Origin of the sequence: Streptococcus parasanguinis (assembly GCF_901875555.1) — a bacterium.
Classification (GTDB): domain Bacteria; phylum Bacillota; class Bacilli; order Lactobacillales; family Streptococcaceae; genus Streptococcus; species Streptococcus parasanguinis_H.
This window is the reverse complement of sequence record NZ_CABFMD010000035.1, coordinates 57,672-114,333: the sequence shown is the minus strand read 5'-3', so window position 1 is coordinate 114,333 and position 56,662 is coordinate 57,672. Positions and strand designations below refer to the sequence as shown.

At 38.6% G+C, this 56,662-nt stretch carries 62 protein-coding genes, 1 tRNA gene and 1 pseudogene (1 of these 64 running past the window's edge); 45 read left to right on the top strand and 19 right to left on the bottom strand.

Annotation, left to right across the window (positions count from 1 at the left end):
* Positions 1-88: 88 nt before the first annotated feature.
* From JX304_RS10900 to JX304_RS09560, 6 genes are all read left to right on the top strand, one after another.
* Positions 89-223: a hypothetical protein gene (locus JX304_RS10900; protein ID WP_275576590.1), complete on the top strand. Its 135-nt coding sequence runs from the start codon at positions 89-91 to the stop codon at positions 221-223.
* A 301-nt stretch (positions 224-524) separates the two neighbouring features.
* On the top strand, positions 525-2,111 hold the full coding sequence (locus JX304_RS09580) for an ATP-binding cassette domain-containing protein (protein WP_205012364.1): 1,587 nt from the start codon (positions 525-527) through the stop codon (positions 2,109-2,111).
* Positions 2,112-2,153: 42 nt separating this feature from the next.
* Positions 2,154-5,051 (top strand): lantibiotic dehydratase, encoded by a 2,898-nt coding sequence (locus tag JX304_RS09575; protein ID WP_205012363.1) that lies wholly within the window; start codon positions 2,154-2,156, stop codon positions 5,049-5,051.
* 30 nt (positions 5,052-5,081) lie between these two features.
* Positions 5,082-5,852: an arginase family protein gene (locus JX304_RS09570; protein WP_205012362.1), complete on the top strand. Its 771-nt coding sequence runs from the start codon at positions 5,082-5,084 to the stop codon at positions 5,850-5,852.
* Positions 5,845-6,330: a lanthionine synthetase LanC family protein gene (locus JX304_RS09565; protein ID WP_205012361.1), complete on the top strand. Its 486-nt coding sequence runs from the start codon at positions 5,845-5,847 to the stop codon at positions 6,328-6,330. Before JX304_RS09570 ends, JX304_RS09565 begins: the two co-directional genes overlap by 8 nt.
* Positions 6,331-6,410: 80 nt before the next feature.
* A complete protein-coding gene (locus tag JX304_RS09560; RefSeq protein ID WP_205012360.1) occupies positions 6,411-6,899 on the top strand; it encodes a hypothetical protein in 489 nt (162 codons plus the stop codon).
* Between the two features lie 20 nt (positions 6,900-6,919).
* Here JX304_RS09560 and JX304_RS09555 read toward each other — a convergent pair whose 3' ends face one another.
* The 8 genes from JX304_RS09555 to JX304_RS09520 all read right to left on the bottom strand — a co-directional run bounded on the left by JX304_RS09555 (position 6,920) and on the right by JX304_RS09520 (position 12,165).
* Positions 6,920-7,477: a hypothetical protein gene (locus tag JX304_RS09555; protein ID WP_205012359.1), complete on the bottom strand. Its 558-nt coding sequence runs from the start codon at positions 7,475-7,477 to the stop codon at positions 6,920-6,922.
* A 56-nt stretch (positions 7,478-7,533) separates the two neighbouring features.
* Positions 7,534-8,220: an XRE family transcriptional regulator gene (locus tag JX304_RS09550; RefSeq protein ID WP_205012371.1), complete on the bottom strand. Its 687-nt coding sequence runs from the start codon at positions 8,218-8,220 to the stop codon at positions 7,534-7,536.
* Between the two features lie 8 nt (positions 8,221-8,228).
* Positions 8,229-9,089 (bottom strand): ImmA/IrrE family metallo-endopeptidase, encoded by an 861-nt coding sequence (locus JX304_RS09545; RefSeq protein ID WP_205012358.1) that lies wholly within the window; start codon positions 9,087-9,089, stop codon positions 8,229-8,231.
* A 203-nt stretch (positions 9,090-9,292) separates the two neighbouring features.
* A complete protein-coding gene (locus JX304_RS09540) occupies positions 9,293-10,690 on the bottom strand; it encodes a hypothetical protein (RefSeq protein ID WP_205012357.1) in 1,398 nt (465 codons plus the stop codon).
* Positions 10,691-10,800: 110 nt separating this feature from the next.
* Positions 10,801-11,088 (bottom strand): helix-turn-helix domain-containing protein, encoded by a 288-nt coding sequence (locus JX304_RS09535; RefSeq protein ID WP_205012370.1) that lies wholly within the window; start codon positions 11,086-11,088, stop codon positions 10,801-10,803.
* Positions 11,079-11,312, bottom strand: a complete 234-nt coding sequence (locus JX304_RS10975; RefSeq protein ID WP_205012372.1) for a hypothetical protein — start codon at positions 11,310-11,312, stop codon at positions 11,079-11,081. Before JX304_RS10975 ends, JX304_RS09535 begins: the two co-directional genes overlap by 10 nt.
* Before the next feature lie 29 nt (positions 11,313-11,341).
* The gene (locus JX304_RS09525) at positions 11,342-11,758 is read right to left on the bottom strand and encodes a pyridoxamine 5'-phosphate oxidase family protein (protein WP_205012355.1); all 417 of its coding nucleotides are present in this window, start codon (positions 11,756-11,758) and stop codon (positions 11,342-11,344) included.
* A 59-nt stretch (positions 11,759-11,817) separates the two neighbouring features.
* Complete coding sequence (locus tag JX304_RS09520; protein WP_205012353.1) at positions 11,818-12,165, bottom strand: helix-turn-helix domain-containing protein; 348 nt, start codon at positions 12,163-12,165, stop codon at positions 11,818-11,820.
* Between the two features lie 658 nt (positions 12,166-12,823).
* On the opposite strand from JX304_RS09520, the gene JX304_RS09515 reads away from it, so the two are divergent.
* The 16 genes from JX304_RS09515 to JX304_RS09440 all read left to right on the top strand — a co-directional run bounded on the left by JX304_RS09515 (position 12,824) and on the right by JX304_RS09440 (position 26,504).
* Positions 12,824-13,006, top strand: a complete 183-nt coding sequence (locus JX304_RS09515; protein ID WP_006149311.1) for a hypothetical protein — start codon at positions 12,824-12,826, stop codon at positions 13,004-13,006.
* 34 nt (positions 13,007-13,040) lie between these two features.
* Positions 13,041-13,337: a hypothetical protein gene (locus JX304_RS09510; RefSeq protein ID WP_006149313.1), complete on the top strand. Its 297-nt coding sequence runs from the start codon at positions 13,041-13,043 to the stop codon at positions 13,335-13,337.
* Between the two features lie 21 nt (positions 13,338-13,358).
* Positions 13,359-13,820: a conjugal transfer protein gene (locus JX304_RS09505; RefSeq protein ID WP_201088210.1), complete on the top strand. Its 462-nt coding sequence runs from the start codon at positions 13,359-13,361 to the stop codon at positions 13,818-13,820.
* A gap of 13 nt (positions 13,821-13,833) precedes the next feature.
* A complete protein-coding gene (locus JX304_RS09500) occupies positions 13,834-15,522 on the top strand; it encodes an FtsK/SpoIIIE domain-containing protein (protein WP_205012351.1) in 1,689 nt (562 codons plus the stop codon).
* Positions 15,523-15,728: 206 nt separating this feature from the next.
* Complete coding sequence (locus JX304_RS09495; RefSeq protein WP_205012350.1) at positions 15,729-16,961, top strand: replication initiation factor domain-containing protein; 1,233 nt, start codon at positions 15,729-15,731, stop codon at positions 16,959-16,961.
* Between the two features lie 14 nt (positions 16,962-16,975).
* Positions 16,976-17,209, top strand: coding sequence for a hypothetical protein (locus tag JX304_RS09490; protein ID WP_049474705.1), 234 nt, complete (start codon positions 16,976-16,978; stop codon positions 17,207-17,209).
* A 1-nt stretch (position 17,210) separates the two neighbouring features.
* The gene (locus JX304_RS09485) at positions 17,211-17,768 is read left to right on the top strand and encodes a conjugal transfer protein (protein ID WP_205012348.1); all 558 of its coding nucleotides are present in this window, start codon (positions 17,211-17,213) and stop codon (positions 17,766-17,768) included.
* A 10-nt stretch (positions 17,769-17,778) separates the two neighbouring features.
* Positions 17,779-18,774 carry a conjugal transfer protein gene (locus JX304_RS09480; RefSeq protein ID WP_205012346.1) on the top strand — a complete coding sequence of 332 codons (996 nt, stop codon included), beginning with the start codon at positions 17,779-17,781 and terminating at the stop codon, positions 18,772-18,774.
* Between the two features lie 9 nt (positions 18,775-18,783).
* Positions 18,784-19,008 (top strand): TcpD family membrane protein, encoded by a 225-nt coding sequence (locus JX304_RS09475; RefSeq protein ID WP_001095596.1) that lies wholly within the window; start codon positions 18,784-18,786, stop codon positions 19,006-19,008.
* A 2-nt stretch (positions 19,009-19,010) separates the two neighbouring features.
* The gene (locus JX304_RS09470) at positions 19,011-19,421 is read left to right on the top strand and encodes a conjugal transfer protein (RefSeq protein ID WP_049486006.1); all 411 of its coding nucleotides are present in this window, start codon (positions 19,011-19,013) and stop codon (positions 19,419-19,421) included.
* 13 nt (positions 19,422-19,434) lie between these two features.
* Positions 19,435-21,939, top strand: coding sequence for an ATP-binding protein (locus tag JX304_RS09465; RefSeq protein ID WP_205012344.1), 2,505 nt, complete (start codon positions 19,435-19,437; stop codon positions 21,937-21,939).
* An 11-nt stretch (positions 21,940-21,950) separates the two neighbouring features.
* On the top strand, positions 21,951-23,816 hold the full coding sequence (locus JX304_RS09460; RefSeq protein ID WP_205012342.1) for a conjugal transfer protein: 1,866 nt from the start codon (positions 21,951-21,953) through the stop codon (positions 23,814-23,816).
* 1 nt (position 23,817) lies between these two features.
* Complete coding sequence (locus JX304_RS09455) at positions 23,818-24,042, top strand: hypothetical protein (protein WP_070888878.1); 225 nt, start codon at positions 23,818-23,820, stop codon at positions 24,040-24,042.
* Between the two features lie 16 nt (positions 24,043-24,058).
* A complete protein-coding gene (locus JX304_RS09450) occupies positions 24,059-25,171 on the top strand; it encodes a CHAP domain-containing protein (RefSeq protein ID WP_205012340.1) in 1,113 nt (370 codons plus the stop codon).
* Positions 25,172-25,186: 15 nt separating this feature from the next.
* A complete protein-coding gene (locus JX304_RS09445) occupies positions 25,187-25,372 on the top strand; it encodes a DUF3173 domain-containing protein (protein ID WP_205012369.1) in 186 nt (61 codons plus the stop codon).
* A 1-nt stretch (position 25,373) separates the two neighbouring features.
* A complete protein-coding gene (locus JX304_RS09440) occupies positions 25,374-26,504 on the top strand; it encodes a site-specific integrase (protein WP_205012336.1) in 1,131 nt (376 codons plus the stop codon).
* A gap of 84 nt (positions 26,505-26,588) precedes the next feature.
* Here the strand turns inward: JX304_RS09440 and JX304_RS09435 are convergent.
* A tRNA-Lys gene (locus JX304_RS09435) sits at positions 26,589-26,661 on the bottom strand.
* Between the two features lie 264 nt (positions 26,662-26,925).
* Positions 26,926-28,197 carry a replication-associated recombination protein A gene (locus tag JX304_RS09430; protein ID WP_205012334.1) on the bottom strand — a complete coding sequence of 424 codons (1,272 nt, stop codon included), beginning with the start codon at positions 28,195-28,197 and terminating at the stop codon, positions 26,926-26,928.
* A 114-nt stretch (positions 28,198-28,311) separates the two neighbouring features.
* Here JX304_RS09430 and JX304_RS09425 point away from each other — a divergent pair, with 114 nt between their 5' ends.
* The 13 genes and pseudogenes from JX304_RS09425 (at position 28,312) to dtd (ending at position 38,197) form a co-directional block, all read left to right on the top strand.
* Positions 28,312-28,782: a DUF3013 family protein gene (locus JX304_RS09425; protein ID WP_205012332.1), complete on the top strand. Its 471-nt coding sequence runs from the start codon at positions 28,312-28,314 to the stop codon at positions 28,780-28,782.
* A 12-nt stretch (positions 28,783-28,794) separates the two neighbouring features.
* Positions 28,795-29,223 (top strand): annotated as a pseudogene (locus tag JX304_RS09420) (NUDIX hydrolase); the annotation flags it as partial.
* Between the two features lie 9 nt (positions 29,224-29,232).
* Entirely contained in the window at positions 29,233-29,706 is a 474-nt protein-coding gene (locus tag JX304_RS09415; RefSeq protein ID WP_205012368.1) for a GNAT family N-acetyltransferase, read from the top strand.
* A 137-nt stretch (positions 29,707-29,843) separates the two neighbouring features.
* Positions 29,844-30,794 carry a 50S ribosomal protein L11 methyltransferase gene (gene prmA / locus JX304_RS09410; RefSeq protein WP_205012330.1) on the top strand — a complete coding sequence of 317 codons (951 nt, stop codon included), beginning with the start codon at positions 29,844-29,846 and terminating at the stop codon, positions 30,792-30,794.
* Between the two features lies 1 nt (position 30,795).
* Entirely contained in the window at positions 30,796-31,539 is a 744-nt protein-coding gene (locus tag JX304_RS09405) for a 16S rRNA (uracil(1498)-N(3))-methyltransferase (RefSeq protein ID WP_205012328.1), read from the top strand.
* 90 nt (positions 31,540-31,629) lie between these two features.
* Positions 31,630-32,022 carry a DUF1310 family protein gene (locus JX304_RS09400; protein ID WP_205012326.1) on the top strand — a complete coding sequence of 131 codons (393 nt, stop codon included), beginning with the start codon at positions 31,630-31,632 and terminating at the stop codon, positions 32,020-32,022.
* 144 nt (positions 32,023-32,166) lie between these two features.
* Positions 32,167-32,562, top strand: coding sequence for a DUF1310 family protein (locus JX304_RS09395; protein ID WP_205012324.1), 396 nt, complete (start codon positions 32,167-32,169; stop codon positions 32,560-32,562).
* A 191-nt stretch (positions 32,563-32,753) separates the two neighbouring features.
* On the top strand, positions 32,754-33,158 hold the full coding sequence (locus JX304_RS09390) for a DUF1310 family protein (protein ID WP_205012323.1): 405 nt from the start codon (positions 32,754-32,756) through the stop codon (positions 33,156-33,158).
* On the top strand, positions 33,148-34,464 hold the full coding sequence (locus JX304_RS09385; RefSeq protein WP_205012321.1) for a hypothetical protein: 1,317 nt from the start codon (positions 33,148-33,150) through the stop codon (positions 34,462-34,464). Before JX304_RS09390 ends, JX304_RS09385 begins: the two co-directional genes overlap by 11 nt.
* Positions 34,465-34,467: 3 nt before the next feature.
* Complete coding sequence (locus tag JX304_RS09380; protein WP_205012319.1) at positions 34,468-34,857, top strand: hypothetical protein; 390 nt, start codon at positions 34,468-34,470, stop codon at positions 34,855-34,857.
* Positions 34,844-35,137, top strand: coding sequence for a hypothetical protein (locus JX304_RS09375; RefSeq protein WP_205012318.1), 294 nt, complete (start codon positions 34,844-34,846; stop codon positions 35,135-35,137). Before JX304_RS09380 ends, JX304_RS09375 begins: the two co-directional genes overlap by 14 nt.
* Before the next feature lie 83 nt (positions 35,138-35,220).
* Positions 35,221-37,440: a RelA/SpoT family protein gene (locus JX304_RS09370; RefSeq protein ID WP_187539751.1), complete on the top strand. Its 2,220-nt coding sequence runs from the start codon at positions 35,221-35,223 to the stop codon at positions 37,438-37,440.
* 313 nt (positions 37,441-37,753) lie between these two features.
* Positions 37,754-38,197, top strand: coding sequence for a D-aminoacyl-tRNA deacylase (dtd, locus tag JX304_RS09365; protein WP_205012317.1), 444 nt, complete (start codon positions 37,754-37,756; stop codon positions 38,195-38,197).
* A 21-nt stretch (positions 38,198-38,218) separates the two neighbouring features.
* Here dtd and JX304_RS09360 read toward each other — a convergent pair whose 3' ends face one another.
* Positions 38,219-38,872 (bottom strand): metal-dependent transcriptional regulator, encoded by a 654-nt coding sequence (locus JX304_RS09360; protein ID WP_205012316.1) that lies wholly within the window; start codon positions 38,870-38,872, stop codon positions 38,219-38,221.
* Positions 38,873-38,996: 124 nt separating this feature from the next.
* Between JX304_RS09360 and JX304_RS09355 the strand changes: the two genes are divergently transcribed.
* On the top strand, positions 38,997-40,022 hold the full coding sequence (locus JX304_RS09355) for a DUF3114 domain-containing protein (protein ID WP_205012315.1): 1,026 nt from the start codon (positions 38,997-38,999) through the stop codon (positions 40,020-40,022).
* A 298-nt stretch (positions 40,023-40,320) separates the two neighbouring features.
* Here the strand turns inward: JX304_RS09355 and tpx are convergent, their stop codons facing one another.
* From tpx to JX304_RS09335, 4 genes are all read right to left on the bottom strand, one after another.
* The gene (gene tpx, locus JX304_RS09350; protein ID WP_205012314.1) at positions 40,321-40,815 is read right to left on the bottom strand and encodes a thiol peroxidase; all 495 of its coding nucleotides are present in this window, start codon (positions 40,813-40,815) and stop codon (positions 40,321-40,323) included.
* Between the two features lie 80 nt (positions 40,816-40,895).
* Entirely contained in the window at positions 40,896-41,825 is a 930-nt protein-coding gene (gene fimA, locus JX304_RS09345) for a metal ABC transporter substrate-binding lipoprotein/fibrin-binding adhesin FimA (protein WP_205012312.1), read from the bottom strand.
* On the bottom strand, positions 41,822-42,679 hold the full coding sequence (locus tag JX304_RS09340; RefSeq protein ID WP_205012310.1) for a metal ABC transporter permease: 858 nt from the start codon (positions 42,677-42,679) through the stop codon (positions 41,822-41,824). The genes fimA and JX304_RS09340 overlap by 4 nt, the downstream gene beginning before the upstream one ends.
* Positions 42,676-43,398, bottom strand: a complete 723-nt coding sequence (locus JX304_RS09335) for a metal ABC transporter ATP-binding protein (protein ID WP_205012308.1) — start codon at positions 43,396-43,398, stop codon at positions 42,676-42,678. Before JX304_RS09335 ends, JX304_RS09340 begins: the two co-directional genes overlap by 4 nt.
* Before the next feature lie 148 nt (positions 43,399-43,546).
* Between JX304_RS09335 and JX304_RS09330 the strand changes: the two genes are divergently transcribed.
* The gene (locus JX304_RS09330; RefSeq protein WP_205012306.1) at positions 43,547-45,442 is read left to right on the top strand and encodes a M13 family metallopeptidase; all 1,896 of its coding nucleotides are present in this window, start codon (positions 43,547-43,549) and stop codon (positions 45,440-45,442) included.
* A 283-nt stretch (positions 45,443-45,725) separates the two neighbouring features.
* On the opposite strand, the gene JX304_RS09325 is transcribed toward JX304_RS09330, so the two are convergent.
* Positions 45,726-47,039 (bottom strand): DUF1958 domain-containing protein, encoded by a 1,314-nt coding sequence (locus JX304_RS09325; RefSeq protein ID WP_205012304.1) that lies wholly within the window; start codon positions 47,037-47,039, stop codon positions 45,726-45,728.
* A 202-nt stretch (positions 47,040-47,241) separates the two neighbouring features.
* Between JX304_RS09325 and leuS the strand changes: the two genes are divergently transcribed.
* From leuS to JX304_RS09305, 4 genes are all read left to right on the top strand, one after another.
* Complete coding sequence (gene leuS, locus JX304_RS09320) at positions 47,242-49,743, top strand: leucine--tRNA ligase (protein ID WP_205012302.1); 2,502 nt, start codon at positions 47,242-47,244, stop codon at positions 49,741-49,743.
* Positions 49,744-49,842: 99 nt separating this feature from the next.
* Entirely contained in the window at positions 49,843-50,298 is a 456-nt protein-coding gene (locus tag JX304_RS09315) for a MarR family winged helix-turn-helix transcriptional regulator (RefSeq protein WP_205012300.1), read from the top strand.
* Positions 50,299-50,355: 57 nt separating this feature from the next.
* Positions 50,356-51,588, top strand: a complete 1,233-nt coding sequence (locus JX304_RS09310) for an acyl-CoA thioesterase/bile acid-CoA:amino acid N-acyltransferase family protein (protein ID WP_205012299.1) — start codon at positions 50,356-50,358, stop codon at positions 51,586-51,588.
* 141 nt (positions 51,589-51,729) lie between these two features.
* Positions 51,730-52,143: a YjdF family protein gene (locus JX304_RS09305; protein ID WP_200772903.1), complete on the top strand. Its 414-nt coding sequence runs from the start codon at positions 51,730-51,732 to the stop codon at positions 52,141-52,143.
* Between the two features lie 53 nt (positions 52,144-52,196).
* On the opposite strand, the gene JX304_RS09300 is transcribed toward JX304_RS09305, so the two are convergent.
* The 3 genes from JX304_RS09300 to cbiM are packed head-to-tail and all read right to left on the bottom strand — an operon-like array spanning position 52,197 to position 54,699.
* Entirely contained in the window at positions 52,197-52,922 is a 726-nt protein-coding gene (locus JX304_RS09300; protein ID WP_205012298.1) for an energy-coupling factor ABC transporter ATP-binding protein, read from the bottom strand.
* 12 nt (positions 52,923-52,934) lie between these two features.
* Positions 52,935-53,723 (bottom strand): energy-coupling factor transporter transmembrane component T, encoded by a 789-nt coding sequence (locus JX304_RS09295; protein ID WP_205012297.1) that lies wholly within the window; start codon positions 53,721-53,723, stop codon positions 52,935-52,937.
* On the bottom strand, positions 53,716-54,699 hold the full coding sequence (gene cbiM / locus JX304_RS09290) for a cobalt transporter CbiM (protein WP_205012296.1): 984 nt from the start codon (positions 54,697-54,699) through the stop codon (positions 53,716-53,718). The genes JX304_RS09295 and cbiM overlap by 8 nt, the downstream gene beginning before the upstream one ends.
* A 290-nt stretch (positions 54,700-54,989) precedes the next feature.
* Here cbiM and JX304_RS09285 point away from each other — a divergent pair, with 290 nt between their 5' ends.
* The 4 genes in view from JX304_RS09285 to JX304_RS09270 are tightly spaced (at most 17 nt apart) and all read left to right on the top strand, a layout consistent with a single transcriptional unit that may run on beyond the window.
* Positions 54,990-55,439: a MarR family winged helix-turn-helix transcriptional regulator gene (locus JX304_RS09285; RefSeq protein WP_187539803.1), complete on the top strand. Its 450-nt coding sequence runs from the start codon at positions 54,990-54,992 to the stop codon at positions 55,437-55,439.
* A 17-nt stretch (positions 55,440-55,456) separates the two neighbouring features.
* Positions 55,457-55,786: an NAD(P)H-binding protein gene (locus JX304_RS09280; protein WP_205012295.1), complete on the top strand. Its 330-nt coding sequence runs from the start codon at positions 55,457-55,459 to the stop codon at positions 55,784-55,786.
* Positions 55,783-56,511 (top strand): ABC transporter ATP-binding protein, encoded by a 729-nt coding sequence (locus JX304_RS09275; protein WP_205012294.1) that lies wholly within the window; start codon positions 55,783-55,785, stop codon positions 56,509-56,511. Before JX304_RS09280 ends, JX304_RS09275 begins: the two co-directional genes overlap by 4 nt.
* Positions 56,504-56,662: the beginning of an ABC transporter permease/substrate-binding protein gene (locus JX304_RS09270; RefSeq protein WP_205012293.1), read on the top strand. It continues 1,362 nt past the right edge of the window; 159 of the gene's 1,521 nt are visible here — the first part of the coding sequence; it begins with the start codon at positions 56,504-56,506; its stop codon lies off the right edge, out of view. The genes JX304_RS09275 and JX304_RS09270 overlap by 8 nt, the downstream gene beginning before the upstream one ends.

Sequence of the window (56,662 nt, the reverse complement as noted above, 5' to 3'; positions counted from 1 at the left end):
AAAAATAAATAAAAAAAGGTTATAAAAGTTCTTGACAAGCCAATTTTGAAGTGATAAAATAAATGCAAGAAAACAAAAGGAGAGGTATATGAGAAGTTTGTTTAAGAAAATAGTTGCTGTATTAGCTATTGGCTTAATTCTGTTAGGAATTACGAGAACACCTCAAGTTCATAAGATGGATAGAGGTATTGATCCTGGTCCTGCGAATGGAAAAGCTCTCTAATTGTTCAGACTAATCTATAACGACATTATGAGGTTTGATAAGATTTCTCCTCACCGGATAAAAATCTTAAATATATTTATGGAAGGATAAACATGCTATGGAAAATACAGAGCTTACTTTAAAACAAGAAAATATTTCTATTGATGTTGACGACATTGATGTAGCTGCTATCTTGATGGGAAGAAATCAGCCAAGTCAGCGTGCATGTTAAAGTGCATTTTGTTGAGTCAGGGGTGATAATTATTATCGCTCCTGATTTTTATTAGGTTAATTAATTAAGGAAGTTATAAAAGAATCTCGAATGAAAAAATATTTTTATCAAAATCCCTTTTTAGTAGGTCAATTCTTAATAGTAAATATTATTGGAGCAATTTCTGTACTGAGCTTGGCTTTTGTGCTAGAAGGCATTATTGATTCTATTTCAAATGTTAATTCAAAAACATTCATCTTATATGTAGTGTTGTTGCTAGTCTACATAGTTTTTGATTCTGCAATGGAGTACTGTGTTGAAGTTTCAAATCAGAAATTAATTCAAAAAATTTTACATGATATACGAAGTGATTTGACTGATAGTAACGGAAGAAAACCATTGATTGATGTTTATCGTAGTAATCCTGAAATGCATATTTCAACCTATACTAATGAATTAGAAGTCTTAGAAAAACAATATTTAGAGCAAATTATTAGTATAACTAATGATATTTTAGTTTTTATTTTTGCCTCAGTCATATCTTTGTTTATACAACCGTCATATACTATCATAATGGTCGTTTTGAGTTTACTTCCTCTTTTTTATCCTTTGTTAACTCAAAATTCTTTACAAAATGCAAGAGATGTAAGTGTAAAATCAAAAGAAAATTATTTTAATGTGGTATCAGATTTTTACTCTGGTTTAAAGACAGTCAAACTATTTAATGCAGTGCACTCTTTCATTGATATAGTGAATTCAAAAAGTAAGCAGTTAGAACAAACTAATGTAGCTTATTACAAAAAGGCAAATTCAATAGAGGCAATATCTTATGCAATAACAATGCTTGTAAATCAGGGAGCTTGGGTAGTAGGAGGATTTTTTGTACTCAAGGGAAGACTTTCTCTAGGAGAATTTATCGGACTTCGTCAATTAGTGATGTATATTACATACCCAATTACTAACATGAAGCATAGCTATACTGATATATTGTCTTCAAAAAAATTGGTTAACGACCTAATTGAAACTATACATCAAGTATCTGAGGATTCCACCAAGACAGAAAATGTAAAAATTAATACAATTGAACTTGTTGGTTTCGGAATATTAGGTGAGAAACAAAATATATTACAAAATATAAATTTAACATTTAAGGTGGGTAAAAAGTATCTTATTGTTGGAAAAAGTGGTAGTGGGAAAAGTACACTTTTGAATGCATTAATAGGTTTGATACCAGATGGTTTTAATACTAATGGTAATATTTTAGTTAATGGACAGGATTTAACTAGCATTAAGTTAGATTACTCATCAGTTGCTTACGTGGAGCAGAAAACATTTATTTTTGATAAACCAGCTATTGATAATTTGACAATGTATAAAGACTATGATAAAAGTCTAATTCATCAAGTGTTACAAAAGGTAAGCTTAGAAAATATTAATTTAGAGGATCCCATCAAAAATAAGTTATCTGGAGGACAAGAGAGGAGACTAGATTTTGCTAGATCTCTGCTTGCGAATAAGGAAATTTTACTTTTGGATGAGGTTACATCGTCTCTAGATAAAGAAAATAGATTGCGTATTGAAAAATTAGTTGATTCATTGCAGGAAAAAATGATTATTTGTATTGCTCACGAACCATCAGATACTTTTATCTCAATGTTTGATGAAGTGATAACTCTTGAAGAAGGAATGCTTACTTAACGGTAAAATATCATAATCACACTAAATTGCTAGGAAAAATTTATGAAAAAAGAAATACTACCTCAATATATTTATAGACAAAAAACAGGTAATAATTGGGCTTTAAAGGAGTATTACTCGCTAAAATTTGATAACATAGACAGCTGCTATGAGTACCTTTGGAAAAACGTTTTACTTCAAGAAGCAATTTTACTTTGTAATCGCACTCTCTTTATGGAGCTATCAAATTTTTATAAAAAACCAGAGAAAAAAAAGAGAAGATTATTACGAACTCTAGAAAATTATTTTATTAGATTTTGTACACGTCCCTCAACATTCTTCACGTTTGGATATGTAGGAGTAGGAGAATTTTCTCATGGTGCGATAGAAGAAAATCTGAAATGTGAATCAAAGAGTGTAGAAAAGATAACAGATATTTCTACAGAGTGGGCTTTTGATTTTTTAAAATTAATTTTGAGAGAACGAGATGTATTAAAAGAACTATTCGTATTTTTAAATCCCAATTTAATAGGAGTCGGAACAAAGCTGTTAAATCAGAAGCTGTATTTTTGCCAATCAGATATACAAAAAATTGTCTTGACGGATTTAAACATTGTTCTTTCAGACATTATCGAGACTTGTAAAACACATTTAAAAATAAGTTCTCTAGTTAATTTGTTATTAGAGAAGGGATTTGAATTAAATACTATCTATGACTATATACAGCAATTGATAGATAGTGAGATATTATTTTTTGAATGTTTTGAGATATTAACCAGAGATAATAAAATAAATTTGATAGATGATTTTATTAATAGAATAGAATTAATACCTGCAAAATTCAAAAGGCAAATTGCTTGTATAAAATCAAAAATAGAATTATATAATAGTATTCCTCTAGGAGAGGGGAGTCGAATTCTGATGGATTTATATAGTATTATGGACGATATATGCAAGGTAAATACTCCGCTTAATATTTTATGTATTAGTCATCAGAGATTTCAGATGGATTATCAGATAAAGAATGAAATAGAAGAGTTTCTTAATATACTATTAACTATTAATTTAAAATATAAGCAAGAGCGCAGTCTGAAAGAATATACAAGAAAATTTTATAATTTGTATGGTAGTAACAATTTAGTGCCTTTAACGGAATTACTTTCAGTTAAAGGGTTAGGTTCTCCTTCAAACTATTCGAACCCAATTTTGAGTACTTATTTGGGAGAAACTTTAAATATTAATGATGGAACAGATAAATTCCAACATGACTTAGTGAATCAGATTTTGAACACTACCAGTGGTGAAGAGATAAAATTAGAGAATTTAATTGAACAAGGACGGGTAGTCAAGGATAGTTTTCCTACTGCTGAAGTAGTTTTTTCAATTTATGAAGTTGATAATAGGATTAAATTAAGATGGCATGGAAATCAATACTCAGATAATTTTTTTTCGATTTCTGGGAAATATGTGTCTTATTTTAAGGAAAATCTCAATATACACAAGATGCTAGAGATAGAGAGAAAATTTTATAATGAACTTCTAATTGGAGTTGATGAATTTTATAATAATTTAGTATTAAATGACATCAAGAGAGAGAATGCCTTAGATAACTTGATATTAGATTTTCCATTTTTTAAAAATATTGATATTTCAGATGTATATGTATATTTAGATAACAAGAATAATTTTCAAGTTTTTTCTAAGAAAATAGGTACTAATATGCGTGTTGTAAAAAGAAATAGAATTTCTCCAGATCTATTAAATAATCAAACCCGATTTTTATATAGTATTTTTTGCAACCAATTATCGTATTATGATTTCTATAAGGTTTTTTCAATTGAGTATTTACATTATCAAAATAGAATAGTCTATAAAGATATAATTGTATATCCTGAAACATGGAGGCTATCTAAAAATTCTAATTTTGATAAGTTTATAAAAAACTATAATGTTCCGAAATTTGTAAATTTAGTAGAGGGAGACATGGAGTTACTGATAAATTTAGATAAAAAAGGAGATATAGAGAAGGTAAAACAAAAATTAAAGACAGATAAAGTAGTTTTAACAGAGTACTTAGGGGAGTTAAAAAGCTCTAATGAAATAATAGCATTTTCAAAAAATATAGATAATAGTACACAGTGTTTAGAAAAAAACTGTAGCTTGGAGGAAGTACATCTGGTATCTAAAGACTGGTTTAGTTTTCATTTGTATTGTAAAGAGGAATTAACATCGATTTGTGTAGAAGATATTTTAAAGAAGTTCTTAAATTTGATTGATGACGATATTCAATATAATATAAATTTTGTTCAATATTACTACGATGAATATCATATTCGATTTAGAATTAAAATTTTGGGAACAAATGATACGGATAAAATTAAAGTCTTAATGTTAATGATAAAACTTTTTTCATCTAGTATAGACGACGGACTTCTAACACGGTATGAGATGCTACCGTATCGAATAGATTTTTCACTACTTGGTGGTTCAGATAGTGCTTGGAATATCGAGAAGATATTAACACTAGATTCTCTTTATGTTATTTCTAATTATTCCATTTTGAGAACACTTCCGATACAATATTATGTACTTATACTACAAAGTATTTTTGAATCATTTGGAATAGACACTGAGGAATTAATCAAACATTTTAAGGACATTAAAGTATCAAAAGATTACTCGTTATATAGAAATGTAAAAAAAGAAATTAAAAATATAGATTTAGATGTTTTTCCATATAGTGAGGAACTTTTCAAAAAATGTAAATATCTAGTCGGACTATCAAATGAAATTGAGAGTAAACGAAAAGTTAATACATCTGAAAAAATAGAAATTGCTAAGAGATATATACATCTATTTTTAAATAAAATTTTTTTCAATAAATTTTATGAGGAGAAAATTTATCAACTGTTCTATCTATATTTAATGGATAAAAAATTTATCCAGAAGTCTAAAATGTAAGTTTGATTATAAATGATTAAGGAGGAGTAAATGTTTATAAATTTACCTTATAAAGGACGAACGAAAGTACCAGGATCCGAATGTGGATTTAATAATTTTATTAGAAATAACTATTTAGAGAGAAAGTATTATTTACAAAATAACTTTATAAATGCCTCTGATTACGAAAATAGTGACTTAATATCAGAATTGAAATCAAAAATATCTTCTCGGTATGGTGAAGAGGACATATTTATTTTTGGTGGCGATCATTGTACTACCAGTTTTGTTTTTGATAATATTATTGATACTGAGAAAAGTATCGGAATTATAATATTTGATGCTCATTTAGATAAAGGAGATATATCGGATGGATATTATAATTGGAATGTTCTTAGTTGGATAGAGGATAGTATTGAGAGTGGTATGATAATAGGAACTAGACACGATTATTATAAGGTTCTTACCCCTAGAAAATATAAAGTTTATGATGATATCGCAGTATATGAAAATAAAGAAATTATTCTAGAAGATATAAGAGAATACTTTGAAAAATTTGATACTATTTACATTAGTCTTGATGTCGATGTGCTAAATGTATCGGACTTTCCAGGTGTTAGCTTTCCAATGCCTGGGGGGTTAAGTTTAGTAAATCTTGTATACTTTATCAGACAAATAAAAGAAATCAAAAGAATACACGGAAAAAATATAATTTGGGACTTGGTTGAATATAATCCTCTTGTAGAGTCTACAATTTCTAATATCACCTTACAGCGTATACTAACGGAAATTAATACAGATAATTATACCAAATATGATTGAAAGAATACTGAACAAAATTGAGCAGGATTTTCTGCAATTAGATTTTAAAGAACTATCGAATAATGAAAATTATCCAGAAATATTATATAATATATTACTTTTTTTGTCTTGTTTATCAGATTCAGAATATATAGATTACATTGATGAACAGTTCTATGAATTTATTTTAAAAGAAATATATCTTAATAAATCAAGATTTAAGTTGTCATTTTATAATGGTATGACTGGTATTGTTTTCTTGTTAGAATATAGTAAGTTGAATAGCGAGTATTCTGATTTATTGAGTCAATATTTCAATAAAACTATAAGTGATACTATGTTGGTATTACTTCCTTTTTTTAAGGACTCAAAGAAAGAGTATGAATTTTTTGGAGGTTTGTTAGGAATTATATATTATTATTTACAGAGAAAAACACCAATAAATCATAAGGAATCGTACATTTTAGAAGAAAGTTTAAATAAATTATTAGGGTTATAAAAAAAGAAATAGATATAGAAAGTTTTGATATTTCGCTTATACATGGAATGGTACCGTTTTTGAAAATATTTCGTAGTTATTTGGAAAAAGAAGAATCTAAAGAAATAAAGGAAATATATAATAAAATGATGGATTGTTACTTGAAGCTAGTTATAGACAAAGAAAAATTTGAGGAAATTTTTGGTAAAAAAATGGGATGGTGTAACAGTAGACTTTCTATACTTTTATTACTATATTCACTACCAGTTGAACAAGAGATAAGTAGCTACTTGTACAATGAATTATTAGAGATATTTGATAGCAGTGGAAGTTGGAAATATGATGATTCATATCTTTGCCATGGTTATGCTGGGATGAGTATCATGATGTGTGCATTCAATTATACAGGAAAAAAAAGAATACTTGTAAGAGAGAAGCTTTATGAAGAATTACAAAATAAAAAAAATTTACTTGGTAATCTAAATGAATCACCAAATATCATGGAAAATTGCTTAGGAGTTACATTGGCTCTTATTAACGATTATTCTAATAAATTGGAAATCCTTAACAAAATTATGTTAATGATATGAGATGGCGAGACAGAAATCATTTACAACGGTAAGGGTGAAAAAGAGGAAACATGTAGTGTTCCAAAACAATTTCCGGATACTGGTCTTCTAGATTGTTCAAATCGAACCTCATTTATTACCTCAATATATTCCTTACCTTTATTGATATTCAATTCAGATACAATTTTTATAGCTTTTTCCATTTTCTTAATTCCTGAAATTGTATTATGATCAGAAACCACTATTGTTGAAATATTTTCTCGATATAAACTCTGAGCAACTATCAAAAATGATATTTGCTCTTTTTCATTTTCAAAACCATTTTTTTGATAGTTATTATAAATAATACTATCACCATCTTTTGTTTTAAAATATTCCTCTGGAAAAAGCTTATTATTTTTTACTTCTAAAAGATAATCTTCTACAGATAGTTTATTCCATTCTTTCTCTGATAAATCGTTCCAAACTTTAAATAATCTGTAATCATGGGATACTGGGGTATGGATGTGAAACAATGTTTTACTATATTTCCCACATTTATTTTTAGTTTTCAGTAATTCATCATATGCCTTTTTTATTTCATTATTTTCTTTTCCCATTTTCAATCTCCATAAACAAAAAAATAATACACTATTATTATTTTACATTAACAATATCACTGTTCAACAGGTAAGAAATTCCCTACAATAATCCCTACAATTCTAGGATCTTCATCATACGAAAGAAAAATATCTTTATAGTTTGGATTGATAGAAACCAGTCTTAAGCCATGCTCCTCTCGATAAACTCGTTTTATGTAAGTTTGGCTATTACATACCACAGCATAAATTGCACCATCATAATCAAATCCAGTCTCACGAATGAGAGCCACCGAACCATTTTGATATTTAGGTTCCATTGAGTCTCCAGAGACCCATGAGGCGAAATCGTGGGCTAATTCTTCATCAAAATAGACGGTATCATAGTTTTGATCGTTATAAACCGATGAACCAATACCGGCAGACATTTGTTCGTAAACATGGTATTCGTATAGTTTTTCTGACATTGAAACAATGTTCTTACATTTTTCTTTTTGAACTAGTCCTCTGACATAACTAAGTGCATTATTCTTACCTTCATCCGATAAAGTATTATATAGTCGGATGATTTCGACCTCTGTGAAATAACCTTTTGGAACATTTAGAATCTGCTCCAAAAGCTTTATTTTTTCTCTAGATGGTTGTTTTATTCCACGCTCCCATGCAGAATAGGCCTGGTAGGTAATACCTAATTGATCTGCAATATCTTTTTGAGTCATTTTTAGCTCTTTTCTACGAGCTTTTAGTTTTTCTGGTTGGTACATCATTTACCTCACATTAACAATAATTTCAATTCAGCTTTTTGTTTTGCTTCTTTGTCTGTTAGCTTATTTTTATCCCAAACATAAGCTATTGATTTTCCTCTATCATAAATGAGCCATACTCTTAAATTATTACAGTAAGTCTTTATTGTTTTCCAATTCTCTTGATCTAGAAGTTCTGGATATTCTTGACTAGTCACGAAGCCTTTTTTGATTACTGATTGCTCAATCTTATTGATTAGAGAAGTCTGATAGTTGTTGAACTCCTTTATAATCTGATTTTTGACACCGTGAAACAAAAGGAGTAGTGTGGCATTTTGTCCATCAATATAAAAATCGATAGCCTGCTTAATGGTACTTTCTTTTCCAGGATAATATTCTCTAAGAAGATCTAAAAGGCGAAAGAACAATGCCTGCTTTGAAACATCCAGGCTATTTTGAATGTGTTGAAAGGTGTCGCAACTATAATAGATCTTAGCCAACAAAACAATGTCAGGCATTAATACTACAGCAGAGAAAATATTCGCTTCTCGCTCTAGTAGGTTTTCCTGATTATCAATAGACTCTGCAAAATAATTGCCGTCATGTTCTAGTATAAAATGTCCCAATTCATGACACAGAGTAAAATTTTGCTTTACAATTGGATTATCCTTTTCATAGGAAAAACTAATACCTAATTCATCAATAACAGTTAGTCCTTCAATCTTATGATTTGAGAAGTGGTGACTAATTACTTGAATTTGATATTTTTGAATACAATGTTGAAAGAAGTAATTAAAATTATAATTTAATAATGAAATATCATAATCCTTCATGTATTGGTATAACACATGTTTTGTAGACTTACTTATTCTTGTATACAATTCATCCAAAGAATGATACCTCCTTTAAGTATAAATTACAAAACTAAACCATTTTGGTTGAGTCAATTATATAAAAGAAGTGGACAATTGTCCACTTTCGAGATACAAAATTAAAAGCAACTTTAACATTCAACGAATAAGATAAATAAACAATGAAATATAGTATTTTGAAACAAAGTATTCTTTAAATTTTGCTAACTAACTTAATGTACTTACTTTTTAAGTATAAACTTTTTCGAATCAAATTTAGAAACTTCTATTCTCTTTCTAATTTTGGATGCCAAATTCGAGCTGTCTGTTATTTCTACTTCAAGAATTTGAGTATCATCAGTTATGGGTATTCCTTCAACTATATTGTATGAATTAGGATTTTTAGATCTATTCTCAATTAAATTTTTATCATCTGAATAGTAGATAGGATCTTCGCTAATATCAATATCCATCCCTAAAAATTTATAGTTTTCTGAAATGAAATATGTTTTGTTTTTCTCTATTTTATTTATAGATTTATATAATTCTTTCCATTTTTCGGAATTTTTTTGTACAAAGGTGTAGCCATCAATTTCTAATGTTCCGTCTTGATTACATTTAATTTTTTTGTTATTTTTTTCCAGTTTGATACTAAGTTTACTCGACTTATTAATTATTTCAAAGTTCTTCTCTGATAATCTCAATTCATTTCCTGAAATACTAAATGTATGAAATGATTCTATATAATTACTTTGATCTATCGGATATTGTTGAATTCTGTACCATGTCCCTTGAAGTTGCAAAAGGTCTGAATCCCCACCCAAATATGTATGAATGTTCTTTTTTATTTTATCTCTTTGAGTTTGTCCTATTAGAGAAAATGCCGCTCCACATAATAATGCTAATCCTACTATCTCAAACTCTATAAAAACAATACGAAATAATCCTATCATAAAAAATTTTTTAAAACTAGAATGATTTGTTTGAGATAAAAGCACAACAGGATTTTCGACATTCGAAGCATCTATGACTTTTTCTATTATCCAGTTTTCCCCTTTATAATTCACATATATGTTTTTCAAAGGAAATACTTCTTTTGTTTCTTTGTCACGCTCACATTTTTTAACAAAACCAGATTTTGTATAGACTAAATTTTCTGTTTTGTCAGTATTTTTTTCAACCTTAGTTTCTATTTCTTTAAGTTTAGTTTCCAAATAAAAATCATTTATACCAATACTATTTTTTATACTTTCTTCATTTACAAAGGCTAATGAAACATACAATAAGGGTATAGATAAAAGCAATAAAGCATTTATATTCATGATTTTAGAACCATTGTTTTTATTTTTTATTCCAAAAAACTTCCCCAAAAAATTCTCAGATACGATATAAAAAATAAAACTATAGACTGTCATAATACCTACCCATGCAGGTATATTAACTAATCCAAACAAACTTACGAAGCATATCACAATTATTGTAATACCTGCAATTCTAAGATAAATACATTTAGTGGTATATTTATCAAAGAGTTTCCCAAACATAAAATAAAATATATAACTTATTATAGATATAGAAATAATTGCTAAAATAACTGTCCATAGCACCGAACTACTTACAAATGAAATGAACTTATCCATACTAATATCCCCTTTTTTCTTATCCCTTACTCATTAAATATATCTTTTTTCTAATTTTCTCACAATTTATCTATTGTTGGTTTATCCAAATATCTTGAAGTGAACTTACCCTATTTCTTGTTCTCAAATAATTGTTTTCGTTCTTCCATAAACTCAATCAACTCTTTCTTAAAAATTCTCTTCTCTTCCTCAGTTAAACCTTTTGAGTTCATACGGAAAAGCAATTCAATATTGTCTAATTCATCAGATTTTTCTTCTGAGTTTCCAACTAAATAGTCAACTGACACATTTAAAACTTGTGCAATTTTAACGAGATTTTCCTGTGTTGTTTTTTTTACTACACGTTCCCATGAAGCATATGCTTGTTGGGAAATATCTAGTTTTTCAGCTAAACGTATTCTACATTATCATTATCACTCTTTTCAACAAGTTTTTTTAATAATTTAGCTTCAGGAATATGAGTAAATAAATTATTTCTAATCTTATTAGCAACTACTAAAGAGGCTTCTTTTTGCAGTGGAGTTAATGAATATGATTGGAAATCATAGTTGTATAATTCCTTTTTTCTGACATCAACTTCAAAATGCTCCATCTTTGGTATTTCAATTTCAAAACTTTCCATACTTTAATCTCCATTTTTGGAACTTTAATTTAAAGTTCTATAGTTTGTATTGTTTCTAGATCTTTGGTAACGATCGCAGTATCAAATCGTATTTCAAATAAAACTAAAGATTCCCCTGCAAATTCAATAGTATTTTTGTAACCTGGTACTTTAGCAATAAATTGGTCCGCCACTTCAAAAATAGTTCTGGTACTTTTTTGAACTAAGCCCTTAGCTTTTACGTGTTCATTCCCAGAGTGTGGAATTGTAGTAAATGCAATATGAGAGTTTGATTCCATTTCCTTAATCTTATCATTACCTTTGAAAGATGAGAAGTAGAGTATATTATTGGTTGAATCAAAAACAAAATTTACTATTCTTACATTTGGAATATTGTTTACAGATGTCGCTAAGGCAATTTCTTTTTGTTCTGACATTATTTTCAAAAATTCTTTTTTGGCATCCATTTATAAAACACTCCTTTTAATCAATGAAGTTATCAAACAAAAAAATGCTAATTTTTAGTTTACTTGTTTTTTTCAAATGCTTTTTTTCTCTTTTCCATAAACTCAATCAACTCTTTTTTGAAAACTGTTTTTTCATCTTCCGTTAATCCTTCAGAATTCATACGAAAAAGTAGCTCAATATTCTCTAATACATCACTTGTTTGTTTATTTTCTGTGTTTCCTAATAAGTAATCAACTGAAACATTTAAAATTTTGGATAATTTCACCAAATTTTCTTGGGTTGGTTTTTTTATTCCACGTTCCCATGATGCATATGCTTGTTGGGAAATATCTAATTTACTTGCTACATCAACTTGAGTTAAACCAGTATCTTTCCTAAGTTTTTTTAAGCGTTCTGAAAATTCCATTTTAAAACCTCTAAAAAATTTTTCACTTTTTTCAAATAATCCCTTGACAAAATACAACTATAGGTTGTATAATATAATCAACAACTGATAGTTGTATACGACCTAAAAATAATAACCTGTTTTAAAGGTCGAATTTAGATCATTGACAATTAAATAAAAAGTGCGTCTGACAACCAGAGGACTGATCATCAGAACAACACATAAACTTCGTACCTTTATTGTAAATGTTTTGATACTAAAAGTCAAGTCCGTTTTATGGTTGAAGTGAAGATATAAAACAAGTATTTGTGGGCTTCCACGCATTTCGGACTTTAGCACTTTTCCGAATAGTAAAGTGAACTGGCTTCGCCAAAGGGCGTAAGAGAATCCCTTGGGTATGATCATGACTACCTAAAGAGATTGGCTGGGAAAGCGATGGTAATTCACGCAAAGCACCTTGCTAAACGTTGCCACCGTGGAAAGAGGGATCTTTCCAACCAAATAACTTTTCTTTACTACTGTCTATCTACTAAGATAGACCTACTCTCAAGCTACTAAGTTCTTTCCTTTTTTCACTTAGTAGCTTTTTTACTTATTACAATAAAGGAGAATGATATGACAAACTTTTTTCGCATTACAATGTAAACGACTCTATGATAACTATGAATTTACCTATGGCATGTTTAGTGAATCTGATAAACTTCAGGCTAAACTTTATGCTCAAGCTCAAATAGATCTAGATCATCTGGCTCAAGATGCTCGTAGAAACGGCTACGCTCACGGGGATATTCAATTCTATAGTCGCATGTTTAAACGCAAATTATTTACCCACTATTACTCAAGAGTCAAGCAACTAGCTTAACTCTTTTTATTTTACACTCAGAAAGGAAAATCTTATGATCTCAGAAACACTTAAAATGAAACCAGAATTTATTGGCCCTGCTTACTACGAACGTTTAGGGAATGCTCCTAAATTTATTTTTGGAAAAGAAGGCAAATACCAACGTCACATTCTAAACAGCGCAGAGCATGGTGCCTTTCATGTCATCACACCTGCTTCTACAACGGTCTTCCCAGAAGATGCTCTAGTAGAAACTGTTAACCCAATCTTTTTCCCAGATACTGCTCTTAATGGCAATACTGTTGCACCTTATCTCAATGTCTTTGCGGAAAAATTGGTAATCAAAAAATAAGAAATTAAAGGAGAAAATCACATGGCTAAAATTGGACTAAACTACGGAGAAAAACTACAAATTGCTGACAAAACTTATCGTGTCATTACAGACGGGTTAGATGTCCCAGCTGTCCTTGGGAAACTGACTTTCCGAGGCATTGAAGGTCCTGATATCATCTTTGAAGTGGATCGCTCACAACGAAATCCTGACGGATCATTTGTCCAAGTCAATACAGGTGAGATCCGTGGAATTGTCGTAGGGATTCACTCTTCTGTCCAGCATGAAACCCTCTTTTTCACGATTGCAGATATGTCTGAGTCTGAAATTGAAGACCTAGGTATTAAATACCGAGAAGAGGTTGAACTAGAAGATATTGTTATCACGCATACCCACGTCAATCGTAATGATATCTATAAGCTCTTTGCTTCTAAAATCAAGAAAAAAACTGGAGGCGCACCGATTAAAGAAAACAAACCGGTAGAAAATAAGAAGGAAAACTAGGAGGTGATGCAGAATGAAACTCTTTACCTATCGGGGAAAAAGAGTTCGAATTTTTCATCGTAAACTAAAGGGAATCACATGGTTTATCTGGTGGTTTCCTTTTTTGTTGGCTATTAGTTACTACAGCTACTTACATTTAGAAGAATTAAAAGTTCATCCCTTACCTCAAGGATTTTTTCTAGGAGCTGGATTTCTATTTTCTTTGATCTTCTCTTGGTTTATCAATCGAGTTTGCTACAGAAAGTTGCTCTTTTTTCAAAAGCTCAACAGCCTTCGAATTCTTTCTCGCTTTTTGCTAGAAAATAACCTCTATCTAGTTAAAAAGGTTAAACGAGATAAAGGAATAGTTGAGAAAATTAATCTTCCAAAAGTTTACCTCAAACAAAGTCATTACGAGATTCAAGTCAGTTTTATATTAGAAGGAAACAAGTTTCAAGATCGATTTTTAAATCTTGGCTCTACTCTTGAAGTCATGTTCAATGGGGACTTTCGTGATAAGAGTTTTGATAATTGTTTTGTTAAATACAAAATTGCTATCAATCGGATTGATAGTCGTATTTCAATTGATCAAGTTGAAGTCAAAGGCTCAAAGATCCGTCTTATGAAAGATGTCTACTGGGACTACGTCAAAGACTCTCACCTACTAGTTGGCGGGGGAACTGGCGGAGGAAAAACTGTTACTCTCATGTCTATTATCTATGCCTTGTTAAAAGTTGGCTATATAGATATTTGTGATCCTAAAAACTCAGACTTAGCTTCTTTAAAGAAACTTCCAGTATTTCACGGTCGAGTCTATTCTAGTAAAGAGGATATCATTAATTGCTTTAGAGAGAATGTCGAGTTTATGAAGAAGCGCTATGAAGTCTTAACGTCTTTTCCAGACTATAGACCAGGTACTTATTACACCCATTACAATCTAAAACCTAAGTTCATTCTAGTTGATGAATGGGCTGCTCTCATGGCCAAGATTGACCGTGACTATAGCCAACAGTCGGAGCTCATGGAATACCTAACTCAAATCGTTCTAGAGGGTCGTCAAGCTGGAGTCTTTATCATCTTTGCTATGCAACGGCCTGATGGAGAATATATCAAGACTTCTCTTCGGGACAACTTTATGATGCGTCTTTCAGTCGGTCATTTAGAATCAACAGGATATGACATGATGTTTGGGGATGCCAATAAAACCAAAGAGTTTAAAAAACTGGACGAAATTAATGGAGTGAAAGTCGTCGGTCGTGGTTATATTGCTTCAAGCGGGAATCTGGCTGGTGAGTTTTATTCGCCTTATATTCCGCTCGATCAAGGATTTTCCTTCTATGATGAATACGCTAAAATCCCGATTATGGAATTTGAAGGAGAAGAGTTCTCAGTATTTGAAGAATACAAATCACCAGTTGAATCAATTGACCCTATAGAGGAAAAGGAGGTTATAGAAAACGAACCAAACAAGCGACCACTCAAGGAATTTGCGGATGAGTACGATTTAAAGATGCAAACTCTTCGAAAAATCATCCCTTATATGGAAGAGCACGGAATTTCATTTGAACGGACTGACTCCGCTATTCTCATTGAACCTTTTCAAGAAAAGTTACTTCTTGAAACCATCACCCGATTTGAGGAAGACGGACGCAAGTCTTATCCAAAAGCTATTGAAGCGATTGTCCGTCATCATGGGCTAGGACAAGGGCAAGGGCAAGCCTGACCGCAGGTCAGGCGAAGACCGAAGCCCGCCGTTCCTGGCTCATGATGACAACGAACCCCCGTTTTCTAATAGGGGGGTTACATTTGGCAAAAACGCCAAGTCCACCCCTCCTCATTCCTTATGGGAGTTGGGTTTTCAGATTTTACAAAGTGTGTCACTTTCATCAAAAAAGTGTGTCACTTTGTTAGAAAGAGGTGTTGCGATGAATGGACAAAATTAGTCCTTTTCAGATTAAGAATTTCAGAAAACAAACAGGACTGAGTCAAAAAGCATTTGCACAAGCTGTTGATCTTCCGACTAGAACCTACCGCTCTTATGAAACAGGCGAAAGAGGACTAACGATTGATAAGTTTAGAGAACTTAAAGAAAGGCTCGGTTATTATCAAGATTGCGATAAAAACAGTCTTCGGGCTCAGATCGATTATCTACGTTTATCCTTTCCTAGATTAAAGGATCTAGATGCTTTCTGTGAAAACTTCCTTCACTGTCACCTAAGTGAATTTACAGACCAAGAAACCCGTCTCATGAATTATACCCACTTATGGCAACGAGGAAATATCTGGATTTTTGATTTCTTTGATAAATCTGTGACCAATGACTACCAAACTTGTCTTCAACTATCTGGTCAAGGATGCCGTGAGTTGGAATTACTTCTAGAAGACAAGGGAATCACTTGGCAGATCTTTCTTCAAAATATTCTTTATTCCTATGAAGATGTTCGGGTGAAGCGTTTAGATATTGCTCTAGATGAACTCTATAAGGGTTACGGTCACGAGGACGAACAAATTCAGATTTCCAAACTAATTGATAAACTCTATTCCAAAGAGATTGTTCTAGACACGATCAAGAAATGGAATATCACAGGTGGTGGATCATTCACAGATAATGAAGATATGGAGGCCAATCACGGATTGTCTATTTACTTTGGGAGCCGTCAAAGTCAACTCTACTTTAACTTTTATGAAAAGCGCTATGAAATAGCTAGAATGGAAAATATCTCCTTGGACGAATCCTTGGAGATTTTTGGTATCTGGAATCGCTATGAATTACGGTTCTCAGATCAGAAAGCTCAAGGTGTTGTGGAGGAATATATCAACGGTGTAGACCTCGGAGAAATCGCAAGAGGCATCGTCAATAAAGAAATTCAAGTCTATGATGGTCTCACTCGATTTGGAGCCTATAAACCCGATGAAAAATGGCAACGGCTCTTTGGAGGAGTCGAACCCTTGAAACTCTCAACCAACCCACAGCCTTACAGTATTGAGCGAACGATTCGCTGGCTGACCTATCAAGTTGCTAACTCTCTTGCACTAGTTACTGAAGCAGATAAAATCTTGCAAACAGAATACATGAAGATGATTCAGAACAGCGGAGAGATCACTGATCGAGGGAAAGCCATGTTAAGACTTCTCAAAACCAACAAACACTATGAACACTAGAAAGGAAAAGCAATATGGAATACAAAGTTCAAATCAATTCACTAGATAACTTTAGAGCCTGGTCTGGTGGACTAACGACTTTAAACACCGTCCGTGAACGCGGTGGAGTAGATACCCTAACCGTCATTTGTGAGGATATCTTCTCTGGTGACACACCAACCGAAGTACAAATCAATGACTGGCTCTGGTTCGATTCAGATTTTATCTACCAAGCTCTAGGTTACGATGATCTACTTGAGGCTTCTTGAAATGCTGAAGAAGATCTATCAAGCAGATTTTCTGCTTCTTCCAGAACATGAATTTTGGTATATGTATATCATTTTAAGAAAAGGAAAGGACTTCTACTATGAGTGCGCTGGCAGGTGTACAGAAGACCTTCCAGATAGTAGAGGATTTTATACCTATGAACATGCCTGTTTCACGCTAGATGGTCAAGTATTGAGCGTAAATAAAAAAATGCGACCGTCACTCCTTACTTATATTCAAAAGACCATCAAAGACAATCAAGAAAAATTTAGAAAGGAAATTGAAATGGCTACTAAAACTATTTTTGAAAAGAAAGTTTCTCAAGTCACGAATGAACTGGGAGAATTACTGAAAAAGAAAGATCATAGAGAGGCTTGGACCAAGGCTGGAGAATTAAATAGTCTCCTAAAAAAAGAAGAAGCCAAAGACCTAAAACCTCAATTGATCGAACAACTCCAAACTGAGCTACGAGGCTACTATTACATTAACGGCGAGATCGAAAAAGCCAATAAGCGCCTCTATGCAAAAGGATCAAAGCTCATTGAGCTTGCTGGTCTCTAAAGGAGGATTTATGGATAAAGCTAAACGCTACTTGCTTCAAGCAAAAGAATATCTCTCACACTTCAAAAAGGTAGAGAAAAAAGGAGGCCCACCAAAGCTAAAAGTCACCAATAAAAAGACCGTCAATATCGCCGTCATAGGAGGAATTTCTTTCCTCCTTTTTGTTGGTTTCTTGGGATCTATCCGTGCTATCACACTCTCAAATAAGGTAGGTACACTACAAGCTCAAGTTGAGGCCACTCAAAAGCAACAGACAAAGCCTATGGAGTCGAGTAGAAAATATGACTATAAACTCCAGTACTACTTGAACGACTATGTCTTCGCTTATTTCACACTTCCTAATGAAGGTGATAAACAAAAAGAGCAAGTGGACTACTTAAATAAATTTTACAACTTCATCCCTGATGTAAAATCTCAAGGGCAAGTTCGAAATCCTAGCACACTTCTCTATTCTCAGTTAGTGACTGTAGAAGGGAAAGTTGCGATCTATAAGGTTAAATACAAGGAAAGCATCCATCGGGATAACAACACAGAAGAAAAAGAAATTGTGACAGGTTTTAATATTCCATTTGATGAAAAGGATGGGAAATATTATGTTTCTGGCCTTCCTTGGTTTTCTGCCATTGAATCCTCACAAGCTGGACACTTTAGCGAAGATGATAAGCTCCAACTCACTGCCAATGACCATTTTTCAGACAGCGAGCGAAAGAAAGTAGAGAAATTCCTCAAGGTCTTCTTTACCAACTACACCACAAGCCAAGATAATCTTAATCTGATTGCTAAAAATGTGAATATCATCGCAAATAGCACTTTCAAAACGATCGACTACACCTATCTTAAACAGGACGGTGATGATCTAATCGCTTATGTTCAAGCTACTTTTGAAGTTGGAGGCACCACTCACTCAGAAAACTTCACCTTTAATCTCTCAGAAAAAGAAAAGACCTACTATGTCACAAAATTGGAACACACCATTCCACTAAACTATGCAAATGATAAAGAATAGGAGAACTCTATGAATACAAACAATCTACGAACCTTCCTCCAGGGCGATGGAATTTGGATTCTCACCGCTATCGCTGTTTTATTGGCTATTAAAGCTTGGCGGAATAGCTCTTGGCTTCAACTCTTTTCAGTCGTTGGTTTCTATGCCGTTATTGTTTCGATTGCTAAAGGACAAGATATCCTAAAAGCAGTCGGCTGGTTCCTTCGACTCTTTGGTATTGAATCAGGACTCTAAGTATGAATGAAGAAAGACTTTATGACTACAGTAAGGGCCTAAATGCTCCTTATTGGATCCAAGAAATTAAGACAAAAAAGGGCACTCGACTATGGTACTTTGCAACACCTATGCAGTTGTCCTTTTTCATTGTTTTTATCATCGTCTTTGTGGCCATGTTACTCTTTGGAGGGTTTATCTTTGTGCCACTCGCAAAAATTACTCACTCAATTTCTCTCTTGCTCTATTGGTATATTCCTTATAAATTAGCCAAATTCTATACGGAATATGAGCCTCACGGTAAGAAGATGCACGTCTTTATTGGAGATTACCTGATTTATTTCTGGGACTTCAAGATCAATAAAAAAGCCATCTACCATGAAGATCGAATAGAGCCTGTAGAAGAAATTGTCTTTGAAAAAACAAATCTATAGAAAAGGAGGACCTATGAGTATTACTTTAACCTATCCTATTAGGGAAACACATGAAAATCTAGCTCTCAAAAAAGATCGAACAGTCGTTGCTTATTATCGTATTCCAAATACTCCAATCACGATTACGGATGAAGAAAAAAAGGGCAAACATAAAATCACTGTTGCTCAAATGATGAAGAAGCTCCAGAAAAACAAGTTCTTTGAAATATCTCTGATCCCTAAAGACTATCTCTTAGAAGAAAAAATGCGGGACTTCTCAGACGCTCTAGCAGATGACAGTCGTGAACTAGGAGAAGAACTTCTTCGTTACACGGTGGATCGTCTAACAGACGAAATGGAGATTCCTTATCAGTTTGACTGGGTTGTTGGAGTAACCCTACGTAAACAAAATCATGGAGCTACCGTCAAAGACTTGGCCTATGAGAGCTTTAATGAGCTCACTGAAAAAATCGCAAAAGGCCTTGGCTATGAATATGAATTAAGTCCCACATGGTATGAAGACTATAAAAGTGATGAATTCACTATTTTTCAAGCCTTCTCAGTTCTTCGGGCAAAGCGTTTATCCAATGAAGAGCTCTTTTACTATCAGCGAATGCAATACCTCCGCTATATTCCTCACTACAAGAAGGAGGTGCTCGCCAATCGAGCTCAATTCAATATCACAGATACCTTGATTAAAGTTTTAAAAGGTGGCTTTCTCAAGCTAGAAAGCCCCTATGGTTCATCTTTCGTGACGATTCTTCCTGTAGGTAAATTTCCTGTTCAATTCAACGGTTTTCATCTTGGCGAATTTATCCAACGTTTGAACTTCCCCGTTGAATTACGAATCAAGGCAGAATTCATTGATACCGGTAAAATCAAAGGTCGAATGGGACGATCGAATACACGTTATCGAAATATCATGGAAGAAGCTGAAAATACAGATACAGTCCAACAAGATGAGATCATTTTGGGCTCTATTTCCCTGAAGGACTTAATGAAGAAAGTCGGAAACAAGGAAGATATCATCGAATACGGAGCTTATCTGATTGTTTCTGCTTCTAGTGTGAACCAACTACGACAAAGACGGCAAGTGGTTTTGAATTACTTTGATGATATGGGAGTTGAAATTAGTGAAGCCTCTCAAGACGGTCCTTATCTCTTTCAAGCTCTGCTTTATGGAGAAAACCTCCAAAAGAAAACTCGCACCTGGACACATATGGTCACAGCTCGTGGATTTTCAGAACTCATGCCCTTCACCAATACCTCTTCTGGAAACCGTATCGGTTGGTATATCGGCCGAGTAGATAACTGGACAGGCCGTTGGGACAATATTGCAAAAGCCATTGATTCCTCAAAGAACATTGTCCTCTACAATGCGACAGTCGGAAATAAAGAAGATATCGCTGGAAAGATCACCAAGAACCCACACATCATTATTACGGGGGCAACAGGTCAAGGAAAATCCTTCCTTGCTCAGATCATCTTTCTAAGTGTAGCTTTGCAGAATGTCAAAACCCTTTACATTGATCCTAAACGAGAACTCAGAAATCACTACCAAGAAGTGATCAACTCACCTGAATTCGCACGTCTCTATCCTGAACGCAAGAGACAGATCGAGAACTTTAACTTTGTGACACTGGATAGCTCGCTTCCATCAAACCACGGTGTCTTAGATCCTATTGTCGTTCTAGATAAAGAACAAGCTGTAGAGGTCGCAAAAAACATGCTTGAGTTTCTACTACAAGCAGTAGATGATGTCACGATGGACCAGAAGACAGCGATCACAGAAGCTATTAATGCGATTGTGGAGAAACGGGTCGCTGGTGAGAAAGTAGGCTTTAAACACGTATTAAAAGTGCTGAGAAGCTCCACTTCCTCTGAAATTGCTTCGGTTGGCCGTTACCTGACTTCAATTGTCACAAACTCTATCTTGGAACTAGCCTTTTCAGATGGCACCACTCAAGGACTTAACTATGAATCAAGAGTGACCATCCTAGAGGTCAATAACCTCAAACTACCAAAAGACGATTCCACAAAAATTTCAGATCATGAACGCAATTCTATTGCCCTCATGTTTGCGCTTGGTGCCTTCTGTACCCACTTTGGAGAACGAAATGAAAATGAAGATACCATTGAGTTCTTTGATGAAGCATGGATTCTTATGAAGTCCGCAGAAGGAAAAGCCGTTATCAAAAATATGCGTCGGATTGGACGCTCCAAAAACAACACCTTGGCATTGATTACTCAATCTGTACATGATGCAGAAAATGACGATGATACCACTGGGTTCGGGACCATCTTTGCTTTCTATGAAAAGTCAGAAAGAGAAGATATTCTAAAACACGTCAATCTAGAAGTCACTGAAAGCAATCTCGAATGGATTGACAATATGATCTCTGGCCAATGCCTGTACTATGACGTGTATGGCAATCTCAATATGATTTCCGTACACAACATCTTTGAAGATATTGATATGCTTCTAAAACCAATGAAAGCTACGGTATCATCAAGCCTTGAAAATAAATACGCTAGTTAGGAGGTGAATCCATGCAAGAAGCTTTTGACAAACTAAGAGGAGTCGATATCTTCTCTCTCAAGTCCTATATGGAGCCGACTGGGTTCGCTTCCTTTAACGGGGCTTGGGTACTGATTAATGAGCTTTTCGTCAACTTCTTCTTTTTCATTCTAAACGCAGTGGTAGGCTTCTTTTCTTTGCTGATACGAATTCTTGAAAAAATTGATCTCTACTCTAGCTATAAAAACTATGTGTTTAATGGAGCAATGAGTATCTGGAAAGGATTTATCGGTTCAAATGGGAGTGGAGTTGCCAAGAACTCACTCGTTTCAATGTTGCTTCTGATTTTAGCTTTCTACCTTTTTTATCAATATTTCTTTTCGAAAGGATCCTTTTCAAGAACACTCCTTCATGTTTTCCTAGTTCTCATCCTTGGCTTTGGTTACTTTGGAACAGTTGCAGGGACCTCTGGTGGTCTTTATCTGCTTGATACCATCAATAATGTTTCTAAAGAAGTCACTAAAAATATCACTCATATTAAAGTAGAGTATGGAAAAAATAAGACGATCAAAATCGGTGATTCTATGGCAGATAGCTATATAGCAGAAACCTCTTATAAAGCCTATGTCTTTGTCAATACTGGACAAGAAAATGGGAAATATAAGAATAGCCAAGACGGAAAACAAGAAACTTTTGACGATAGTAAGGTACTAGGAACAAGCGATAAAAATGGAAACTTTACAGCGGTTAAATCCAAAGACCGCTCCAAATATCTAGATGAACTAGGCAATGGAGCTAATGACGATGGCGAAAAGAACCGTTGGGTTTCGGCAATGCCTGATTTCATCTTTACTCGTATGTTTTATGTCATATTTAAAATTTTTGACGCTTTTGTATTAGCGATACCTGTTATTTTGATTCAAATGTTAAATGTCATTGCTCAGACACTCGTCCTGATGATGATCCTGCTCTTTCCAATTGTTCTATTGATGTCCTTTGTACCAAGAATGCAAGATTTGATCTTTGGAGTTCTAAAAGTCATGTTTGGTGGGTTACTTTTCCCAGCTATCACAAGTCTATTAACTCTATTAGTTTTCTACATTGAGAAAATGATCGAAAACATTATCATTACAGGCTTTGATGGCATTCTTAAAACACTTCCATCCTTGATCATCTTTGGCCTTGTCTTTAAACTACTCATTTCAGTTGTCTCAAAAGGACTCGTATATTTCTTTCTATGGAAATACAAAGCAGAATTGCTCCAATTCATTCTTGGATCCAAAGCTCGAATGGTGGCAAGTGATATTGGAAATAAAGTTGAAAGTGGGATCACAAAAACCCGAGAAGTGGCTTCACAAGTACCATCACGAAGTCTTTCCACTGCTCAACACCTTGGAAATTTTGCTTTAGCAGGTGCTGGTTTGGGAGCTGGAATGCTCATGAATGCCAAGAGTCACTTCCAAAATGTCGGTTCCTTCTTTACCAATAAGGAATCCGAGAACCAATTTGAGGAAATGACTCCATCTGAAGCACCAGATACACTCGATGCAAGTCCTTCTACAACAAAACCAATCATTGAGAAGTCTAAACCAGTCGAAGAGAAAGCACCAACTCCATCAATAGAATCTCCAATCACAGTAGAGCCAACTCCAAGTTCAGACGATGAATTTCAAACCCTTAAAGAAGAATGGATCTCTCCATTTAAACAACTCCGAATGAATAGTCTTGAGCGCAAGTTAGAGGAATACAAGGATCCTCAAGCCATGTACAAAGCCCAAGGATCGAATGCGTTCACTCGTGCTTATCGTAAAACTATGACCCGAGATGATAAATTAAGGAGCAATATTGAACGAAGAGATCGATTGACGGAACGCTTAAAACAACTAAGAGGAGAATGACATGAATACTAAAATACGTTCAAGAACTTCTTTTCCAAGAATTCTTGAAGAAACCCTTTATCAAGCCTACCAAGAAGGAAAACGCTCAGTCGATTTCCTTCTTTTATTTCCAGTATTAGAACAAGAGAGAGATAAAATCATCACACAAGTCAAGTCCTATTCGGTCGTTCTAGATGCCAAATGGCGTTTTGGAACTGTTCTATTTACCGCTTATATCAGACATTAACTAGAAAGGAGATTCGATGAAAAAATTAAAATGGTTTCTATTAGCTGGTCTCATTCCTCTTTTTCTGCCTATACTCATTATTATCATCCTTATGGGAGCCATCGGAGGGAATGGTACTGGTGGCTCTCCCCAATCCCAAAATGGCGTAACTTATGTAGATCATTGGTCAGATGGTGACCCCTATACTCACAACTTACTTGTTCATCGCTATGGAATTAAAGCAGAGCAATTAGACGGCTTTTTAGATACTTTAGGAATCTCCTATGATAAGAACCGAATTAATGGGAAAAAGCTTCTAGAATGGGAAGCCAAATCTAATCTTGATGTCCGTGGAATTGTTGCGATCGCACTAAATGAAAGCTCTCTTGGAACTGCTGGAGTTGCGACCAACCCTGGAGCTAATATGTTTGGTTTTGGAGCCTATGACTCCAATCCAGAATATGCCAATCATTTCAACGATGAAGTCGCAGTTGTAGGACTTACCCAACAAACCATCATTGGAAACAAAAACCAAACCTTCAAAATTCAAGATGACAAGGCTAAGAAATTTGCGAATGGTACTCTAAATCCTTCTACCGATGGTGGTGTCTATTTCACAGATACTACAGGATCTGGAAAAAGACGTGCCGATACCATGAAAAAACTCGATGCCTATATAGATGAACATGGCGGAACTCCAAAAGCACCAGAACAAACCACTGGAAAAACTAGAGACGGAGGTGGTGTCACATCTTCTGAAATTCCATCAGGATATAGCTTAACCAAAGAAATGAACCCTTCTACTTATACTGGACTATCTTATCCATATGGACAGTGTACATGGTTTGTTTATAATCGAGGGAAAGAAGTTGGTGTCAACTTTGGAGAATACATGGGAAATGGTGGTCAATGGATGAGTGCTACAGGTTTTCAAACAACTCATACTCCAACAGAACACTCTGCAGTTTCATTTAGCCCTGGACAAGCTGGAGCCGCTCCAATATACGGGCATGTTTCATTTGTGGAGCAAGTCAAATCAGACGGTTCAATTCTTGTATCAGAATGTAATGTTAAGGGATTAGGAATTATTAGTTACCGTACTTTTGACGCAGAAACTGCCAAACAATTTACATATGTTATAGGACATTAGAAAGGAGAATTCATGATGATAAATAATACAATCTCACAGAAAGACTTGATTGAAATGGGGTATAAGCAATATACAGCTATGCAAATTATTCATCAGGCAAGAAAATTGATGGTGAATAAAGGTTATAGTTTTTATGATAGAAAACGTCTGATGGTTGTTCCTAAAAGTGCAGTCTCAGAAGTTTTGGGAATGGAGTTGTAGTATGGCAAGCATTAGGTATTTAAAACGAGGTAAAAAGAATCTTTGGACCTATACTATAAGGGATGAAACAAGTAAGACAATTGCTTATAAAAGTGGTTTTGAAACCAAGAAAAAAGCTCAAATAGAAGCAGAAAAATTGTTAAGAAAGTTAAACCGTGGATATACCCTTGATAGTAAAATGACACTTTATCAGCTATATCAAGAGTGGCTCAATTTAAAAATACTACCTAGTAAACGTAGCCAAACCACCAAAAAGAAGTACATTCTAAGAAAAGAAGTTATTAGGAAACTATTTGGAGAGACTCCTGTATCTCAAATAAAGCCAAGTAAATATCAACGTATCATGAATGATTATGGTAAAACTGTAACACGAAATACATTGAGTAGACTGCATACGAGTATTCGGGAGTGTATTAAAACAGCACAAGCAGATAAGGTTTTCATAGAAGATTTTACTTTTTTTGCGGAATTATTTTCATCAAAAGAGTCTCAGGTTGTAGAAGATAAGTATATCCATAGCGAGAAAGATTTTAACATCATTATTAACTATTTAAAGAAAAAAATGGATTATAGAAGATCTGTTGTACCTTATGTTATTTATTTACTTTTCAAAACTGGAATGCGCTTCGGTGAGCTTATTGCTTTAACTTGGGAAGATGTAAATTTTGAAGAAAAAGTAATTAAAACATACAGAAGGTACAATACGACTAGTCGACAATTTGTTCCACCTAAAAATAAAACATCTATTCGAAGTATTCCGATAGGTGAAGAAGAGATTACAGTATTGGAAATGTTACGAAAAGAACAAGAGGTAGTTAATAATGATCTAGGAATTGTTAATGGTGAAAACTTTGTTTTTCAACACTATGGTTATGTTCAAGATATTCCAAATATAGCTACAGTTAATAAAGCACTAAAAAATGCTTTGATTGAATTAGGGATTACACCAATCATTACTACAAAAGGTACAAGGCACACTTACGGTAGCTATTTGTGGCACAATCAAATTGATTTGGGAGTGATTGCTAAAATATTGGGCCATAAAGATATTTCAATGTTAATAGAAGTATATGGTCATACACTACAAGAGAAGATAAATGAAGAGTTTGATAACGTTAGAAAACTTTTATAATTATTTGGTACAAAATTTGGTACAAAAAACAAAATGACAAGCAAAAAAGCCTTGTAAATCAAGGCTTTTTCCTGTTGATTTAGATGCCCCCTACAGGGCTCGAACCTGTGACCCATAGATTAAGAGTCTACTGCTCTACCAACTGAGCTAAGGAGGCAAATATAAAAAGCTGTATTGGTGCCGAAACTTCACGATTTGTATTGAACCCGCGCAATTAAGCAGGTGGGCAACTCGCTCTAACTGAAGCTGCTTCCGCGTGAAACGGCCTGCATGCTGTTAGAAGTCTTTTGTTTCCCTAATAATACAAAAATAGTCGGTCAACACTTAAGTGTGAGTTCGTACACCACAGCGTTTCTATATGTATATGATACCACATTTTGAAAATATTTCAAGAAAAAATCTCATTTTTTTGAAACCGATGTCACTTTCTCTTGAGCTGATCGATCTTCTCCTTGGTGGCTCCGAGGGCACGCTCGTACTTGCCATTTTCATTGGGAGTGAAGTAGGAAGCGTGTTTGATCTTGTCTGGCAGATAGTCTTGCTTGACCCAGTTGCCAGGATAGTTGTGGGGATATTTGTAATTTTGCGCATTTCCCAGTTCCTTGCTTCCAGCATAATGGCCATCACGGAGGTGGCGAGGAATAGGGAGATTACCAGATGTCCTCAGATCAGACAGGGCCTTATCCATGGCAATGTAGGCTGAGTTGGACTTAGGCGAAAGGGCTAGATCGATGACGATGTTGGCGATGAGAATGCGGGCTTCAGGAAAGCCGATGCGCTCAGCTGCTTGAAGCGCCGTTACGGTATGAATCTGGGCATCTGGATTGGCCAGACCGATATCCTCATAGGCAATGACCGTTAAGCGACGAGCTAGGCTGGGTAGATCTCCGGCTTCGATTAAACGAGCGGCGTAGTGGAGACTAGCATCGACATCCGAACCGCGGATAGATTTTTGTAGGGCAGAAAGGATATCGTAGTGGCCGTCTCCATCTTTGTCCATGGTGATATAGCTGCGCTGGAGGCTATTTTCCATGATGTCGAGCGTAATATGACGGATGCCTTCTGCATTTTCAGAGGTCGACAGCACCGCCAGATCGAGAGAATTAAAGGCGGAACGAAGATCTCCATTGGTCGAAGTCGCGATGAAATCCAAAGCGTCCTCGTCAAGCACGACTGGAAAATCAAAGCCACGCTCGGGATCATCTAGCGCTGTTTTTAGAGCTTGCTTGACCTCCTCCGTCGTCAGAGGCTCCAGCTCAAAGATTTGTACACGGCTACGAATAGCGGGTGTGACAGAGAAAAAGGGATTTTCTGTCGTTGCACCGATCATGATAACCAGACCGCTTTCGAGCAAAGGCAAGAGAAAATCTTGCTTGGTTTTATCAAGGCGATGAATCTCGTCTAAAAGCAGGACCAAGCCACCAGAAAATTTGGCTTCCTCTGCGATTTCTTGGAGGCGTTTTTTACTGTCGACGGTTGCATTAAAGGTCCGAAAGGCATACTTGGTCGTTCCTGCGATGGCAGAAGCAATACTGGTCTTTCCGATCCCCGGAGGTCCATAGAGGATCATGGAGGACAGACGATTGGCTTCGACCATGCGGCGGATGATTTTGCCTTCTCCGACCAGGTGCTGTTGACCGATGACCTGATCAATCGTCCGTGGGCGCATACGGAGTGCGAGATTGTCGGGCATTTCCTTCTCCTTTCTAGCTTTGTCTCCTTTCAAAGAGGCGGTTTTTATGGTAAGATTGTAGTAACTATTGTATCATATTCCGCTCTAAGAGTGGGAAATTAGAAAGAGGACGCTATGTCTAAATATGGATTTTTGGATATTTTAGAAGAGGAGATGGACAAGGTTTTTCCCTTTGATTATGAGATCAATTGGGATAAGAAAAATCATGCGGTAGAAGTGGCTTTTCTCTTGGAAGCACAAAATACGGGAGGGGTTGCACTGGTCGATGAAGCCGGCGAAGAGTCTGATGAGGATATTTTCTTTGAAGAAGCCGTTCTCTTCTACAATCCAGCCAAGTCTCATGTGGACGAAGACGCCTATTTAACAGCGATTCCTTATGAGCCTAAGAAAGGCTTGTCTCGTGAGTTTCTAGCTTATTTTGCGACCTTCCTCAAAGACACAGCCGAGCTGGCCTTGGATGACCTCATGGATTTCTTAGCAGACGAAGAGGCAGAGAGCTTTGAGATCGTCTGGAATCAAGAAGTTTTTGAAGAAGGCAAGGTTGGCCTAGAAGAAAGCACTTTTTATCCCTATCCGAGATATTAGGAGGGAAAGCTCATGCTTGAAGATTGCTTAGAAGCACGGTTCGAATTTACGGGTTGTAAAATTGCCTTGATTTGTGGAGATAAGATTCTGACCATTTTGCGCGATGACAAACCAACCATTCCCTATCCCAATATGTGGGACTTGCCAGGTGGTGGTCGTGAAGGAAATGAGACCCCTTTTGAGTGTGTGGCGCGTGAGGTTTATGAGGAATTGAACATCCAACTATCTAAAGAGGAGGTCATCTGGTCTTGGATCTTTCCTGGCATCTTGGATGAGAAGAAACAGTTTGTTTTTCTAGTTGGAAATCTAGCCCAAGAAGAGTTTGAACACATTGACTTTGGAGATGAGGGACAGGGCTATAAGTTAGTGAGCTTTGAAGAGTTTTTGGCCTCAGATCGGGTTGTTCCGCAATTACAAGAACGAGTGCGTGATTATGTGGAGGGAAAGTTTATGATAAGACTTGAGAGAGCAGAAGCAGAAGATTTAGAAACCATTATTGCCATTCAAAGAGCCAGTTTTAAGGTGGTCTATGAGAAATACCAAGATGAGTATGATCCTTATCTGGAGGACCGCGAACGAATCAAGTGGAAGCTGTCAGAACGTCCTAATAGCTATTACTACTTTGTGAAAGAAGATGAAGAAAAGATTGGTTTTTTACGAATTCAGACCAATGAAGAGTTAACGAAAGCTTGGTTGGGAACGGCAGCGATTTTGCCCCAGTATCAAGGAAAAGGGTATGGTTCTAAAGGTTTAAGCTTGCTGGAAAAAGAATTTCCAACAATCACACAATGGGATTTGTGTACGGTATTACAGGATGCAGGCATGGTTGCTTTTTACGAGAAAAACGGATATTGTCAAACCCATATCGAGCCTGAAAAAGAAGGTATGGATATGGTCTACATGAAAAAAATGATAGAGAAATAGAAAGGATGGTTCGGTTAAATTTCTAAACTGAACCCGCCCTAAACACTGTGCCAAAAAGCTTAATTTTTCTTAGATACAAGCGTCTTTAGAGAATTTCCTATTTTGGCTTTGTGTTTTACGGGCTTGGTATCTTAATAATGGAAACATGGCAAGAGTTAAAAGTTACAGTCAAGCGTGAGGGAGAGGAGCTGGTTTCTAATCTCTTGATCGAGTTAGGGGCGCAGGGGGTTGCAATCGAAGACAGCATGGACTATGTGGGAAATGTCGACCGCTTTGGTGAGATTTTCCCTGAAATCGAGCAACAAGAAGAAATCGTGGTGACGGCCTACTACCCAGAAACGGTTGATGTAGCAGCGGTTGAAGCGGATTTGCAGGCTCGTCTCGCAGAATTGATAGACTTTATGGATCTGGGTGAGGTCAAGATGGGGACGACTGCTCTGGCTGAGGAAGATTGGGCCGACAACTGGAAGAAATACTACGAACCAGCTCGTATCACTCATGACTTGACCATCGTGCCGTCATGGACGGACTATGAGGCGACTGCTGGAGAAAAGATCATCAAGCTGGACCCTGGTATGGCCTTTGGAACAGGAACTCACCCGACGACCAAGATGAGCCTCTTTGCCTTGGAGCAGGTTCTTCGTGGTGGCGAAACAGTGCTGGATGTGGGGACAGGTTCAGGTGTCCTTTCTATTGCTAGCTCACTTCTGGGTGCCAAGGAAATCTTCGCCTATGACTTGGATGATGTGGCAGTTCGGGTCGCTCAGGAAAATATTGAGCTCAATCCGGGCATGGAAAACATCCATGTGGCACCAGGTGATTTGCTTAAGGGTGTGGAGATTGAGGCAGATGTCATCGTGGCCAATATCTTGGCGGATATCCTTATCCACCTGACAGATGATGCTTATCGCTTGGTCAAGGATGAGGGTTACCTGATTATGAGTGGCATTATCAGGGACAAGTGGGACATGGTCCGTGAGTCAGCAGAAGCAGCTGGATTTTTCCTTGAAACCCATATGATTCAAGGGGAATGGAATGCTTGCGTCTTCAAGAAGACCAAGGATGTCTCCGGTGTGATTGGAGGCTAGCATGCAGCAGTATTTTGTAAAAGGCTTGGCTGTCTCGCCAGTCACTATCGGGGACAAGGAGACCAGCAAGCACATGTTTCAGGTCATGCGCCTAAAAGAAGATGACGAGGTGACTCTAGTCTTTGATGATGGCATCAAGCGCTTGGCGCGCGTGGTCAATGTAGAGGCTCGTCAGTTTGAGCTGGTTGAGGAATTGGATGACAATGTAGAACTGCCAGTCCAGGTGACCATCGCATCAGGCTTTCCCAAGGGAGATAAGCTGGAGTTCGTCACTCAAAAGGTGACAGAACTTGGTGCTAGCCAGATATGGGCCTTCCCTGCAGACTGGTCCGTTGCCAAATGGGACGGCAAGAAATTGGGCAAAAAGGTCGAGAAACTAGAAAAAATTGCCCTTGGTGCAGCCGAGCAAAGCAAGCGGAATCTTGTCCCAAGCATTACCCTTTTTGAGAAAAAGGTAGACTTTTTGGCTCAGTTCGACCAGTTTGACCGCATCGTGGTGGCCTATGAAGAGTCGGCCAAAGAAGGTGAATCAGCTGCCCTTATACAAGCTGTTACTGGGTTAGAAAAGGGAGCTAAACTGCTCTTTATCTTTGGTCCAGAAGGTGGTCTTTCACCTTCGGAAATTGAAAGTTTTGAAGTCAAAGGAGCAGTCCTAGCAGGACTTGGGCCTCGCATCCTAAGAGCAGAAACAGCGCCACTCTTTGCCCTCAGCGCAGTGAGTGTTGTTACAGAATTAATGAACTAACGAAGTGAAGGAATCGCTTCGTTATTTTTTTACAAAAATCTTCTATTTTCAAAAATTTTTACGAATTATTAAAGTAAGGAGAGGATGCATATGAATAAAAATAAGAATAGACGACGTTTGGTATTTTCTATGATAGTTGTTGGGATCTTGATCTGGATTGGGTCAAAAGTAAAGGATCATCTGGAATTTCAACAAGAAATGGTCCGAATTGTACATAGTAAGGAAGTGAAAGAGTTAATTGTACATGATTTGAAACAGGAAGATCCGGACGCGTTTACAGAAAAAGGGAAAATTCAATCGTATGAAATCGATGACGAAACGATCGAACACAATCCAATGGGGGGAATTATGTTTGAGGTAATAATTAATGGAGATAAAAAAATAACTGGAGGTATGGGGTTATGGAAGCGTAGTGAAGATGGCCCGATTGAGTCTGTAGGGATGGATAGATCTGTAGGTCTTCAAGAACTTATGGAAGAGTAAGCTTGACATTTGCGGGGAAATCAGCCATCAATGGAAGCAATCGGCTTGTTTATTTAGCTTCCTTCCAAATTATAAACGTAAGAGTAATAAAATTGAAAACTAAATAGTGTAAAGCAATACTACTAGGGATTTATGAGGATAGAGATGAAACCAAAAAGAAAAATTGGTCGTTATATATTTAGAATGTTGTTACTGGTAATCTTGATATGGGGAGGTTTACTTGTAAAGAACCATCTTGATTTTCAACAAGAAATGGTCCGAATTGTACATAGTAAGGAAGTGAAAAAGGTGATAGAAGAAGAACTGAAGGAATTGGATCCAAACTCCTTAACACCAAAAGGCAAGATCCAATCGTATGAAATTAATGACAAGACGATTGAACACAATCCAATGGGAGGGATTATGTTTCGTATCATTATCAATGGAGATAAGGAAATAACTGAAAATTTTGGATTAAGGAAATATAGCGAGGATGGACCAATTGAACAAGTGGGAGTTAGTACTTCTGTTGGATTTCAGAACTTATTAGAAAAGAAATGATCATTAAAATAAATGAAAAGAAGATTCGATTCAAATATGAAATATATTTTCTTGGGGTGCTTTGTATATTTACAAAAAAATTTTTAAAAGAATCTTTTTTGTAAATTTTTACGAATTATTAAAGTAAGAGTAATAAATTTGAAAACTAAATAGTGTAAAGTGATACTACTAATACTTTATGGAGGATGAAGATGAAACCAAAAAGAAAAATCGGTCGTTATATATTTGGAGTACTCCTATTAGGAGTCTTGGTATGGGGAGGTCTTCTTGTAAAGAACCATCTTGATTTTCAACATGAAATGGTTCAGATTGTACATAGTAAAGAAGTGGAAAAATTGATAGAAGAAGAACTAAAGGCAACAGATCCAGATGCCTTGACGCCAAAAGGCAAGATTCAATCGTATGAAATTGATGATAAGACGATCGAACACAATCCAATGGGGGGGATTATGTTTAAAGTAATTATAAATGGAAATAAAGAGATCACTGGAGGTATGGGATTGAGGAAGCGTAGTGAAAACGGTCCGATTAGATCTGTAGGAATGTCCGAATCTAAAGCGCTTAGGAATCTAATAGGAGATAATAATGGTAATTAATGATGAAGAAAAGAATGATATTGCATGGCAGGAATATACGAAATACATTGTTGGGGATGGTGTAAAAATTGATATAAATAATCGGAAAAAAACAATAGGCTATGTTTCTGAAATTTTTGGTCGACCACCAGAAAAGGATATGGTCACCTCTCCCCAAGACTTGGAAGCACGGTTTCTAGGAGACATATCTGGTTTAAATGGTTATATTGTGACAGATAAAGAAATCACTCATGAAACCAGACCAGAGGATGTGCATGAAGTAACAATTTTGTTTGAGGGATCGGAAGCTAAATTTGATCAAAATTTCATGGGAGCCTTGAGAGACTGGGGGCTAACCGATGCTCCAACTGCATTACAAATATCAATGGCTAAAAGACTTGGGATCAAAACGGGGAAAGCTTCCCAGCTTGACGCGGCTTCGAAAGAAGTAAAAGCTGCAATGGATCGATATCCAAATGCGCGTTTCAAATTTTATGCTCATTCTTTAGGGGGCTTAAATATCCAATCTTCACTTGGATCCTTGGAGGATAAATATTTAGATAGAATTGATGGAGCTTATATATATGAAGCACCCAACCTCTATCCACAGTTAAGTGATGCAGAAAAGAAACAGGTTGATAAGATTAAATATAAAATTTTTAATTTTATAGACAAGCGTGACTTGGTTACATGGGAACATTCTGAAGTAGGGAATGAAGGAGTTGTTGGAACACTTGTTCGAATTGACAGTAAGGATGCAGGTAGCCTTATTAAACAACATATGTGGGGAGGCTACGACTACAAAGCTGGCTACTTAAATGTCAAAGAAGAGAGTTTAGATGACTATCGATTAGCTCGAGTCAAGCAGGCAAAAGAACAACTTCAGTTAAAGAAACAAGCACTGGAGTCTTGGAAAAAGAGTGGACTTTCTGGAAGTGACCTCATTTCCATGGACACCATTCAGGCAATGGGGATCGTAGAGTCGCTGAAGGAATTTGCTCTCATAGCCTCTGATTATATTTTAGCTGTCTGTGATTTCGGCATTGCGGATATAAAAGGAACCTGGGAGACATTATTAATTTCTTGCCGGTCAACTGTATTAGGAACCCGTTGCACAGAAAGTGATATCATAAGCGCACTTGCTCAAATTGGTGCAACAAAAGAGACGATTGAGACGAATCGTATCACAGAATTAGAAAAAATTAAAAAAGATACTTTAAAAATAAAAGAAAGTATTTTTAGTCTATCAACAGACATAGCGAAAGGGATTGCAACTATAATAGGCACGGATATTGCTCTAGCAAGCCAATTTCAATTGCAATGGTAAAGAATGGAAAACAAAGAGCTGGAATGGATGAATGCAATTAGAAAAGTAGAAGAAAAATGGAATGGTACTGAAGAAGAATTAAAAATGGAGATGAAAGAACTAGAAAAAAGAATGAATCATATCCATGATCAGTATTGTTTTACAAAACAAAATATTGAAATGATGGAAGAGGAAGTCGGATATTTCTCTAAGACGATGAATAATACGGAAGTTTTATCGGATTATTATCGGGAATTGTCAGATGTTTATGAAGAATTGAATGAAGAGCACTATCACGAACTAGCTCATATTGAGGAAGTGCATCAGTTAAAACAAAAAGAATTACAGGTAGTCTCTGAAAAATATGCGAATGAGATTGCAAAATTACGAAAGGAGATGTATGTCGAAAATTGATCTTACAAATGATTTAACATATGAAGATAAGCGTTTCATGGCAGCTCTAATTAGTGTTAAATTTATGGGGAAGATAGCCTTAACAAAGGCAACTGTTGACCAAAAAAGTATTAAAAAAAGAATTTCATCTAGTTTAACAGGACTTGAAAGTTCTCTAGATCAGGTTATTGGAACTATTGATTCAGATTTGGCTGGAAAATTTTCAAACTCTGTTAAAGAAGGGGTTGGAAGAAAGAAATTGGAGTTAAACGCTTTGCAAGAGTTTTGTGAGACAAAGTAGTATCCGTATATGAAAGTAGCTTCATTGGTTCCCATCTGCTTCTAAAAGTGTTAAAATAGTATCCAAGAAACTGGAGAAAATACATGCCGAAAGAAGAGAATTTAACTGGGGACCAAGTTGTTGCCCTTACAAAAAAATATTTGTCACCTGAGGATGTTGCCTTTGTGCAAAAGGCCATGTTTTATGCGGTTGATTGTCACAATGGGCAATTCCGTCAGTCTGGTGAGCCTTATATCATTCACCCGATTCAAGTGGCCGGAATCCTTGCTAAGCTAAAACTGGATGCTGTGACGGTTGCCTGTGGTTTTTTGCATGATGTCGTGGAAGATACGGACGCAACCTTGGATGATCTTGAGCGTGAATTTGGCCATGATGTGCGCGTGATCGTCGATGGGGTGACCAAGCTCGGAAAGGTCAAGTACAAGTCCCACGAAGAGCAGTTGGCGGAAAACCATCGCAAGATGCTCATGGCCATGTCTCAAGACATCCGTGTCATTTTGGTCAAACTAGCCGACCGCCTGCATAATATGCGCACCCTCAAGCATTTGCGCAAGGACAAGCAAGAACGCATTTCGCGTGAGACCATGGAGATCTATGCGCCACTCGCCCACCGTCTCGGGATTTCTAGCGTCAAGTGGGAGCTTGAAGATTTGTCTTTCCGTTATTTGAATGAGACAGAATTTTACAAGATTTCTCATATGATGAAGGAAAAACGTCGCGAGCGAGAAGAGTTGGTCGAAGAGGTTGTCCACAAGATTGAGACCTATGCGGCAGAACGCCACTTACATGGGAAAATCTACGGTAGACCAAAGCATATCTACTCGATCTACCGCAAGATGCAGGATAAGAAGAAGCGCTTTGATGAAATCTATGATTTGATCGCCATCCGCTGTATCCTGGATACTCCAAGTGATGTCTATGCCATGCTGGGCTACATCCACGAACTCTGGAAACCAATGCCGGGGCGTTTTAAGGACTATATTGCCAACCGGAAGGCCAATGGCTATCAGTCTATCCATACGACTGTATATGGCCCTAAAGGACCGATTGAATTCCAGATCCGAACCAAGGAAATGCATGAAGTCGCTGAGTACGGGGTTGCGGCTCACTGGGCCTATAAAAAAGGCATCAAAGGTCAAGTCAACAGTAAGGAATCTGCTATTGGGATGAACTGGATCAAGGAGATGATGGAACTTCAAGACCAGTCAGGAGATGCCAAAGAATTCGTAGAAAATGTAAAAGAAGACATCCTGGCAGAAGAGATTTACGTCTTTACTCCAGATGGAACCGTGCGCTCTCTTCCGAAAGATTCTGGACCAATCGATTTTGCCTATGAAATCCACACCAAGGTTGGGGAAAAAGCGATTGGTGCCAAGGTCAACGGCCGGATGGTGCCCCTCAATACCAAACTTCGGACGGGAGATCAGGTGGAAATTATCACCAATGCTAACTCCTTTGGTCCGAGTCGTGACTGGTTGACCCTTGTTAAAACTAGTAAGGCGCGCAACAAGATCCGTCAATTCTTTAAAAATCAGGACAAGGAATTGTCAATTAACCGGGGCCGTGACCTCTTGATGGCCCAATTCCACGAGCATGACTTGGTAGCTAATAAGTTCATGGATAAAAAGCACATGGACAAGGTGCTACAAAAATCAAGCTACAAGACGGAAGAAGCCTTATTCGCGGCGATTGGGTTTGGAGAGATCGGGGCGATTACCATCTTTAACCGCTTGACGGAGGATGAACGCCGTGAAGAAGAGCGGGCCAAGGCACGCGCAGAGGCAGAAGAGCTGGTCAAAGGTGGCGAAGTCAAGGTTGAAAATAAAAAGGATACCTTGAAGGTCCGCCACGAAGGTGGCGTAGTCATCCAAGGCGCCTCTGGGCTCTTGATTCGGATTGCCAAATGTTGCAACCCAGTTCCAGGTGATGAGATTGTCGGCTACATTACTAAAGGTCGTGGTGTTGCTATTCACCGCCAAGACTGTATGAACCTCCGGGCTCAAGACAACTACGAGCAACGGTTGATTGACGTCGAATGGGAAGAAAATAATACAACCAAAGACTACATTGCCCACATTGATATTTACGGTCTCAACCGTACAGGCCTTCTCAATGATGTGCTGCAAGTCTTGTCCAATACGGCAAAAATGGTCTCAACCGTCAATGCCCAGCCAACTAAAGACATGAAATTTGCCAATATCCACATTTCCTTTGGGATTCCGAACCTATCGATGTTGACAACAGTTGTGGATAAGATTAAGAGTGTGCCGGAGGTTTACTCTGTTAAGCGTACCAACGGCTAGTCGGCTGCTCAGTTATCTTTTATAGCTTCGTTAGCTCGCCTTGCCGTACTGAAGTACTGCCTGCGTCTCGCTGCCTTGCTCTAAAAGCAACTGAACAACCTTTACCTTTCAGCTAGTCTGCCTGCGTCTCACTGCCTTGTCTGAAGTCGATTTTCATTGAAGCATGTAGGACGTGGTCAGAACTCTTTTATAGCTTCGTTAGCTCGCCTTGCCGTACTAAAGTACTGCCTGCGTCTCGCTGCCTTGTCTGAAGTCGATGTTCTTTGAAGGCTAGCAGTGAATGTCCAATAGATTTATAAAATAGGTTTATAAAATGAAATTAGTGATTCAACGGGTCAAGAGTGCCTCGGTTTCCATTGATGGTCAAGTCTACAATGCGATCCAGCAAGGTTTATTGCTTCTAGTGGGGATTGGGCCTGAGGATGGCCAGAAAGATTTGGAGTATGCGGTAAGAAAAGTATCGCAGATGCGTATTTTCTCTGATGAGGAAGGCAAGATGAACCGTTCGGTCAAAGATATCCAAGGAGAAATTTTGTCGATCTCTCAATTTACCCTCTTTGCGGATACCAAAAAAGGCAACCGTCCTGCTTTTACAGGGGCTGCCAAGCCAGATATGGCCAGTCAGTTATATGATGACTTTAATGATCAATTAGAAAAAGAAGTCCCTGTCAAACGAGGGATCTTTGGAGCCGATATGGCGATTGAATTGATCAATGATGGTCCGGTGACGATTTTACTAGATACCAAACATCCATAAGAAAGAAAACATGCAGTCGAGTTAGACTGCATGTTTTTCGATATAGAGTTGTTGGGCGATCACTTGGTTGATCGAAATTTCTTGTTCATGGATAACCAAGTGATAGAGACCTGTGTAGTCATCGTACCGTTGAAACGCGATGGTATCACCAATTTGGAGATGGATCTGGTCTAAGAATTTTAACAATTCATAGGTGTCATAGACCCTTTGCAGAATATACAGACCAGGTTGGGTCGTTTCACTGAGACGGTCTTGGTAGGCTTCGACCAGCCGTTCACCTTTTCTTGGAATTGTCCCACCGTGAGGGCAGGTCTTAGGAGTTCCAAGCATGTGATCCAGCCGGTCGATGAAATGTTCAGAAACGGTATGCTCGAGAACTTCTGCCTCTTCATGGACTTCTTCAGTTGTGTAGCCAAGATTTTCCAGCAGAAATACTTCAATCAAGCGGTGCTTGCGGTAGAGATCAGAGACCAATTGCGAGCCTAGATCTGTTAGCAAATACCCACTAGCCTTGTCCTTCAACAAGAGGCCCTCAGAAACCATGCGCTTAATCATCTCGGTCACAGCGGGCGGAGAGACCTGCATGCGACTGGCGATTTCCTTATTACTGATTTTTTCTACTTCTGTGCCAATTTCATAAATGCACTTGAGGTAATCTTCTTTGTTTGGTGTCATGCTTTCCTCTTTTCTTCGCTTACTTCTAGTATATCAAAAAAATCCTCAAAAACGCTAATGGAGTTCTGAGAATTGTCTCAAACTTCAAAAGATGGTAGTATAGAAGCATAGAAAGGACGGCGCCATGAACAGACGGGAAATAGCGAGACTAGGTTGGAGAGAGCATAGTTTAGCCTATCTAGAGAAGCACTTGCAGGGATACAAAGATCCACAAGCCTACCAAGAACAATACCAGTCTGTCTTTTTCTTTGCCAGTCCTCTATTTCAAAAAATGTGGGAGAAAGAACTTCAAAATTTGGATGAAGTGGCTGCCCAAGACTTGCTGAGGGGAGTCATGAAACTGCTTCTCATGCCATGTGATTTGTCTAGAAGCTGTGAGGAAACGGCTTTCTTATTGAGTAGGATAGCTCCAGATTGTCCGCCAGGCTCTGACTTTTGGAAGGCTTTCTCACACGTCGTGCAAATCGCCTTTGAAAAGGATCACTTAGCAGATCAGTCGGGAGATCAGCTCTTGAAACGCCAGGTTCACCAGTTGCGCTACCTACTTTCCAGTTACCAAGCCCAGTGGATTCGGACGCATGAGGCCAGAGCTGGACAGACTGACGAGGAGGCTTTACAAGCCTACCTACAGGAGGCTAGAGCGACCACGGTGGATGCTTATGCAGCAGCTCGTCTCCACAATAAGGTCTCCGTGACATCAGATGGTCACCTTCATTATCCTTCAGGGGCCTCCCAACAAGTCAATTTCAAGGTCTTGTTAAATTTCCATACGGAGTATATTCTCGATCAAGCCGGGCGTTTTCTCAATGAAGTCGATCCAGTCGAAGTTTCTGAAAATGGCATTGTCAATGGGGCTAGTTTTAACTACGGGTTGGCTAGGGGCCGGACCCATAAGGACTTGGATATTGATCCCGTTAAAGCTTGGGATCCACCTTTTCGAAAGCAGGTCCTCTATCAGCAGGGTATTCGCTATCTAGCTCCTAAAAATGATCGCAGTGTCGAAGGCTACTGGAGTCGAAAAGGAGTCTTTGCACAAGGAGGCAAGAGCTACAAGCAACAAGTGGCACAGCGCGTGCGAGTCTTTCTTAGAGGCATCCCTCGCTTGCGCTGGCGAGTTCTCCTCCAGAATGGACTCCATCGGATTTTATAGTAGTCCTCTTTCGGATTGAAGAAAAAGGACTCTTAGAAACTTTCCTTAGGTGAGTACGGACGTCAGCGAACTTCGTAGAAGTTCCATGACTAATTATTGGGCCTAAGGTCTCAATAATTCCGAGTGCCTGAAACAATTATGTTCCAGGCACTTTTCTCACGGCGGAAAGTTTTAGTGTATGTTGAATGAACCTAATAGTGTCCACCTCATTTTAATTTTTTTCAGCATCATTTAGGTTCTTTTATGTAAAAGTAGTTTGTTTATGTTAAAAAAAGAGGTCGCAGACCTCTTTTTTCATTTATCCCAGTGCTTTGACAGCTTCGATTGCAGCGTCGTAATTTGGCTCACTGTTGATGTTGTCTAGGTATTCAACGTAAGTCACCTTGTTATCAGCATCTAATACCAAGACAGCGCGTGCGAGCAAGTGCCATTCATTGATCAAGAGGCCATAGGCTTTTCCGAAGGAATGGTCGTAGTAGTCTGAGAGCATGATGGCATTGTCGAGCCCTTCAGCAGCGCACCATTTTTTTTGAGCAAAAGGAAGGTCAACAGAGACCGTCAAGACGACAGTGCCTTCCAAGTCAGATAAGGTTTGATTGAAGTGACGCGTTTGAGTGGAACAGATCCCTGTGTCAATAGAAGGGATCACGCTGAGGACCTTTTTCTTGCCAGCAAAATCAGCTAACGATTTCTTCTCCAGAGCGGGAGTGATCAATGAAAAATCATGGGCAATTTCCCCTACTTGAAGTTGAGACCCAGTAAAGGTAACAGGATTTCCTAAAAATGTTGTCATAGAAAAGACTCCTTTTTTATTTTTATTGTACCCTAATGGAGATGAAGGAGCCACTGATTTGTTTAGAAAATCTGAAGGTCCTACTGACTCAATCCTTCTGCGATCTTGTCTAAGTTCCACTTCATCATGCTGTAGTAGCTATCGCCCTTTTCTCCTTTTTTGGCAATGGAATCCGTGAAGATCTTTGCATGGATCGGGATATGGGTATCCTTAGCCACAGTTTTCATAGGGCGTTCATCGACACTGGATTCGACAAAGAGCGCTGGGACCTTGGTTTGACGGAGCTTTTCTACCAGCGATTTAATTTGGTCAGGTGTGCCTTCTTCTTCCGTATTGATTTCCCAGATATAGGCAGATGGGACGCCGTAGGCTTTGGAGAAGTACTTGAAGCAGCCTTCGCTGGTTACAATCATCTTCTTCTCTTCTGGGATATTGTTGAATTTTTGTTTGGCTTCTTGGTCGAGCTTGCTGAGTTTTTCAGTATAGGCGGTTAGATTTTTTTCGTAGAAGTCCTTATTTTTCGGATCTTTGGCGATCAATTGCTTGGCAATGTTTTTAGCGTAGAGGATCCCGTTTTCGAGATTGAGCCAAGCGTGAGGGTCTTCTTTTCCAGATTGGTTTTGGCCTTCCAAGTAGATGACATCAACTCCGTCGCTAGCAGCGAAATAGTCCTTATTTTCTACTTTATTGGCATTTTTGACCAATTTAGTGAACCAGGCATTGCCACCGGTTTCGAGGTTGATCCCATTGTAGAAGATCAGGTCTGCTTGCGAAGTTTTTTTGACATCTTCTGGTAGCGGTTCGTATTCGTGCGGGTCTTTGCCGACGGGAACGATACTGTGCAGCTCGATCTTATCCCCAGCTATATTTTTGGTGATATCTGCAAGGATGGAGTTGGTGGTGACCACTTTCAATTTACCAGAAGCTCCAGAAGAAGAGCCTTTGCTACAGGCCAACAGACCAAATAAGAGCGCCACAAAGAGGGCGAGGATAGAAGCGATTTTTTTCATGTGTTTCTCCTTTTATGAGATGAAAGAGCGTGCCTGTTCTTTCTTTGCTTAGGAGCGATAAAGAAGCTGATGAGAAAGAAGACGGCAGAAGTGAGGACAATACAAGACCCAACGGCGATGTTGAAACTATAGCCAATAAAGAGTCCCAGGATGGAGGCTAGGGCACCTAATCCGGATGAAAGGAGCATCATGGACCAGAGGCTATTGGTGTAGAGATAGGCTGTCGCAGCGGGTGTGATGAGCATGGCGACGATGAGAATGGTCCCGACACTTTGCATAGCAGTGACAGAAACCAAGGTCAAGAGTACCATGAGGAGGTAGTGATAGGCCTTGACCCGAACACCCATGGATTGGGCCAGAACGGGATCAAAAGAAGTGAGAAGCAAGGGACGAAAGAGCAGGACAATCACCAGTAAGACCGCCACACCAATACCAATGGTCATCCACATATCCTGGTCTTGCACGGCCAAGATATTTCCAAAGAGGATGTGGAAAAGGTCGGTGGAACTTTTAGCGACTCCAATCAAGATGACCCCTAAGGCGAGGAAAGAAGAAAAGGTAATTCCAATCGCAGTGTCGCTCTTGATGATGGAGTTGCTCTTGATATAGGTGATGAGGACAGAAGCTAAAAGGCCAAAGACAATGGCGCCAATAAAGAAATTGATGCCCAGGATAAAGGAGAGAGCCACCCCTGGAAGGACCGCGTGTGAGATGGCATCTCCCATGAGAGACATACCTCGTAAAATAATGAAACATCCGACCACACCAGCAACAATTCCGATGGCGATAGCAGTAATAAGGGCGTTTTGTAGGAAATGAAATTGTTGTAATCCATCGATAAATTCTGTAATCATCCGACTCCACCTCCTATAAAGAGTTCATGGCCGTAGGTGGCATGCAGATTTTTCTTGGTAAAGGTCTCCTCTGTTTTTCCAAAAGCAATTAGCTTGCGATGAAGGAGGAGGACTTGATCAAAGTAAGCTGGGACCTTGCTAAGGTCGTGATGGACGATCAGGATGGTCTTGCCTTCTTTTTTCAAGGTTTTTAGTGTCTGCATAATGATGTCTTCGCTAACGGAGTCAATCCCTGCAAAGGGCTCATCCAAAAAGATGACATCTGCTTCTTGGACCAAGCAGCGGGCGATCAGGACCCGTTGGAATTGCCCTCCTGAAAGTTGGCCAATCTGGCGATCTGCTAGATCAAGAAGATTGACAAGCTTCATCGCATTTTCCACCTTTTGGAAATCTTCTTTGCTTTTTCTCCTGAAGATCGAAAGGTGGGGATAGAGACCCAGTGAGACACATTCTCGTACTGTGATGGGGAAGTGGAAATCAATAGCTGTTTTTTGCTCGACGTAGGCTACTCGTTGAAGAGCTTGGCTGAGATCTTTTTGATCTAGCTGGACCTTTCCTGAATGAGGAAGAAGTCCCAGCATGGCCTTGATTAGGGTTGATTTTCCAGCCCCATTGGGGCCAAGAATGCCTAGGATAGTCGGGCCCTGGATGGTGAGGGAAAGGTCCTCTAGGGCCAGCGTTTGCTGATAAGTAACACGAAGGTTTTCAATTTGAATCATGAGTTTCCTCCTTTGCTATTAATATACATGAATAAAAAAATTAAGTCAAGTTAATTTATAAAATAATTTAACTTAAATCACTTGAAATCATTGAAAAAAGTTCCTATTTTTGATAAGGTTATTACAAAAGAATGAAAGTGAGAAGATCATGGTACGTTTACAAGATGATTTTTATGATTACGTCAATGGGAAATGGGCTGAAACAGCAGTCATTCCTGATGACAAACCGTCAACCGGTGGTTTTATGGACTTAGATCGAGACATCGAAAACTTGATGTTGGATATTACTGGAAAATGGCAAAGAGGAGAAGAATTGCCTGAAGACAGCATTCTGCAAAACTTTGTCAAATACCACAAAATGGTAGCAGATTTTGATGCACGGGAAGCAGCCGGTGTCGCTCCAGCTATGCCCTTGATCAATGAAATCAAGGCTCTGACTTCTTTTGAAGACTATACCAGTAAGCTGGGAGCCTATGAACTAGCTGGCAAACCAAATCTCATGCCATTTAGCGTGTCACCAGACTTTATGAATGCCCAAATGAATGTCTTGTGGGGAGAAGCACCGGCTCATATCTTGCCAGATACGACCTACTATGAAGAAGGCAATGAAAAAGGCCCAGAATTACTGGCTATCTGGCGCCAAATGATGGAAAAACTCTTACCAAAATTTGATTTTTCAGAGGAAGAAATCAAGGATATCCTAGATAAAGTCATTGCGTCAGATGCAGAATTGGCCAAATATGTCTTGTCAAATGAAGAAAGATCCGAGTACAACAAACTCTACCATCCTTATGAGTGGGCAGATTTCAAGGCCTTGATCCCAGAACTGCCACTCGATACCTTCTTTACTGAAGTGATCGGACAAACACCAGATAAAATCATCGTGCCAGAAGAGCGTTTCTGGAAGGAATTCGCACCAACATTCTACTCAGCAGCCAACTGGGAAACGATTCATGCAAGATTGAAACTCAGTGCAGCCGTAGATTGGACTTTATTCTTGACCGAAGAAATCCGTGTTTTGGCTGGTGAATATAGTCGTACGATTGCAGGGATTCCAGAACCTCGTCCAAAAGAAAAAGCAGCTTTGGCCTTGGCAGAAGTACCTTATAGCCAAGCGCTTGGACTCTGGTATGCGGGTGAAAAGTTCTCACCAGAAGCAAAAGCAGACGTAGAGCATAAAGTAGCGACCATGATTGAGGTCTACAAGGCTCGCCTAGAAAAAGCAGACTGGCTCGCTCCTGAAACCCGCGAAAAAGCCATTGTCAAACTCAATGTCATCACACCACATATCGGCTACCCTGAAAAATTACCAGAAACGTATGCCAAAAAGATCATCGACGAAAGCAAGACCTTGGTGGAAAATGCTCAAGCCCTTTACGAAATTTCCATTGCCCATAGCTGGAGCAAGTGGAACCAACCAGTCGATCGGAGTGAGTGGCATATGCCAGCTAATATGGTCAATGCCTACTATGATCCGCAACAAAACCAAATCGTCTTCCCAGCAGCAATTCTGCAAGCTCCTTTCTATGACCTTCACCAATCATCATCAGCCAACTACGGCGGAATCGGTGCGGTTATTGCCCATGAAATTTCGCACGCCTTTGACACGAATGGCGCTTCCTTTGATGAAAATGGTAGCTTGAAAGACTGGTGGAAACCAGAAGATTACGAAGCCTTTACCGCTCGGACCCAAAAGGTTGTTGATCAATTTGAAGGCCAAGACTCATACGGTGCTAAGATTAACGGGAAATTGACCGTTTCGGAAAACGTGGCAGACCTCGGAGGGATCGCTGCAGCCCTTGAAGCCGCTAAGAAAGAAGCAGACTTCTCCGCAGAAGAATTCTTCACCAACTTTGCTCGCATCTGGCGGATGAAAGCTCGGACAGAGTACATGCAACTCCTCGCAAGTGTTGATGTGCACGCACCAGGAAAACTCCGTACCAATGTTCAATTACCCAACTTTGATGAATTCTTTGAAGCCTTTGATGTCAAAGAAGGAGATGGCATGTGGAGAAAACCAGAGGATCGTGTAATTATTTGGTAAATTAAGATAGGAGAGACGATTCGGTTTACCGAAATTTCCTGCAGAAAAATAGGAAATCAATGCCGCATTCCATGAATGTCAATTGATTTATCTTTTTTCAAAAGGAAGTAGTCTCGACTTCAATTAAAAACTATTCGAGAATGAAAGCGACTGATGACATGATCGGAGCTGTAAGAAGATTTAGGAATCTAGGTTCCATATGACCTTATCTGAATGATAAAATACAAGAAAAAAGAGTTGAGACAGTTTTTCTGTCTCAACTCTTTTTTAGGATGTAGTACAACTATTTCCTTCTATTTGGATCCGTTTGTTTAAAGATTAGGTATAAAATTCCAGCGGGTAGGAAGCAGAAGATCCACATGATATCGAATCCTTTTCTCTTGTTGCTGGAGTTTGTTGGTTGGGAATCGCTGATCGCGATTCCAGGCTTGATACTTGGGGAGACCTGCTTCAAGCCGTTTTGAACCACCAGTCGCTTGTTTTCTAGTTTGATAGCTGGTTTGGTACCTTTTTTGACGGTTGCATAAAAGTCTTTTTCCAAGTGAACAGTATGGCCATCAATTTCGTGGTCACCTGCAGAGAGGACCTTTTTATATTGATAATCCGCAAACATTTTCTCAGCTAAGGCATTTCCGATTTGATTGCGGTAGCTTTCTGCGATTTCAACATCATAGTTCCCAACCCCTAGGATCACTTCGATGATCCGTTGCTTGCCTCGTTTGGTGGTTGCCGTGTAGTTGTAGTCCGCAGTTGGGCTCGATCCAGTCTTGAGACCATCTGTTCCCTTAAGTTCAAACTTCCCGCCTTCTAGCGAGGTATTGTAGTTGTCATAGCTTTGCTCATATGGCGTACCTGGCATGATGGTCGTGTGGGCCTGTTTGGTGTATTCCAGCATTTCCGGCAAGTCATTGACAATGTGATAGGCAAGGATCGACATGTCTCGCGCTGTAATCTCATTATTGGCGTTCAAGTCGTGGTGTTGTGGATTGTAGTAGCCCTGTAAGACGGAAATCATCGCCCCGTTTGGGTTATTCCATTTGGTATGGACCATGCCCATTTCTTGCGAGTACTGATTCATCAACTCTAAGAATTTGTCTGGATCATTGTCTGTGACAAGATTAGCCAGCATAATCACAGCAGCACTTGAAGATGGAACAAAGAGCATCTTGAGTAATTCGGATACCTTATACTGGACACCGGCAACAATCGGAGAATTGCTCAGAAGGTTATTTTCTGAGATGGCTTGGTCCGCTTCGGTCGCAGTGACAACGGTATCGTAAGTGATTTTTCCTTCTTTGATTGCCCGAAAAACCACGTAAGCACTCATGAGCTTGGCCATGCTTCCGGAATCGCGAACAGTATCAATATTGTCCCCGTAGAGGATGGCTCCAGTATTAGCATCAATGACAATGTCTGCTTTGGGCTTGTAAAAGTTATCAAAGTTTAATCCAGCATCGGATGCAATTTTCATCACATCTTCTTGCTGGTAGATGTCGTCCGCAAAGGCAGTGGAAATGGATCCAACTGTCATTGTTCCCACAAGTAGGCCTAAGAGGGTATGGTTTCGTAGTTTTTTAAAGAATCTCCAATCAATCATAGCCTCTATTATACCATACAGTGAGGGGATGTGAAAGAGTTTCAAGTCTAAAAAAAGGATTGGTGAAAAGGCAATTCTGTTTCAAAATAGAGACGAGGGGGCCATCACTTCCCTATCTGTTTCCGCCTTTTTCTTTGGTGGATCCTTTAAAAATCGCTTAAAAATGGTATAATAAGAGCATCACGAAAATTGGAGAGACGCTATGAGTTTTTACGATCATAAAGAAATCGAGCCTAAGTGGCAAAAATACTGGGCTGACCATCACACTTTTAAGACAGGAACAGACGCCTCAAAACCTAAGTTTTATGCATTGGATATGTTCCCTTACCCATCTGGAGCGGGTCTGCACGTAGGACACCCAGAAGGTTATACAGCGACGGATATCCTCAGCCGTTTCAAACGTGCACAAGGCTACAACGTCCTTCACCCAATGGGTTGGGATGCCTTTGGTTTGCCTGCAGAGCAATATGCGATGGATACTGGTAATGACCCAGCGGAATTCACAGCGGAAAACATTGCTAACTTCAAACGCCAAATCAATGCGCTTGGTTTCTCTTACGACTGGGATCGCGAAGTCAATACAACAGATCCGAACTACTACAAGTGGACGCAATGGATCTTCACCAAACTTTACGAAAAAGGCTTGGCCTATGAAGCTAAAGTGCCAGTAAACTGGGTTGAAGAATTGGGTACAGCCATCGCCAACGAAGAAGTCCTTCCAGATGGAACTTCTGAGCGTGGGGGTTATCCAGTTGTCCGTAAACCAATGCGCCAATGGATGCTCAAAATCACTGCCTATGCGGAACGTTTGCTGGCTGATTTGGATGACCTTGACTGGCCAGAGTCTATCAAGGATATGCAACGCAACTGGATTGGTAAATCAACTGGTGCCAATGTCACCTTCAAAGTGAAAGGGACTGATAAGGAATTCACCGTCTTTACGACACGTCCAGATACCCTTTTCGGAGCAACCTTCACTGTTTTAGCTCCTGAGCATGAACTAGTAGATGCTATCACAAGTTCAGAGCAAGCTGAGGCTGTAGCGGACTACAAACACCAAGCTAGCTTGAAATCAGACTTGGCTCGTACCGACCTTGCCAAGGAAAAAACAGGGGTTTGGACTGGTGCTTATGCCATCAACCCTGTCAATGGGAAAGAAATTCCAATCTGGATTGCCGACTATGTTCTTGCTAGCTACGGAACAGGTGCCGTTATGGCCGTACCTGCCCACGATGAGCGTGACTGGGAATTTGCTAAACAGTTTGACCTTCCAATCGTAGAAGTGCTTGAAGGTGGAAACGTTGAAGAAGCTGCTTATACAGAAGATGGCCTTCACGTCAATTCAGATTTCCTAGATGGCCTCAACAAAGAAGAAGCGATTGCTAAAATCGTGGCTTGGTTGGAAGAAAAAGGTTTTGGTCAAGAAAAAATCACTTACCGTCTTCGTGACTGGCTCTTTAGCCGTCAACGGTACTGGGGTGAACCAATCCCAATCATTCATTGGGAAGATGGAACTTCGACAGCCGTTCCAGAAAGTGAATTGCCACTTGTCTTGCCAGTCACCAAGGACATCCGCCCTTCAGGTACTGGTGAAAGCCCACTAGCTAATTTGACAGACTGGCTGGAAGTGACTCGTGAAGATGGCGTCAAAGGTCGTCGTGAGACCAATACCATGCCACAGTGGGCAGGTTCAAGCTGGTACTACCTCCGCTATATCGATCCACATAACACAGAAAAATTGGCTGATGAGGACCTCCTCAAACAATGGTTGCCAGTCGATATCTATGTGGGTGGTGCAGAACACGCCGTGCTTCACTTACTTTACGCTCGTTTCTGGCATAAATTCCTCTATGACCTCGGTGTCGTTCCAACTAAGGAACCATTCCAAAAACTCTTTAACCAAGGCATGATTTTGGGAACCAGCTACCGTGACCACCGTGGGGCTCTTGTGGCGACTGACAAGGTTGAAAAACGTGACGGTTCCTTCTTCCATGTGGAAACAGGAGAAGAATTGGAGCAAGCACCAGCTAAGATGTCGAAATCCCTCAAGAACGTGGTGAACCCAGACGATGTGGTGGAACAATATGGTGCTGATACCCTTCGTGTCTATGAAATGTTCATGGGACCACTTGATGCTTCCATCGCTTGGTCTGAAGAAGGTCTGGAAGGAAGTCGTAAGTTCCTTGACCGTGTGTACCGTTTGATTACAAGTAAAGAAATCGATGCGGAAAACAATGGTGCTCTAGACAAGGTTTATAACGAAACCGTTAAAGCTGTCACAGAGCAAATCGAATCCATGAAATTCAACACAGCCATTGCCCAACTCATGGTCTTTGTCAACGCAGCTAATAAGGAAGACAAACTTTATGTAGACTATGCAAAAGGCTTTATCCAATTGATCGCTCCATTTGCCCCTCACTTGGCAGAAGAACTCTGGCAAACAGTCGCAGCAACAGGGGAGTCTATCTCTTACGTAGCTTGGCCAACATGGGACGAAAGCAAATTGATTGAAGACGAAATCGAAATCGTCGTCCAAATCAAAGGAAAAGTCCGTGCCAAACTCATGGTCGCAAAAGACCTTTCACGCGAAGAATTGCAAGAAGTGGCTCTGGCTGACGATAAAGTCAAAGCAGAGATTGACGGTAAAGAAATCGTGAAAGTGATTGCGGTACCGAACAAGCTTGTAAATATCGTAACGAAATAAATTTAAAAGTCCTTCGGAGCTAAGCTCTGGGGGATTTTTTTGCTCTCATTGACAAGAAAATGTAATTTTGTTAATATAGTTAACAAAATGGAGAAGACTATGAATAAGAAAGCCTTGCTTAAGTTTAATAATCGTTTTAACAGCTTTGTTTTAGCCTTTGAACAGTTGAAAAAGGCTCAGCATAGGAACAGTATTGATAAATCAATCACTATTAATGATGTTCATTTGATTGACTTGATAGGTCGCAATCAGCCTGTGAATCTAGTAAGCTTATCTGAGTTACTTAAAGTCTCAAGAAGTGCTATTACTCAGAGTGTTGGACGTTTAACCAAGAAAGATCTCGTTGTTTTTAAATTTTCACCGGATAATGAAAAAAATAAATATCTGAGATTATCTGAAAAAGGAATTAAAGTTTTTAACATCCATAAAGAGCAGCAAGAACATATTGAAAAAGCCATCTTTTCAGTTTTAAGAAACTATAGTGAAGAGGACATTCAAATAGTTATGAAACTGATGGATGACGTTGAAGAGGTATGGCGAGAGTTACCGTGGTAAAATCTACGGTAATTTTAAAATTGTATTGTTAATTGTATTAACAAAAAAGAGGAAGATATGAATATACAAATTGAACTGATCTCAGAGTCTGAGTTAGCAGACGAATCTTTTAATATTGTCATCGATGGCTTAAAACCAAGAGAAACCTATCGAGTCGAAATGTATTTATTCGATTATTATTGTATCAATGCTCCTATGCTTTTAGCTCATGATGTTTTATGGAAATCAACAGCGACTTTTGTATCAGATAAGAATGGTATTATTGATATTTCACAAACTCCATCTTGTTCTGGCTCTTATGAAGGCATTTCAACAATGGGACTATTTTTTAATGCCAAGCCCTTGACCAATAAGAGAAAGAAACTTTCGAACACTCTTTCTGAAATTCCCTTATTAGATCATTTTTTTGTGGATATCAAAATTATGCAAGGAAATACTGTCATTGCAGAGAGAACTTTCACAAGACATTACATGAGTTCGCAAATTAGTCATCAAGATATTTACGGGAAACATTTTCAAGGGAGACTCTTTTATGATAAAAAGGCAATAAAAGCACCAGCATTGATTATTGTGAGCGGTAGTGAAGGAAGGATTGAAAAGGCACAGAATATAGCTCAGCTTTTATCTTCTAGAGGTTATATTTGTCTAGCAGTTGCCTACTTTGGTTTAGAGGGGTTACCAAAACATTTGGAACGCATTCCTTTAGAGTGCCTTGTGGAAGCAAAGAATTATCTACGTCAGTATCCTCAAGTAGATAGTGAAAAAATTGGAATCTATGGACGGTCTAAGGGAGCAGAATTCGTTTTAGCTGAGGAGAGCCTTTTTAATGACGTTCAATGTTTGGTACTAAATTCACCCTCTGATGTGATATATGAAGGGATAAAAGGGAAATGGAACTCTCATACTTCTTCTTGGACACATTTGAAAAAAGAACTTCCCTATCAAAAGTTTCGACTTGGAGATTATCTATTCAGTAAATTTTTTAGAAAAACCTTCCCTAAAGATTGCTCTGCTAGGATAGATATTGGTCAAATGCATTCACCAATCTTATTGCTCGGAAGTACTGTTGATGAAATATGGGATGCCTCGTCAGCAATTGATGATATTGTCTCACATTATAAAGGCCACTACATTACATTTAAAAAATATCATGAAACAGGTCACATGTTGACGGTGTCTTATCAACCAAATCATCGTTATCGAAAAGATTGGTGTTTACTGATGGAAGAGAGTAAGGATTCTTGGTTGGCTACGATTCATTTTTTTGATAGGCATTTGAAGAAGCAATAAAAATAGATTACAAATATGCTATAATAGTTCCAACTAAGATAAAAACACAGTTCTGGTTGGTAGTCCAGACGTAGGCAAGCCTATCAGTAACCTTCCTCCTTGGTTGTCCATTCTTAGGGATAGATTTAAGGAGGTGCTGTCGTGGAAACAATTTCAATTGGATTGACAGTTTATTTTGAAGATGGATTTTGGCATGGTTTGTTCGAACAAGTGTATCGAGAAACTTATCAAGTTTGTCGTGTGACATTTGGTCAGGAGCCAAAAGATGATGAAATTCTAGAGATCTTACAGACTCAGTTTACTCAATTATCTTTTAGTCCAGAAGCTATAGTTAAGCAACATGTAAAAATCAAGAATCCTAAACGATTACAGCGAATGGTAAGGAAACAAGTAAATCAGAAAGTTTCTTCCAAGTCGAAAGAACTATTGCAGTTGCAGTATGAGGAAAGGAAAAAGATTTCAAAACATCAATCTAGTGTCCAAAAGCAATTGCTCAAACAAGAGAAATTTGAACGCAAACAGCAAAAACGAAGAGAGAAGCATAAAGGACGTTGACCCTTGTCTCTCTCATAAAAAAAGCTTCGGTAGGACGTACCTACCGAGGCTTTTTAACATGTAGTGAAGGATTGTTGAATAGCTGGGTTATTTTCCCAATCAGCTCGATCGTAGCTGCCTGTGATGGTGTGTTCTTCAGAAAAGAGGAGGACCCGTTCGACAATCGGTGCGATTTGCTCGAAATGGTGGGAGGAAATCACAATTGTTTTTCCGGCTGTTTTGAGTTCTTGCAGCAAGGCGACAATCAGCTTCTGGTATTTTGGCGAGAGGCCGTTAAAGGGCTCATCAAAGAGCAATAGACTAGGATTCATGGTGAGGACACTGGCGATAGCGACTAGTTTCTTTTCGCCACCAGAAAGATGGTAGGGAATACGATCTCTTAGGTGTTCAATCTCTAGAAGACCGAGCGTATCCTTGACGCGTTGGTCGACTTCGGACTCGGCTAAGCCTAATTGACGTGGTCCAAAAGCCAGTTCATCATAGACGCTTGTATTGAACAATTGGGTATCGCTGTTTTGAAAAATGAGTCCAACTTGCTGGAAGAGTTGCCCAGCACGATGGGGATCTTTCAAGAAGTCTTGGTCAATGGTCCAGTCCTTGAAGTGGTACTGACCAGACGAGAGGGGCAAGAGCCCAACTAGAATTTTAAAGAGGGTCGATTTTCCAGCTCCGTTTGGGCCCATCAAGCCCACGGTTTCCCCTTTTTGAATCTGGAGTTGAATATCGTGGATACCAGTTTCTTCGGTATAGTGGTAATTTCCATCCTGAATGGTAATCATAGGGCTTCCTTTCTAGCCGAGTAAGGTCGTGAAGGTCGTGAGAACCGCCAATTCCAATAGGAAAAAGACGTCTTCCTTCTTCCAGTGGAAGGCTTCTTTGCGCTTTGTATCCATACTGTAGCCTCGAAGAATCATCGCTTCGTACACTTCTTTGGTATGGTTTTTGGTGGATAGGTACAAGAGACCAAGTAGGGAGCCAAAGAGATTGAGATTCACTTTTTGTCCAACCGTTCTTAGCTGGACGCATTCGATTTGTTGTTGCAAGTGTTTCCCTAAAATATAGCCATACTTGAGGGTGATATCAATGGTTTGCACAAAGGTTTTTGGAACACGCAGCTGATGAAGGGCCTCAACCAGTTGCACACTTGTCGTCGTGGCTAGAAAGAGGGAAATATTGAGGACAATCATCCCTGCACGTAGCAAAAAGAGCCCTCCATTTTGAAATCCTTGAAATAAGATGCTAGGCAATATCACAATTGTGGAAATCAACAGCACCTTGAACAGGACCTTAAAGAGGTGGAGTAGGACCTCTCCAGGAAGCATGGCAATGTGCATTAATAAAAGGATACCGATCAACCATAGTTGGATGGGATGGTGGGCGGTCGTGATGAGGATGGCTAGAATTAAAAAGGAAACGAGCCGCATCCAAGAGGAGGTTTTGGCCTTGAATGCGGGAGTCGTTTGTTTCATTTTGCCAAGAAAGTTGCGCAATGTTTGAAGATTCATTTGTAAATAGTGATGGATTTTGGATGCTTCAAGAGTTACTTGCTCTTGATTGAGCCAGTCAGGGAGTTTACGCATGAGAAGTTTTTTCTCCGTTCATTGATCGAATGATTTTACTGATGATATAGAAGATAAGGACGGCTGTCACGGCTGAGAGGATATAGCCGATCGCAATTTTCGTTCCAGGAATGGTGTAATCACTAAACAAGGCTTCAAATGAGAATCCATTTTTGATCCCTGTTGGGACTTTACCATGAAGCAGGCTACCCAATTCTTCGGCAGACCATTCACCAAAGGCTGTGCCGTTTGCGAGGAGTCCAAGTGGGCTGAGTACGATCAAAGCAAGGAGGACCCAGCGAATTTTTTTAACAAATGAAGTTGTATTGACGGTACTTGGTGTGTACAACTCTGCAGGAGCAACTTGTTTTACAAAACGGTAAACGACAAGGGTGAAGAAGGCTTCGACCCAACCTGCGACAAGGAGGTGAGCTCCCAACATGGCAGGAACCGTGATACTCAATCCATAAGGATTATAGAGTGGCTGACCAGCTTCTGACGCGATGAGGGGTTGTAATCCCAATTCAACACCAGCTAAGAAGGCGGCAGCATTGATCGAAAGATAAGAGGCGACAATGACGCCAAGCGTTTCCTGATGATGCTTGCGGAACAAGCTATAAATAGCATAACCAACAAAAGGCATCACAATGGCCATATTGAAAATGTTGGCCCCAAGAGCGAGAATGCCTCCATCTCCAAATAAGAAGGCCTGTAGGAGTAAGGCGACCGTCAGCGCTAGAGAGGCCGCATAGGGGCCTATGAGAATGGCAAGAAGGGTCCCTCCGACAGCGTGAGCGGTCGTTCCACCAGGAACAGGAACATTAAACATCATCAATAAGAAGGACAAAGAAGCAGCAATCCCAAGCATCGGCGCTAGCTCTTTGTTTTCTTTTAATTGGACCTTGACTTTTTTGACAGACAAGACAATAACAGGAGCAGCAGCAACCGCTAAAACCGCACAACTTGCAGGACTTAGGTAATTATCTGGTATATGCATAACAAATTCTCCATTAGTATGATTTATTCTCGTTAACAGATTACCACATTATAAAATCAGGTGTCGTTGCAAAACGAGTCCAACATTTGTTACATTTGCTAGAAACAAGGCTATTTTACTAAAAGAAAGTGGTAGAAAAGAAGGAATGAACACTACTTTGAAGGACTAGAAGGGCTTTTTAAGGTGAATTTAGATAAAATTATTGGTTCCATATCGAAATAGTTGACAGGTGTAGTGAACAGTGATACAATGGCTGTGATATTTCGATATAGAAATAAAAAGGAGACAAAATGGACAAGAAGCAAGGGGGCTACCAAGCTTTACAGATACGCTTGTTGAATGGGCGACTGTTTCAAAAACTCTTGAGCAAGGAACCAGATGCTCAATACCGAAGTGAACAGGGGAAAATTTTAACGATTTTGTGGAAGCAAGAATTAGGGTGCGCTACTGCGACCGATATCGCTCTTGCGACAGGTCTAGCCAATAATACATTGACCAGCATGGTTAAAAAATTGGAAGAACAAGGCTTGGTCACGATTCAACCTTGTACGCAGGATAAAAGGAAAAAATATATTTCTTTGACAGACCTAGGGTGGGCGCAAAAAGAAATTGGCGATCGTGTCAGCAAGGAACTGGGTGAGATTTTCTACCAAGGTTTTTCTGACCAAGAAATCCGAGAATTTGAGGCCTATCAAGAGCGTATTATTGAAAATCTAAAAGCTAAAGAAAATGAACTATAGTAGAAGGAAAAATGCTGATGATTGGAATAACAGGTGTAACAGGGAAATTAGGTTCTTATGTGGCAAATCTCGTCGATAAGAGAGGAATGGCTTCTATCCATCTGACAAGAAGCCCAGAGCGGGCAACAGTCTACACGACTGCGGAAATTCGTAAGATAGTGTATGCCAATACTCCAGAGGTGGTTGAGGCCTTAAAGGGAATCGATGCCTGGGTCAGCACCTATACATCTATCAAAGTTGGAGAACAAGCTGGGGTTTCAACAGATGTTGAAAACGTTCTAGGGCATCCAGCAAGCAGCCTATTGGATATTCTTAGAGACAGACAACTTATTGAGGAAGAACAATGATTGAATACAAACATGTAGCCTTGCGCTACACAGAAAAAGATATTTTAAAAGATGTGAATCTCCGTATTGAAGATGGAGAATTTATGGTCCTCGTAGGCCCGTCAGGATCTGGAAAAACCACCATGATCAAGATGATCAATCGGCTTCTTGAGCCGACCGATGGCAATATCTACATGGATGGGAAACGCATCAAGGACTATGATGAACGGGAGCTACGTTTGTCTACCGGCTATGTGCTTCAAGCCATTGCCCTATTTCCTAATTTGACAGTTGCGGAAAATATCGCTCTTATTCCTGAGATGAAGGGCTGGGGCAAGGAGCGAGTGGCTTCCAAAACAGTCGAACTTTTAGAAAAAGTAGGTCTTCCAGCTTCTGATTATGCCGATCGAAAACCCCATGAGCTCTCTGGTGGGGAGCAACAGCGTGTCGGAATTGTCAGGGCCATGATCGGGGAGCCAAAAATCTTACTGATGGACGAGCCTTTCTCTGCTCTGGATGCCATTTCTCGCAAGCAGTTGCAGGCTCTGACCAAAGACTTGCACAAGGAGTTTGGCATGACCACTATCTTTGTGACCCATGATACGGATGAAGCCTTAAAATTAGGTGACCGGATTGCGGTGCTAGAAGAAGGAGAGATTGTGCAGGTGGCCGATTCCAAGACCATTTTAGCCCAACCAGCCAATGATTTTGTCGCAGATTTGTTTGGAGGTGCTCACCATGTCTAAACTACTTACAACCTTTCAAGAGCGTTTTGGGGACTGGCTCACAGCCCTTGGCCAACACCTGCAATTGTCTCTCTTGACCCTTATGATTGCTATTTTCATCGCAGTACCTTTAGCGATTTATCTTAGTACGCGCCACCGAGCAAGTAACTGG

Excerpts from the sequence above, each read along its gene's own strand:
- JX304_RS10900 (WP_275576590.1), top strand. The coding sequence starts at position 89 with ATGAGAAGTTTGTTTAAGAAAATAGTTGCTGTATTAGCTATTGGCTTA.
- JX304_RS09580 (WP_205012364.1), top strand. The coding sequence starts at position 525 with ATGAAAAAATATTTTTATCAAAATCCCTTTTTAGTAGGTCAATTCTTA.
- JX304_RS09575 (WP_205012363.1), top strand. The coding sequence starts at position 2,154 with ATGAAAAAAGAAATACTACCTCAATATATTTATAGACAAAAAACAGGT.
- JX304_RS09570 (WP_205012362.1), top strand. The coding sequence starts at position 5,082 with ATGTTTATAAATTTACCTTATAAAGGACGAACGAAAGTACCAGGATCC.
- JX304_RS09565 (WP_205012361.1), top strand. The coding sequence starts at position 5,845 with ATGATTGAAAGAATACTGAACAAAATTGAGCAGGATTTTCTGCAATTA.
- JX304_RS09555 (WP_205012359.1), bottom strand. The coding sequence starts at position 7,477 with ATGGGAAAAGAAAATAATGAAATAAAAAAGGCATATGATGAATTACTG.
- JX304_RS09550 (WP_205012371.1), bottom strand. The coding sequence starts at position 8,220 with ATGTACCAACCAGAAAAACTAAAAGCTCGTAGAAAAGAGCTAAAAATG.
- JX304_RS09540 (WP_205012357.1), bottom strand. The coding sequence starts at position 10,690 with ATGGATAAGTTCATTTCATTTGTAAGTAGTTCGGTGCTATGGACAGTT.
- JX304_RS10975 (WP_205012372.1), bottom strand. The coding sequence starts at position 11,312 with ATGGAAAGTTTTGAAATTGAAATACCAAAGATGGAGCATTTTGAAGTT.
- JX304_RS09525 (WP_205012355.1), bottom strand. The coding sequence starts at position 11,758 with ATGGATGCCAAAAAAGAATTTTTGAAAATAATGTCAGAACAAAAAGAA.
- JX304_RS09520 (WP_205012353.1), bottom strand. The coding sequence starts at position 12,165 with ATGGAATTTTCAGAACGCTTAAAAAAACTTAGGAAAGATACTGGTTTA.
- JX304_RS09515 (WP_006149311.1), top strand. The coding sequence starts at position 12,824 with ATGTTTAGTGAATCTGATAAACTTCAGGCTAAACTTTATGCTCAAGCT.
- JX304_RS09510 (WP_006149313.1), top strand. The coding sequence starts at position 13,041 with ATGATCTCAGAAACACTTAAAATGAAACCAGAATTTATTGGCCCTGCT.
- JX304_RS09505 (WP_201088210.1), top strand. The coding sequence starts at position 13,359 with ATGGCTAAAATTGGACTAAACTACGGAGAAAAACTACAAATTGCTGAC.
- JX304_RS09500 (WP_205012351.1), top strand. The coding sequence starts at position 13,834 with ATGAAACTCTTTACCTATCGGGGAAAAAGAGTTCGAATTTTTCATCGT.
- JX304_RS09495 (WP_205012350.1), top strand. The coding sequence starts at position 15,729 with ATGGACAAAATTAGTCCTTTTCAGATTAAGAATTTCAGAAAACAAACA.
- JX304_RS09490 (WP_049474705.1), top strand. The coding sequence starts at position 16,976 with ATGGAATACAAAGTTCAAATCAATTCACTAGATAACTTTAGAGCCTGG.
- JX304_RS09485 (WP_205012348.1), top strand. The coding sequence starts at position 17,211 with ATGCTGAAGAAGATCTATCAAGCAGATTTTCTGCTTCTTCCAGAACAT.
- JX304_RS09480 (WP_205012346.1), top strand. The coding sequence starts at position 17,779 with ATGGATAAAGCTAAACGCTACTTGCTTCAAGCAAAAGAATATCTCTCA.
- JX304_RS09475 (WP_001095596.1), top strand. The coding sequence starts at position 18,784 with ATGAATACAAACAATCTACGAACCTTCCTCCAGGGCGATGGAATTTGG.
- JX304_RS09470 (WP_049486006.1), top strand. The coding sequence starts at position 19,011 with ATGAATGAAGAAAGACTTTATGACTACAGTAAGGGCCTAAATGCTCCT.
- JX304_RS09465 (WP_205012344.1), top strand. The coding sequence starts at position 19,435 with ATGAGTATTACTTTAACCTATCCTATTAGGGAAACACATGAAAATCTA.
- JX304_RS09460 (WP_205012342.1), top strand. The coding sequence starts at position 21,951 with ATGCAAGAAGCTTTTGACAAACTAAGAGGAGTCGATATCTTCTCTCTC.
- JX304_RS09455 (WP_070888878.1), top strand. The coding sequence starts at position 23,818 with ATGAATACTAAAATACGTTCAAGAACTTCTTTTCCAAGAATTCTTGAA.
- JX304_RS09450 (WP_205012340.1), top strand. The coding sequence starts at position 24,059 with ATGAAAAAATTAAAATGGTTTCTATTAGCTGGTCTCATTCCTCTTTTT.
- JX304_RS09445 (WP_205012369.1), top strand. The coding sequence starts at position 25,187 with ATGATAAATAATACAATCTCACAGAAAGACTTGATTGAAATGGGGTAT.
- JX304_RS09440 (WP_205012336.1), top strand. The coding sequence starts at position 25,374 with ATGGCAAGCATTAGGTATTTAAAACGAGGTAAAAAGAATCTTTGGACC.
- JX304_RS09430 (WP_205012334.1), bottom strand. The coding sequence starts at position 28,197 with ATGCCCGACAATCTCGCACTCCGTATGCGCCCACGGACGATTGATCAG.
- JX304_RS09425 (WP_205012332.1), top strand. The coding sequence starts at position 28,312 with ATGTCTAAATATGGATTTTTGGATATTTTAGAAGAGGAGATGGACAAG.
- JX304_RS09415 (WP_205012368.1), top strand. The coding sequence starts at position 29,233 with ATGATAAGACTTGAGAGAGCAGAAGCAGAAGATTTAGAAACCATTATT.
- prmA (WP_205012330.1), top strand. The coding sequence starts at position 29,844 with ATGGAAACATGGCAAGAGTTAAAAGTTACAGTCAAGCGTGAGGGAGAG.
- JX304_RS09405 (WP_205012328.1), top strand. The coding sequence starts at position 30,796 with ATGCAGCAGTATTTTGTAAAAGGCTTGGCTGTCTCGCCAGTCACTATC.
- JX304_RS09400 (WP_205012326.1), top strand. The coding sequence starts at position 31,630 with ATGAATAAAAATAAGAATAGACGACGTTTGGTATTTTCTATGATAGTT.
- JX304_RS09395 (WP_205012324.1), top strand. The coding sequence starts at position 32,167 with ATGAAACCAAAAAGAAAAATTGGTCGTTATATATTTAGAATGTTGTTA.
- JX304_RS09390 (WP_205012323.1), top strand. The coding sequence starts at position 32,754 with ATGAAACCAAAAAGAAAAATCGGTCGTTATATATTTGGAGTACTCCTA.
- JX304_RS09385 (WP_205012321.1), top strand. The coding sequence starts at position 33,148 with ATGGTAATTAATGATGAAGAAAAGAATGATATTGCATGGCAGGAATAT.
- JX304_RS09380 (WP_205012319.1), top strand. The coding sequence starts at position 34,468 with ATGGAAAACAAAGAGCTGGAATGGATGAATGCAATTAGAAAAGTAGAA.
- JX304_RS09375 (WP_205012318.1), top strand. The coding sequence starts at position 34,844 with ATGTCGAAAATTGATCTTACAAATGATTTAACATATGAAGATAAGCGT.
- JX304_RS09370 (WP_187539751.1), top strand. The coding sequence starts at position 35,221 with ATGCCGAAAGAAGAGAATTTAACTGGGGACCAAGTTGTTGCCCTTACA.
- dtd (WP_205012317.1), top strand. The coding sequence starts at position 37,754 with ATGAAATTAGTGATTCAACGGGTCAAGAGTGCCTCGGTTTCCATTGAT.
- JX304_RS09360 (WP_205012316.1), bottom strand. The coding sequence starts at position 38,872 with ATGACACCAAACAAAGAAGATTACCTCAAGTGCATTTATGAAATTGGC.
- JX304_RS09355 (WP_205012315.1), top strand. The coding sequence starts at position 38,997 with ATGAACAGACGGGAAATAGCGAGACTAGGTTGGAGAGAGCATAGTTTA.
- tpx (WP_205012314.1), bottom strand. The coding sequence starts at position 40,815 with ATGACAACATTTTTAGGAAATCCTGTTACCTTTACTGGGTCTCAACTT.
- fimA (WP_205012312.1), bottom strand. The coding sequence starts at position 41,825 with ATGAAAAAAATCGCTTCTATCCTCGCCCTCTTTGTGGCGCTCTTATTT.
- JX304_RS09340 (WP_205012310.1), bottom strand. The coding sequence starts at position 42,679 with ATGATTACAGAATTTATCGATGGATTACAACAATTTCATTTCCTACAA.
- JX304_RS09335 (WP_205012308.1), bottom strand. The coding sequence starts at position 43,398 with ATGATTCAAATTGAAAACCTTCGTGTTACTTATCAGCAAACGCTGGCC.
- JX304_RS09330 (WP_205012306.1), top strand. The coding sequence starts at position 43,547 with ATGGTACGTTTACAAGATGATTTTTATGATTACGTCAATGGGAAATGG.
- JX304_RS09325 (WP_205012304.1), bottom strand. The coding sequence starts at position 47,039 with ATGATTGATTGGAGATTCTTTAAAAAACTACGAAACCATACCCTCTTA.
- leuS (WP_205012302.1), top strand. The coding sequence starts at position 47,242 with ATGAGTTTTTACGATCATAAAGAAATCGAGCCTAAGTGGCAAAAATAC.
- JX304_RS09315 (WP_205012300.1), top strand. The coding sequence starts at position 49,843 with ATGAATAAGAAAGCCTTGCTTAAGTTTAATAATCGTTTTAACAGCTTT.
- JX304_RS09310 (WP_205012299.1), top strand. The coding sequence starts at position 50,356 with ATGAATATACAAATTGAACTGATCTCAGAGTCTGAGTTAGCAGACGAA.
- JX304_RS09300 (WP_205012298.1), bottom strand. The coding sequence starts at position 52,922 with ATGATTACCATTCAGGATGGAAATTACCACTATACCGAAGAAACTGGT.
- JX304_RS09295 (WP_205012297.1), bottom strand. The coding sequence starts at position 53,723 with ATGCGTAAACTCCCTGACTGGCTCAATCAAGAGCAAGTAACTCTTGAA.
- cbiM (WP_205012296.1), bottom strand. The coding sequence starts at position 54,699 with ATGCATATACCAGATAATTACCTAAGTCCTGCAAGTTGTGCGGTTTTA.
- JX304_RS09285 (WP_187539803.1), top strand. The coding sequence starts at position 54,990 with ATGGACAAGAAGCAAGGGGGCTACCAAGCTTTACAGATACGCTTGTTG.
- JX304_RS09280 (WP_205012295.1), top strand. The coding sequence starts at position 55,457 with ATGATTGGAATAACAGGTGTAACAGGGAAATTAGGTTCTTATGTGGCA.
- JX304_RS09275 (WP_205012294.1), top strand. The coding sequence starts at position 55,783 with ATGATTGAATACAAACATGTAGCCTTGCGCTACACAGAAAAAGATATT.